Origin of the sequence: Aquibacillus salsiterrae (assembly GCF_028416595.1) — a bacterium.
Taxonomy (GTDB): domain Bacteria; phylum Bacillota; class Bacilli; order Bacillales; family Amphibacillaceae; genus Aquibacillus_A; species Aquibacillus_A salsiterrae.
Genome location: NZ_JAMQKC010000010.1, coordinates 1 through 57,671 on the forward strand (window position 1 = coordinate 1; position 57,671 = coordinate 57,671).

A 57,671-nucleotide genomic window follows, 5' to 3' on the forward strand; every position below is an offset into this window, starting at 1 on the left:
TAATGGTTCTAGGATCCTGACAACTCATTGTCTAAATGAATGGCCAGTTGCATTGTGTGTGACTGTAAATGGGGAGCCACGTCATTGCCACCGGCATTTAAACTGACAACGAATCAGACTGCGGACAGATTAAGCCCATTGATCGGGATGAATTCAAGGTGCAATTAGAGGGGATAAAACAAAAGATAATGACAGAGTGGCAAGCGCAAAAAACAAAGCAAGACGTCGAAAATAAAGTTTTACAATTAACCCATGTTAAGCAAGTTCAACGATTAAGTGAGTTAATGAGAAAACGTAATACGGATATTTCCCTTTTAGAATGGACAAAGGATTTTCCAAAAGGGAAATATCGATTGTTGTATGCTACGGTAGATCATGTATCTAGAAATTTAAAATGCAATGAACCAGAAGAATATGTTTTATGGAAATATTCACTTGAAAATATATGTAGCGAAATGGAGGGTGATCTGCCGCAAAAAACATGGAGATGGTCGGAAGATGATTACTCCTTTTGGATTCTTGTTCATACGGAAGATGGTAGCAAAGAGATGGTTGACACGAGTTGTACTACATTTGCGGAAAAATTAAGAGCAAACGTGGAAGCCTATACGCCTTTTACTGTTTCAATCGCGCGCAGTCGTGAATTTACAGAGCTTACCACGCTTACAAGTAATAAAGATGAACTATTAACGTATATCAAATTTCGGATTATTTATGGGGGTAATCAAGTTTTTTCTGCTGAGTCGGTCAAGAAATGGGAGGTGAGGCAAAAGGGTGATCATAATAATCTAGTTGATAATCACATTAAGAAAATTATTTTTTCGTTGGGAAACAGGAGTATAGGGAAGACCAGGGATGAGGTAACCAGGTTCTTAGAAATTATTGAATCCTTAGATTCACCAAAGGAAATTGAGTATAGTTTGCATTCCTTTGGCTTTCAGGTCATTCATTATATGGTCACCCATACCCAAGTGCATGAAGGATTTGCTTTTATTGGTGAAATAGCAGGATTGACCAGGACAATGACCAATTTTTCTGAATTAAAGACTTGTGTATTGGAGTGGACGGAAAAAATTTTATCCCTTCTTAAACATCGTGAACAGGCAACCGCTTACGAGCCGATTGAAGCAGCTAAGCAATGGGTTTTAAATCATCTGAATGAAAACATAACGATTCAAAAAATCGCGGATAATGTTTATTTGAATCCGACCTATTTTTGTGAGTATTTTAAAAATCAAACAGGTGAAACGGTCCTTGATTATGTAACGAGAGTTCGATTAGAAAAAGCAAGGGAGCTTTTATTGGTTAGAGACTTTAAAATTTATGATATTGCCGAAATGGTTGGCTACACGGATTCTAAGTATTTCAGCAAATTATTTAAACGGTTTTATGGTGAGACACCATCGAAATATAAAGAAAAATATATCGTTGAACATAATTAGCCCCCTGCTTGGGGAGGTAATTGAAAATAGTCCTTATTAAAGGGGAGGCAGAAACGGTTCACATCTGTGAACGTTTCTGCCTTCTTTGGTTTTGTTTAGCTTTGGGTTGTTAAAGCTGCTCCATGCGATTGCTCACCGACGGAATTTGGTAATTATGCTCGACACCTGGTATTTGTCATGTTCAGGTATCATATCGCACAGATTTCATCCGCAAATTGGAGTGGTTTAGACAAGCCGAAAAAATGCGGGGGAATAGCAGAGAGTTGTCACCCAATTCTGACATCTGTCTCCTATACGTTTGCATCGATATCCACTATCCTTATGTGTAAGCGTAGTCAAAAGGTAGTTTGCGGCAAAGTTAGTAACAAACAAGTGTAAGAGGGGTGATATCATGTCTAAATATGTGTTGGAACTTGAAGGGATAACGAAGGAATTTCCTGGGGTGAAAGCTTTAGATAACGTTCATTTTAACCTGAAAGCAGGAGAAATCCATGCATTAATGGGTGAAAATGGTGCAGGTAAATCAACATTCATTAAGGTGATAACAGGTGTTCATTCTCCTACTAATGGCGACATGTATTTGAATGGGGAGCGGGTGGAATTTAATAATCCTAAAGAAGCGAAAAAACTAGGGATTGCTGCAATTTATCAACATGTCACCAATTATCCTGATTTAAGCATAACGGAAAATATCTTTATGGGGCATGAAAAAGTCATAAAATGGACACGTAGAATTAAGTGGAAAGAGATGCATAAAGAAGCAAAGGCATTATTAGAAAGCCTTGGTTCTGATTTGGATCCAAAAACGGAGATGGGTTCCTTAAGTGTTGCCCAACAACAAATTGTTGAAATAGCGAAATCATTATCTTCACAAGCGAAAATTATCATTATGGATGAACCTACAGCGGCATTAACTCATCGGGAAAGTGAAGAGCTTTATAAAATTACCGAACGCCTTAGAGATGAAGGGGTTGCGATTATTTTTATCTCCCACCGTTTTGAGGATATGTACCGTCTTGCGGACCGGGTCACCGTGTTACGTGATTCTCAGTATATCGGTAGTTGGGACGTTGACAAGATTGCTCATGACCAATTAATTGTTGCAATGGTTGGTAGAGAAATTAAGCAGTTGTTTCCTGATAAGAAAAATGAACTTGGAGATGAGTTGCTTCGTGTTGAGGGCTTAGGTCAAATTGGTAGGTTTAAAGATATATCCTTTTCTCTTAAGCAAGGTGAAATATTAGGGATTACTGGCCTCGTTGGTGCAGGACGAACTGAATTATGTCAGGCGTTATTCGGTATTGAGCCGTATGACGAAGGTGAGGTTTACTTTGAAGGAAAGAAGCAGATCATTAAAACGCCTAACGATGCGATGGACCTTGGCATTGGCTATTTGCCAGAGGATCGTCAGGATCAGAGTTTAATTTTACAATGGGAAATTTCGCGAAATATTTCGTTATCCGCACTCGAGAGCATATCAAAAAAGGGATGGTTAAATACAAAGAAGGAAAATGATATGGCAAAAGATTTAGCGGAAAAGGTGGATGTCAAGACAAACAGTGTCTTCAATCTGGCCAATTCATTATCAGGCGGAAATCAACAGAAAGTAGCTGTAGCCAAGCTACTAACGACTGATTTAAAAGTTTTAATTTTTGACGAACCGACTAAGGGAGTTGATGTTGGGGCTAAATCAGCAATTTATCAAATTATGGTTGATTTAGCTGAGGCTGGTTACGGCATCATCATGATTTCGTCTGAAATGCCTGAGGTGATTGGGTTAAGTGATCGAATTGCAGTAATGTGTGAGGGCAGGGTTACTAGGTTCCTAGATAAATCTAATGCAAGTCAAGAAGTGATTTTACAAGCAGCTATGTCTAAAGAAATAAACGATTCCAAAGCAGGTTAACATAGGTGGTGATGAGGATGTCAGAAATGATGAAAAGTATTAATCTAGCTAAATTAGGTAAATTTAGAGAGTTTGGCTTACTCGGATTTATTGTGTTGCTATCGATTGTTATTCAATTGTTAAATCCAGCCTTTTTATCGCCTGGCAATTTGACGGACTTAATAAAAAACACAGCGATTCTAAGTATTTTAGCGCTTGGGATGATGTTAGTGCTAATTACAAGAGGGATAGACTTATCGATTGGTGCGACACTAGCGCTTTCTGGAATGATTGCAGCCTTAACGGTAAGAGCTTATCCTGACTTACACCCGCTATTGGCAATCCTGATTGGTATTGTTGTAGGTGTTGTATGTGGAGCAGTTTTAGGTCTTTTAGTTTCAAAGGTTGGTATTTTACCTATCATTGCATCGCTAGGTCTAATGAATGCATTCCGTGGAATGACCTATTGGGTAAGTGGACGCGAATGGGTAAGTGCTTACCAAATGTCAGATTCTTTTAAACATATCGCCACAAGCTCAATTCTTGGCATCAATACGCTCGTGTTTATCGCGATTATTATCTTCATCTTTTTCAATTACTTTGTAAATAATACCGTTACTGGAAGGCAAATTTATGCACTAGGTAGTAACCCTGATTCCGCCAAGATTAGTGGAATAAATAGCGATAGGATATACATGCTTGTGTACACATTGATGGGTGGATTGTCTGGTTTAGCAGGTGTTTTGTGGGTATCTAAATTTGCTTCGGCCCAAGGAAATACAGGTAGTGGGTACGAACTAACTGTTATCGCAGCGTGTATACTCGGCGGGGTGAGTATTAACGGTGGAGTTGGTAAAGTAACCGGAGTATTATTAGGTGCTGTGCTGTTAGGGGTACTTGATAATGGTCTCCCATTAATTAATGTTTCTCCTTTTTGGCAAATGGGAATTGAAGGAGCTATTATCTTAATCGCCGTTTTATTTAACACAATCGTAAAGAAAACGGTTGAGAGAAACAACCTGTTAAGGAGGGTGATTTAACAAATGAGGGAACCAGATGCAACAAAACTAGACCGTTATATCGAAACAACCTGTTAAGGAGGGTGATTTAACAAATGAGTACTAGGATAGTTAGTAATATACAAAAATTCACATGGAAAAGGTTTTTTCTTCAATGGGAATGGATGCTCATTGCTTTATTAGTTATTATCTTTACGATTAATAGTAACATCTCTCCTTATTTCTTAAACTATACAAGTATCACGGACGCAACCATGACATTTTTGGACAAAGCGTTCATCGTCTTTCCGATGGTAATGATTATGATTATGCGAGAAATTGATATATCGGTTGGTTCGACTGCAGCACTTTCGTCGATAGTGATGGCAACGCTTTACAATGCGGGTGTCCCAATGGTTATAGCAATTGTTGCTTGTTTATTAGTAGGAGCATTGTGTGGATTTTTTAACGGATATTTGCTTGTTAAATACCGTGAACTGTCAGCTGTTATTGTGACGCTCTCCACGATGATTCTTTACCGCGGGATTGCTTACATGATTTTAGAGGACCGATCGGCGGGTGATTTTCCAGACTGGTTTTCCTATTTTGGCTGGGGATACGTTGGCGGCATACCTTTTATTCTATGCTTGTTCGTCGTCTTGGCGATTGGTTTTGTCTTACTGTTGCAAAAAACAACCATTGGCAGAAGAATTTATGCGGTTGGTAGTAATCCAAAGGCAAGCCGATTTTCTGGTGTTAAAGTAGATAAAATTAAGTTATTGGTCTTTACGTTAGCCGGATTAATGGCAGCGATTACAGCGATATTTCTTACTTCAAGAATGGGTAGTACTAGACCAAATGTGGCTAATATGTATGAATTAGATGTGATTGCTATGGTGGCATTAGGCGGTATTAGCACGGTTGGGGGAAAAGGAAAGATGTTAGGTGCAGTCTTAGCTGTCTTTGTTATCGGTTATTTACAATTTGGCTTAGGGTTAATTAATATACCAGCTCAAATGCTGTTAATTGTTATTGGAATATTGTTGATTGTTTCCGTTACAGTAACAAACTTCAGAGTGACTAGAAAAGCACCACAGAGAAAAGCAAAGAAGAATCAGGCGAAAAAAGTTTCATAAGTGATAAGTAATAGCCTAATAAGGTAGTCGGGGACGGGAAAAATAAGTACCTGCTTTCTGAGGCTGTTCTTTATAAAAGCGAAGGGGAGGATTTCTAAAATGAAAAGGTGGAAGTTAGTTAGTTTATTGATGGTATTCGTGTTAACTATTCTTGCAGCATGTGGGCAAGAAACAGGTAGTGGCGAGAGTAGTGAAGGGAATACTTCTGATGGGGGAGGCGAAGCAGTTACAAGGCATGCTATTGTCTTTAAAAGCACTGGTAATCCATTTGGTGAAAAGTTAATGGAGGGCTTTGAGAATGCAATCGAAGAAGTAGAGGGAGAAGCGATTCTCAGAGCGCCAGAGCAACCTACAGTTGAAGGTCAAATCCAAATTATTGAAGAACTTATCTCGCAACAAGTTGCTAGTATCACGATTGCAGCTAACGATTATGACGGTTTAGAGCCTGTGTTAAAAAAGGCGATAAACAAAGGAATTAAAGTGATTTCTGTTGATTCAGCTGTAAACGGAGATAGCCGTATGGTTCACGTCAATCAAGCAGATCCAGAAGCAATTGGAAGAATTCAAATTCAAGCTACATCAGAAATGATTGGCGGCAAAGGACAAATTGCTGTTTTGAGTGCAACATCTCAAGCATCCAACCAGAACCTATGGATAGAATGGATGAAAAAAGAGTTAGAAAAACCAGAGTATGACAAGATGGAATTAGTGGAAGTTGCTTATGGTGATGATTTAAGAGATAAGAGTGTATCGGAAACAGAGGCATTACTACAGTCTTACCCAGATCTTAAAGCAATTATTGCACCGACAACTGTAGGTATTGCCGCTGCATCTAAGGTAATCACAGATAAAGGTTTGCAAGGTGAAGTAGTGGTTACAGGTCTAGGATTACCAAGTGAAATGGCAGAATACATCGAAAACGGTGTGAGTCCTTGGATGTATCTTTGGAACCCAATTGATTTAGGATACCTTGCAGGGCGCACTGCAGATGCACTAGTAGAGGAACAAATCACTGGTGCAGAAGGTGATACGTTCGAAGCAGGTGACCTTGGTTCTTATGAAGTAGTCAAGACAGAAGATGGCACAGAAGTGTTGTTAGGCGACCCATTCGAATTCAATAAAGATAATATCGATGAATGGAAAGACGTTTATTAAGGAGAACAAAGGAAGCAGAGGAGGGGTCTTTTAGGAACAACCGGAAGTTCGCGAGAAAAGAAGGCACAGTTAGCTATTTAAGCTGACTGTGCTGTTTCTGTTTTGGTGTCAGATCGTGGGCCGAGCATAGGTCGTAACCTATAACGGGTGGGATTCCTGTCGAGTAAGAACTAACCATTCGCTCGTAGCGAGCCTTGTAGGACAACAGGTAACTGTTGCCTTTAAACGTAGACAGTTAGGTAATGGGCTGAAAGCCAAAACGCAAGTTGAAAGGATTGAGGCTCGAAAACCCAAATCAGAAGGGCTGATGTGCTGGTCTGTACAGAAAGCAACATTATTATTCTCGCAAAATGGCAAGAGGATAGTAAATTCTTGATTATGTGATGGAAGATAATTGTACTAACAATTTCTTTGAATTTTAGTAAATTCAAAATAACTTTTACTAAATTTTAAACCTGTTTTAAGTAGCTTGACAATTGTTTTATGCATGTGTAATTCGAAGGTAATGATTTTTTGTCGAAAAAAGGAGGAGGAAAATTCTGAATTTATGTTGTAAGCGCTTTAAAAATTTGTTATTATCTTGTTAAGGGTAAATATTTAGTAAAAAAGAATATAATTTACTAAATTATTTTGAATTTGAATAGGGATTGAGAGCGATGACAACCATCAAAGATATTGCTGTATTATCAAATGTTTCTGCATCAACAGTGTCTAGGGTTCTTAATAATGATAAAACTCTGGCTGTAACTGAGGAGACCCGTAAGAAGATATTAAATGTAGCAAGAGAATTAAACTATAAATCAGTACGTGCAAGAAAAAGTGTAGAGAAAAAAGAAGTTTATAAGATTGGTATTTTTCTTTGCCAATCACTAGAGGAGGAGTTAAGTGACCCTTATTTTCTTTCTATTAGACAAGGTGTAGAAAACGAATGTAGAGAAAGAGGGCTTTCTAGTACTGAGTTATTTAGGCTATATAATTTCGGGGATGTTAGCCTAGACCCTGAGTTAGATGGGTTAGTTGTAATTGGAAAAGTAAGTACAAAGGTAATAAATAGGTTTTGTCAGGAAATAAAAAACGTTGTTTACATTGACTATTCGCCTGACGAACAAAAATATGATTCCGTTGTTATTGATTTTGATAAGGCAACTACTGTTTCGTTGGAGCATTTATTGAAATTAGGTTATGAGAAAATTGGATATATAGGCGGTACTGTTGCAGAGCATATGGGCAATAAGAAAATTGAATTTGAAGATGAGAGGAAAATTGTCTTTAAGCGTGTTATGGAGCAAAGGGGGTTATTCCGGGATGACTTTGTTTTTGTAGGCGACTTCACTATGTCAGAAGGATATCGTTTAATGAAGGATGCAATCAACAAGAAAGAAGTCCCTGAAGCTTTTTTTGTCGGTAGTGATCCGATGGCTGTTGGTGCTTTAAGGGCACTTCAAGAAATGAATATTCGAGTTCCAGAAGAGGTTGCGTTAGTGAGTTTCGATGATGTTGAAATGGCCCAATTTGCAAGTTGTCCTTTAACAACTGTCCGAGTGCACACAGAAGAGATGGGGAGAACAGGAGTAAAGTTGTTATTAGATCGAATGAATGGTCGTGAGATTCCTTTAAAAATTACACTTCCAACAGAATTTATCATCCGAAGCAGTTGCGGAGCAAAATTGAATGTTTTTCAAGATAACTAGCCAGTAAAATGATAGCGCTTACCGATATGATTTAAGGGGGTGATTAGCAGTTAAAGCTACGTATACAAGTTGCTACTTTAACGATGATGGCTGAAAGTCCTGGATTAATTAATGACGGCAATCATTTATCCAGGACTCATGTGTACTATGCCTTTCCTTTGAAAAGGTAGTATTTCTACTATAGAATAATCTTTTTTCTCTAGCAAGAATGCCAAACTTTTGTTGTCAGCTTATTTTGTTTTGATTTACTGAATAACACTTAATAAAAAAGAATTGAGGGGAAAATAATGAACAAATGGATTAGATCATTCTTTCTTTTTACGATAGTAGCGTTGTTTGCGGTTGGTTGCTCGAGTGAAGGTGCATCAAGTGACTCTGGTGATTCAAGTGGATCAGGGGATTCAGATAAATCAGGTGAATCGGCACAGTCAGAAGAACAGGTTACCCTTTCTTTGTATTCAACAGTAACAAATGAATCAGACAAAGAAACTTTGGATAATGTGATTGCTAAATTTGAAAAAGAAAATCCAGATATAGATATAGATCAAACTTACCCGGCGTCTGAATACGAGAGTCAATTAAGGGTTAAAATGGCTGCGAATGATATGCCGGATTTATTTGATACACACGGATGGTCCAAACTCCGGTACGGAGAATATGTTGCTGATCTAAGTGACATGGATTGGGTACAATACCTTGATCCTTCTTTAAAACAAATTTTCACAGATGAAGAAGGAAAAGTGTATGCTTATCCACTAAATCAAGCAAAAGATGGGTTAACATATAATAAAAACGTATTAGACAAGTATGGCATTGAGCCACCTAAGACTTTTGATGAATTTATGACTGCGTTAGAAACAATAAAAGAGGAGAGTAATGGAGAGATAGTACCATTTTGGTTTGCCGGTTCAAATAAATCAGCATTAGGACAATTCTTTGATCAGTTCGCAACACCACTTTTAATTACCGACCCAGATAACGACTATAGTGAAGAACTGTTGGATGGATCATTTGACTGGTCTAATTATACATTTTTACCTGAGAAGCTATTAGAAATGCAAGAAAATGGTTTACTTAACGTGGATTTATTAACGGCACAAAGTTATGAGCAAAATCAGTTGTTTGCTCAAGATAAAATAGCTTTCGTTATGGCAACCACACCAATTGGTGGTGTAAAGGAACTTAACCCAGAAGCTGAGTTAGGGGTAATGCCAATGCCGGCTATCCGTGAAGGCGGAGAACAGACCTGGATCGGTGGAGAACGTCATACAATGGCTGTATGGAAGGATACGAAATATCCGGAAGAGTCGAGAAAATTTATTGAGTTCTTGGCACAGCCGGAAATAGTTAAAGAAGTTGCTGAAGGTACTTCTTTACCAGCTGGTTTAACAAATGCAGAAGCTGATGTCTATTATGGTCCTTACTATAGCCAATACTCTGATGTTAAGGTTGAACCTTATTTTGACCGTGTATTCCTACCAAGTGGAATGTGGGATGTTATGGGTGGAACTGGACAAGAGCTATTAAGTGGAAGCATGACACCAGAGCAAGTGTCGAAAAAAATGGGGGAAGAATATACACGTTTGCGGGAATCAAATTAATTCATCTTTCAGTAAATCTTAGATAACAAGAAGGGAACTGTATTCCCTTCTTGTACTAAATAGGAGTTGGAAATATGAATGGGTTAGAAACGAGCAAGAACCTTACCGTTTCAAAAAAAGAACGTAAGTCAAAGATTAGTAAAAATTCTTCCTTGTGGTGGATGTATTTACCCGCTCTACTTGCTGTTAGTTTTTTCATCATTTATCCGTTTCTGAATGGGTTGAAAATATCTTTTACAAATTGGAATGGCTTTTCTCAAAGTTATGATTACGTTGGTTTTAAGCAATATACACGAATGCTAACAGATCCGGATACTTGGCTAGTGGTAAAAAATACTTTGATTTATGGTATAGGAAGTACGGTTTTTCAAAACATTATTGGATTGTTGTACGCGCTTTTATTGAATCAAAGTATCCGTTTTAAAGCATTAACACGTACAATTGTCTATCTGCCAGTAATTATAAGTCCATTAATTATGGGGTATATATGGTATTTCTTTTTTGCCTTCAATGGTGGTGCCTTAAATGATGTTCTTGTCCTTTTCGGATTAGAAAAAATTAACGCATTAGGAAATCCAGATTTAAATATTTGGATTATCGTATTTGTAAACACTTATCAGTTTGTAGGTATTGCGATGATCATTTTTTTAGCTGGGTTACAAAGTATTGGAAGAGACTTTTATGAAGCAGCACAAATTGATGGTGCAACACCTTTTCAACAATTTAAAAATATAACACTTCCTTTGTTGATGCCTTCGATAACAATAAACATGGTAATCAATATTATTGGCGGGTTAAAATTATTTGATGTAATTATATCCCTTACTGGTGGAGGGCCAGGAAATGCTTCTCAGTCAATGTCCACCTTTATGTACGATTTGTATTTCTTAAGGCAGGACGCTGGTTATGCTGCTACGCAAGGGGTTTTGATGGCAGTAATTATCTTAATTTTAAGCTTGGCCGCGTTAATTTACTTTAAACGCCAGGAGGTTGAAGCTTAATGAATTATATGAAAAAAAGTAGTAAAAGAGTGCTAACTGGTTTAGCTGTATTTATTATGTTGTTTCACTTAATCCCGTTTTATATATTGATTACTACTTCACTTAAACCAAAAGGTGATTTTAGTTCAAAATGGGTTTTCCCTAGTAATTTAAACTTTCAGAACTTTAGTGATGCTTGGGTAGAGGCTAACTTGGGAACTTCTTTGTTCAATTCGGCCATTATTACCTTCTTTGCAGCATTACTTTTAATCATTATAGGTTCAACAGCGGCATATCCGCTTGCTAGACGACAAACAAAACTAAATAAATTCATATTCACACTGTTTATAGCAATAATGGTCATACCTCCGTTAACTGCTTTAGTTCCTTTATACCAACTAGTGGTTGATATAGGAATGATGAATACTCGAACGGTTGCTGTCTTAAATAATGTAGCAAGTTTTATGCCACTAACCATATTTCTGTATTCAGGCTTTATAAAGTCAACAATACCAAAGGAATTGGAAGAAGCAGCAAAAATAGATGGGGCTAGTACATTAGGGATATTCTTTAGAATTGTTTTTCCTTTATTAAAGCCTGTAACAGCTTCTATACTAATTATTTCTTGTGTATTTATTTGGAATGACTTCCAATTCGCGATTTTCTTTCTACAGGATAAAGAGGTACAGACCTTTACTGTTGCCTTATCTACTTTCTTTGGAGAGAATACGAATAATTTAAATTTTGTTGCAGCTGCAGCAATTATGGCAATGATGCCGATGGTTATTCTATTCTTATTTTTGCAGAAATACTTTATCAGAGGTTTGGCTTCTGGCTCAGTGAAGGGATAGTCTAATCGAATTTTTAGTCAGGAAAATCATGAAGAAAAATAATTTGGCTACATGACGATAATTAAAAGATTTGGGAGGAATAATTTTATGGATAAAATTACATTTTTAGGAGCAGGTAGTACTGTGTTTGCCAAAAACGTATTAGGGGACTGCATGACGGTACCTGCATTGCAAGGTTTTGAGTTTGCCCTTTTTGATATAGATCTTGAGAGATTAAAAGATTCAGAAATGATGTTGCAAAATTTAAAAGAAAGCCTTGAATCTACCGTAAAGGTAGTATCTTATACTAATCGTAAAGAAGCGCTAAGAGGAGCAAAATATGTTATCAATGCAATTCAGGTTGGAGGATATGATCCAAGTACAATTATCGATTTTGAAATTCCAAAAAAATATGGCTTACGCCAAACAATTGCCGATACAATTGGAATCGGTGGGTTGTTCAGAAGCTTACGAACCATACCTGTGATGATGGACTTTGCTAAAGATATGGAAGAAGTTTGTCCTGATGCACTGTTTATGAATTATACCAATCCAATGGCTGCATTAACTGGTGCCATGAATCGATATACAGGAATTAAAACTGTTGGTTTATGTCACAGTGTTCAAGTTTGTGCAAATCATTTGCTAGAGTCATTGGATATGCCTACTAACAATGTTCAATGGAAAATAGCAGGCATTAACCACTTAGCATGGTTATTAGAGATAACTCGTAATGGTGAAGATTTGTATCCTGAGATAAAAAGAAGGGCAAGAGAAAAACAAAAAACAAAACATGATGACATGGTTCGGTTTGAATTAATGGAGCGGTTTGGTTATTACGTAACTGAATCGTCTGAACATAACGCAGAATACCATCCATATTTTATTAAGAGTACGTATCCTGAATTAATTAGTCGTTTCAATATTCCGTTAGATGAATACCCGCGTAGGTGTGTGAATCAAATAGAACGCTGGCAACAAATGCGTGAGGACCTAGTAAACGATAAAAATCTTACGCATGAACGGACGCATGAATATGGTTCATATATTATTGAGGCAATGGAGACAGACGTTCCATTTAAGATTGGTGGTAACGTTCTAAATACAGGTGGCCTAATTAGTAACTTGCCTGAGAAAGCATGTGTGGAAGTGCCGTGTCTTGTTGACGCAAGTGGTGTAACTCCTACATATGTGGGGGAATTACCAGAACAATTGGCGGCTCTAGATCGAACCAATATCAATACACAATTGCTTACAATAGAAGCCGCAATGACTCGAAAAAGAGAACATATTTACCATGCAGCAATGTTAGATCCACATACTGCTTCTGAATTATCGGTTGACGACATTGTTGCACTTTGTGATGATTTGATTGACGCGCATGGCGATTGGCTGCCGAAGTTTGACAAGGAAGTGTCGGTGTCAATGTCCCGAAAATAAACGATAAAAACGCTACTGCCAGTGGGGCAGTAGCGTTTTTTGTTGAATGGGTACTGCCTTATTAAGCTTATTTGAAGCATGTGCTCGCAGTAAAGTTAGAAAATTAAGAAAAAGCAAAAAGAAACCGTTTACAAAATATCGGTTTTGGTTTAATATACTTACTAAGTCCAATAGAAAAATTAAGTTTGGTGTAAAATCTAATGATTACTATAAAAAAGATGAATATAATACAATTTTGCGGTTATCCAATTCACATTGTTAAATTTATGGGGTTTTTAACGTAAACTTTTTAAAGTCGTTGGAAAAAGCGTGTTAGCAAAAAATGGGGGAACGGTTAATGCAAAAACAAAGGACAGGAGATTTAAAGTTAATTCAAGAACTGAATAGATCTATTATATTAGACACTATCCGTAAGAAAGGCCCGATATCTCGAAGTGAGATTGCCAAAAAGATTGATTTAAGTCCCACAACAGTGACTTCTGCTGTGAATGATTTGATAAACGAACAATTAGTTTATGAAGACGGAGTTGGGAGTTCAAGTGGGGGGAGAAAACCTGTTCTTCTACGCTTTAACCCAAGTGCGTATTCCATCGTAGTAGTATCAATCTCAAATTCATACATAAAGATTGGGGACATGGATTTAGAAGGAAAGATAAATAGAAAAGAAGTTTATCCTACCAATCAAGCTCAAGGGGAGGAAATAGTTCAATTTGTATTGATGGTAATTAATCAGTTTATTGACACTAAGATTGATTTAGAAAGATGTCAAGGAATATCCATCATAACCCCTGGAATTGTTGATTCAGATAAAGGAATTATTTCCTATAACTCAAAATTAAATTTATATAATATTCCTCTTAAAGAGTTGGTGGAGGAGAATACAAATTTACCTGCTTTTGTTGATAATGATGTAAATGCCTTTGTGCTGGCAGAGAATTATTTTGGACAGTTCAGTCAGTACAGGGATTTATTATATATAACAATTGGTGAGGGTGTTGGTTCAGGAATTATGGTAAATCGAGCCATTTTTAGAGGTTTTAAGGGGAGTTCAGGTGAACTCGGACACACGAGCATTGTTCAAGGTGGGATTAGATGTGAATGTGGAAATCAAGGATGCCTTGAGAATTACGTCAATTGGCCATCCATATATTCAAAGATCGTGTCTGCAATTATGACGAAAGGGAGAACAACTCTAATTAAGGATATTGTAGGGAATGATTTAAGCAAAATAAAGCCTAAGGTATTTGTTGAAGCGGTTAACAAAAAAGATGGTCTAGCGATAGAAATATTGGAGGATGTTACTAATCATTTATCAGTTGCTATTACAAATACTATGCATTTGTTTAATCCCGAAGTTGTTATTCTTAGTGGAGATATTGTACAAGATAATTTACATTTTTTGGATAAAATTAGAAAAACTGTTAGTGGGAGTGTTATACCAATACTTAAACAAGACGTAAACATTCAAAGTACATCATTGGGAACTGAGTTTGAATTATTAGGTGCAGCTGCTGTTTTACTCCACGGGAAATTCCAATTTCAAATAACCTAGTAATTACTTAATCTACTAATTAAAGGAGGTGGATAATCAAAGGTTTATAATAATTATTTAGTTTTGTTGGTATTCGATTTCACTAAAAAGTAAAACTATTGGAGGGGAATTATGAAAAAGATTCTTGGAGTAGCCGTTTTAATTTTGATCGTTGGGCTTTTAACTGCTTGTAGTAACTCTAGTTCGGGTGGCGGAGAAAAAAAGACTCTCGATGTTGCTCTTTGGGATGAAAATGCAAGTGAAGCTGTTGATGCTTCTATTGAGACTTTTAAAGAAACTCATCCAAATGTAAAAGTTAATGTCACTTATACACCATGGAGTGATTACTGGACAAAATTAAAAACTAGTCTAGGTGGTGGTAGTGGCCCGGATGTATTTTGGATGAATGGACCTAACTTTTACCAGTATTCAACACAAGGGTTAATTAAGAATTTAGAACCATTTATATCCAATGATAGTAATTTTGAAAAAGAAAAATACTTTCCAGCAGTTGTTGACCTTTATTCATTGGAAGGGGAATTATATGCTGCACCGTACTTTGTAGATGCTGTTGGTCTCTTTTATAATAAAGATCTTTTTGATGCTGCTGGTGTTGATTACCCAGATGAATCGTGGACATGGGAAGATATTGAAACAGTTGGAGCAAAACTAACTGACCCTGACAATGGTACCTACGGCTATGCGGCGCATACAGTAGCCAATCAGCAAGGGTACTACAATTTAATTCACCAAGCTGGTGGATACGTAATAAGTGATGACAAGAGATCTTCAGGCTTTAATACTCCAGAGGCAAAAGAAGCATTCACCTTTTTAAAAGACCTTATTGATAAAGGTATCTCTCCGTCGACACAATCACAAATAGAAACAGAACCAAGACAATTATTTATGTCAAACAAACTTGCAATGTTACCGTCCATTAACGTAAATGCTGCTGAATTTCAAGACGAACTCGGTGACGCTTTAGGTGTTGCCCCTCTTCCGGCTGGTAAAGAAGAAGCGACCATTGTACATGGTATTGGTTGGGCAATGAATGAGGCAACAGAAGATGATGAATTAGCATGGGAACTAATTAAAAGTTTAGCAAATGAGGATGGAAATCGGGTAATAGCTGAATCTGGTTTTTCCATACCTGCTATTAAGTCCATTAGTGATGTTTGGCTAAAATCTCTACCAGGTTTGGACCTGCAAATTTTTATAGACGCCCAAGATAACGGTGTTGCATATCCGGTTTCAAAAAGAACTGCTGAATGGCAAGATGTTGAAACAAAAGAAATCCAAAGTGCATTTTTAGGACAGCAGACTATCGATGAGGCATTAGAAAAAGTTGGTACTAAGATGGATGAAATTTTAAAGGAAGAACAAGAAGACTAAAATAAGGTAAAATCCTCTCTTCATAAGCTAGTCCTATATTTATAACGAAGAGAGGATAACTTTAAACGGAAAGGAGAGGAAAACATGGAGACACCACTTGCCCAAAGAAGACAAAAAACAGGTTTAATCAGTAAAAGAAAAAAACGCGCTCATCAGGAGGCGATTTGGGCTTACTTATTTATTGCGCCGACAGTTATCGGACTTTGTATTTTCTACATGTTTCCCGCAGTTGCTTCCTTTGCCTTGTCATTTACAAAATGGAACGGCATTAGTGCAGCAGAGTATATCGGATTGGGTAATATCATAGCGTTAATTCAGGATAGCTCTTTTATTCGTTCGATTGTTAATACAACAGTATTTACAATCGTCTCTGTACCTTTATCAGTAATCATAGCGATGTGTATATCGTTAATGCTAAATCAACGAATAAAAGGTATGGTGGTATATCGTACTTTATATTTTTTACCTGTTGTCACAATGCCTGTGGCTGTAGGGATGGTATGGAAGTGGCTATATAATACAGAATATGGATTAGTTAACTATGTTTTGGGGTTATTTGGTCTTCCTCAACCATCATGGTTATTTAACCCAAATATAGCTTTACTGTCTGTTATTCTTGTTTACGTATGGATGACAGTTGGTAATAATGTAATCTTACTTCTGGCTGGTTTGCAAGGAATTTCAAAGACTTATTATGAAGCGGCCCAAATAGATGGTGCGACAAAAGTAAATCAATTTTTCCATATTACTTTGCCTCTAATTACACCTACATTATTTTTTGTATTTATAACAGGGATGATAAGTTCCTTACAAGTGTTCGATCTAATTTTCATCATGATAGGAGATAGCAATGTGTTGCTAGAACCGCTTAGAACTATTGTGTATGGTGTCTACGAATCTGGCTTTAAATACTCACAAATGGGAATAGCATCAGCGCAAGCATTTCTATTGTTTTTAACGATTCTTTTCGTAACTATCATTCAATTCGCCTTCCAAAAAAAATGGGTTCATTATGACGGATAAAAGGGGAGCTGCATTTATGAAAATTAAAGTTAATAATCACATTCTATTAATTTTTGGGGCGTTTATAATGATTATCCCCTTTTTGTGGATGGTTTCAACTTCCTTAAAGTCTTACGGAGAAGCTATGCAAGTTCCGCCGACCATTCTTCCGCAAGAGTGGAAGATGAGCAATTATTCTAGTGTTTTTGAAAGTGTGAATTTTCTGAAGTACTATCTGAACACTATTATAGTTACATTAAGTAGAACTCTAGCCCAACTTTTTTTATGTTCATTAGCTGCCTTTGCATTTGCTCGGTTAAGGTTTCCAGGAAAAAACATCATATTTATAGCCATTCTATCCGTATTAATGGTGCCACCACAAGTTATTTTAATTCCAAATTACGCCATCCTAACACAACTAGGTTGGATTGATACCTTCTATGCTTTAATAGTACCGGGCATGTTTAGTGCATTTGGGGTGTTTTTATTAAGGCAGTTTTTTATGGGAATACCAAAAGAATTAGATGAAGCAGCAACAATGGATGGGTGTTCTTTATTTGGAATTTACTGGAAGATTATACTACCGAATTCAACTCCAGCGTTAATGGCATTAGGGATTTTCACCATTCTGGCTTCATGGAATGATTTTCTGTGGCCACTAGTTATGACTAATTCTGCTGATATGAGAGTACTATCTGTAGGGATAGCTGCCTTCCAAGGGCAATATGCAACTGACTATCCATTACTAATGGCTGGAGCAGTGATGTCAACAATTCCAATGTTAATTATGTTTATCTTCTTACAAAAGCATTTAATCACTGGTATAGCACTCCAAGGAGTTAGAAGGTAATCATCGACGAACCAGTAATATAGGAGGATAGTTCATGAGCAAAACAAAAGATTTAGCCATTGGTTTAGACCTTGGAGGAACAAAAGTATTGGCAGCGATTATTTCTGAAAAGGGAAAGATAATTAGTGAGTTTGAAAGTAAAACAGATACTAATCAAGATGTATCAAAAGTCATTATAAAAACAATTAATCAACTTCTTGTTAAGTCAAAGGTAGACGTTAACAGACTATTAGGAATAGGTGTAGCATCTGCTGGAGTTATTGATTCATCAAAAAAGGAGATTCTATATGCAAACAATTTAAACATAGAGAATTTTCCGATTGGAGATATTTTATTAAAAGAGTTTTTGCTTCCCGTTAAACTATGTAATGACGCTAATGCAGCAGCAATCGCTGAATGGGTTTGGGGAGTGGGGAGAGGCAAGAATAATTTAGTATATGTAACAGTTAGTACTGGTGTGGGCGCTGGAATTATCATCGACGGTAATCTATTAAAAGGTGCCAAAGACAGTGCGGGAGAATTTGGCCATACAACTATAATCCATAACGGCAAACCTTGTGAATGTGGAAATATTGGGTGTTTAGAGAAATACGCTTCAGGCACAGCAATTAAAAAGTTAGCAAATGATCGACTTCAGAGTGGAGAAGTGAGCATCCTATCAGAATTACTTCATAGTGAAAAGGAAGTTGCAAATAATCATATTGCTTTTGCAGCAAAAGAAGGGGATTTATTTTCTATTAAACTTCTAAACGAAATTGGTAACTATCTAGGAATAGGTGTAGTTAATTTAATTCATCTATTTAATACTGAAGTTGTTGTGTTCGGCGGGGGAGTCATGAACATGTCTGATTATATCCTTCCATCAGTCAAGAAATATATAAAGGAACACGGCATTAAGCAAATGACTGAAGATGTAATTATTGAGAAAACTAAACTTGGAAAAAGTGCCGGAATTATGGGGGCTTCAGGTCTGTTTTTTGCAGGTGAAAGGGAAAAAACTTCATTAACAACGTAAGTTATTTACCTATGAAAATTTGATAATAGAAAAGGAGAGTTAAATTTGGCTAATGTACTTGTTATAGGAGCGGGAACAATGGGGTCCGTTCACTCAGAAGCTTATGCAAAAATGCCAGAGGTGAATTTAGTTGGAGTTGTAGATGTGGATCTGGAAAAAGCAAACAATTTAGCAGAGAGGCTAAATACAAAGGCATTTGAATCTTATGAAGCAGCTGTTAAAGAGAACATTGATGTTGTTTCGGTCTGTTTACCTACACCGCTTCATAAACAATTTGTATTGAAGGTAGCTAGTGATGGCAGGCACGTTGTTTGTGAAAAACCTTTAGCTCGGAATTTATCTGATGCAAAAGAGATGATTGCATTTTGTAAGGACAAAGGGGTGAAATTATTCGTTGGTCATGTTGTCAGGTTTTTCCCGGAATATGTTCGAGTAAAGGAATTACTTGCATCAAATAAAATTGGTACCCCTGCAGTAGCCAGAACGATGAGGGGAGGGGCTTTCCCTAGTGCTTCAAATGATTGGTATTCAGATTTTGATAGTAGCGGAGGATTAATCTTGGACATGATTATTCATGACTTTGATTACCTAAGATGGTGTTTTGGAGAAGTGGAACGAGTCTATGCCAAAAGTAGTAAAGGAAGAGTTTATTCCAAATTAGAATATGCCTTGGTTACACTTAGATTTAAAAGTGGTGTAATTGCGCATGTTGAGGGAACATGGGCGCATCAGAACTTTTCTACTAAACTTGAAATAGCAGGAAAGAATGGGGTTATAGAGTTTGATAGTGCGTCAATATCACCGGTTATTGTAAGTAAAAAATTAAATAATCAAGCAGAAGGTGTAGCTGTTCCTGAAAGTCCAATGAAAGAAAATCCCTATTATTTGGAGTTGAAACATTTTATTAAATGTATTCAGATTAACGAAAATCCAACTGTTACTGCAGAAGATGCCTATAAAGCTATGGAAATATCTTTGGCTGCCTTAAAATCAATCGAAACGGGAAAGCCCGTTATTTTAAATGATAGCAAAGATAAGGAGCATTCCTGTAATAAAGAAATTTGAGGTTTGAACAAAAAAAGCCTCCTTGGTATTATACGAGGTGTCCAAAGCTTCAAAGCAAAAATGGACCCTTAACTTAAGAACCAAGGAGGACTCAAGATGAATTATACTCAAAATAAAAAAATCTCGCAAATCACACCGTCAACTTTAATTATTGGCATTGATATTGCAAAAGACAAACATGTAGCACGAGCACAAGATGATCGTGGGTTAGATTTAGGGAAACGACTGGTCTTTGAAAATCGAATTGATGGCTTTGAATCATTACTAAAATGGGCAAAGCAGCACCAAGAGAAAAACGAGAAGAACCACGTTATTTTTGGTGTTGAACCAACAGGTCATTATTGGTTAAGTCTTGCTTATTACCTAACGGCAAAAGGATATGATTTTGTCGTGGTAAATCCAATGCACGTCAAGAAAAGTAAAGAACTTGATGACAATTCTCCAACGAAAAACGATACGAAAGATGCCAAAGTGATTGCACAGTTAATTAAAGATGGTCGATACTCTGTACCAAATCTCTTAGACGGCATTTATGCCGAGCTGAGAGAATGTGTAAAAGTTAGAGATCAGCTCATCGAACAATTAATGATTACAGAAGGACGCATTCAAAATGTAATACAGCGCTACTTTCCTGAGTTTTTCGATGTATTTGGAGATTGGGAGGGAAAAGCTGCACTTAGCACGCTTAAATTGTTTCCATTCCCGAACCAAATCAAAGAAATGACACCAGAAATGGTCTTAGAGAAGTGGAAGCCTTTCGTAAAACGTGGTGTAGGTATTAAACGAGCGACAAAGCTTGTAGAATGCGCTAAAAAGAGCGTAGGAATTGAAATTGGCCTAAAGTTTGCAAATCGTGAGCTTGCCTATCTTATTGAACAATATGAGCTGTATAAAAAGCAATTAGCAGAGTTAGACATGGAGCTAGAATCCTTAGTTGAAACATTACCAGGTGCGAAACAAATGATGAAAATCCCTGGATTAGGGGCGGTTACAGTAGCATTATTCTTTGCGAAGGTTGGGGATATTTCAAAGTACTCCCACCCGCAACAATTAGTTAACTTAGCAGGGCTATCTTTACGTGAACATAGTTCAGGTAAATTTAAAGGGCAAACAAAAATTACGAAACGAGGTCGTAGACGATTACGCCGAGCCTTACTTTTAGCGATTCGTCCCCTTGTTGCCCATAATTCGACGTTCAAAGCCTTGCATCACTATTATACAAAACGCCCTGATCGCCCTTTAAAAAAGCAACAATCTCTCATTGCATTGTGTTGTAAGTTACTACGTGTTCTGTTTGTCATTGGTCAGAAACAGTGTGAGTTTGATGGTGCAAAATTATTAAGAGGAATACCTCAAAACAATACATTACAGGCTGCATGAACTTAAAATTAGTCAAAAGCCAAAATGCTTGACATGGAGCCTCTGCGGGCATGACTTTCTAGCCAAGAAGCCAGGTTTTAAAAAACTTGGCTCTGCCGAACAAGGCTATCATGCCCGCCACTCCACATCAAGCCGAGCAACAAACGTTGTATAGATACCCGAATACCAAGTGATACTTAATACAAACACCAATAGTGCAGAGTCGGAGTATATTTTTCACCATACGGGCTTATGACCCAGCAAAGGAGCTTATCCGGCCTCCACCTCATGGATACGCAGGACGAAGGAAGGTATGGATACCAATCCGGAGAGACATGGGAGGGTTAGCGACCGTGAGTTGTGTGGAGATTTATAAGCACGGTCATACTATTTTATTACCAAACTATTCCAGTTCGGTCGTTAGGATGGTCCTATTGATGGTAGAAATTTCAATAATTAGGATATCTATCCATTAATCTAGGTGGATGTACTATTGAGTGTTTATGAAATTTTAAGAATACGTGAGTATTCGGGAGAAAATTAAACTTTATTGAGGGAGGTAATCGGATGAAAATAGGGATTATTAGCTTTGCTCATGGGCATGCGTTTGGATACGCAAATGCTTTAGCAAAAATAAATGGAGTAGAAATAGTTGGTATAGCAGATGAAGATGTTAATCGTGGGTATAAAGTCTCTAAACAGTTCCGAACAGTTTTTTATAAGGACTATTTAGAGTTATTGGACCAGCAACTTGATGCAGTTATTATTACTTCAGAAAATAGTAACCATTATAAACATGTGGTTGCAGCAGCCGAAAAAGGTAAACATATTTTATGCGAAAAACCGATAGCGACTAATCCTGAAGAGGCTAGAAAAATGATTGACAAATGTAATGAAAATAAAGTAATCCTACAAACTGCATTTCCAGTACGATTCAATACACCAATAGTAAATGCAAAGAAAATTATTGAAAATGGTGATTTAGGAAATATAGTTGCTATTAAAGGAACGAATAGAGGTACGAACCCTGGCGGATGGTTTGTTGATAAAGCTAAATCAGGTGGTGGAGCAGTTATGGATCACACGGTACACGTAGTTGACATAATAAGGTGGTACTTAGGGTCAGAAGTTAAAGAGGTATATGCCGAGATTGGGAACCTAATTTCGGATTTCGATATTGATGATTGTGGATTATTAACTATGGAATTTTCCAATAACGTTTTTGCAACACTAGATTGTAGTTGGTCAAGAAATGAAAACTATCCTACATGGGGCGACGTTACCTTAGAAATCGTTGGTACTAATGGTACATTGACTGTTGATGCATTCGCACAAAAAACAAATGTTTATAGTGATGAAGGAGCTGAATGGGATTTTTGGGGTGATGACATGGACTTTCAATTAGTTTCAGATTTTGTAAGGACTGTTAAGGAAAATAGTAGTCCTTCTATCACGGGAGAAGACGGCTTAAAAGCTTTGGAAGTTGTAATTGCTGCGTATCAGTCTGCAGAAAAAAAAGAACCTGTAAAAATTAATTAGATTTATTAGGGGACCAATATGGTCTCCTTCTTTCTAACTATTAAAGGAGAGAGATTCATGTTAAAAGGTATAAACCAATGGTGTTATCCAGAGGGAACCCCCCTGGAAAAGGTATTTGAATACAGCCATAATGCACATTTTGATGCAGTTGAATTAAATTTAAATCCAGATGATGGTGTTGGGTTAACTTTGTCAACGACAGAAGATGAGGCAAAGCTTATCTTAGAATTGGCCCACTCTTATAATCTGAAATTGCGAAGTATCTCCACAGGTTTGTTGTGGAAAATGCCTCTTTCACATCCTGACGCAGTTATTAGAGAAAAGGGTAGACGTGTCATTGAAAAACAAATGGAGTTGGCATCCGTAATCGGGATGGACACGGTACTAGTGGTTCCAGGAATTGTTACAGAAGAAACCTCATATTTAGAATGTTATACAAGAAGCCAAGAAGAGTTAAGTAAGTTAATCCCGCTTGCACAAACACTAAATATAAATATTGGAATCGAAAATGTATGGAATAAATTTTTAATGTCGCCGCTTGAAATGAGAAGATATATAGACGAACTAAACTCCGATTACATCGGTGCTTATTTTGATGTTGGTAATGTTCTGCAATTTGGTTACCCGGAACAGTGGATAACTACATTAGGTCAACGAATTAAGAAAATACACGTGAAAGATTTTAATGTAGCAGTTGGAAACATTAATGGATTTGTTCCTTTGTTAGCAGGTGATGTTAATTGGAAGAAGGTATTCATTGCTTTAGAACAAATCGGGTATGATGATGTTGTTACTTCTGAAATAACACCTTACACACTAGACCCTCGGTTATTAGCCAATGACACATCTAGACATATGGATGAACTATTTAGCTTGGGGAATAAAGTTAGAAATTAATTGGGGGGATTTAATTTCCAAATGCGTGGTCCAACTCCACCGTCTTTAGACTGTATCCGCTTTTAGTCTTATCTTTTGATGTCCATACTGAAGCTATGAGGTGAAAAAGTATGGACGGATATAAAAAGAACAGTCATGCAGTTCATGATATCAAATATCATATCATCTGGGTAACCAAATACAGGTATAAGATATTACAAGGGAAAATTGCGAAAAGAACACGTGAACTAATAAGGCAAGGATGCAATGCAAGAGGCATTACAATTTTAGAAGGAAGTGTTGGAAAAGATCACATTCATTTGTTGATATCATGTCCACCAAGCCTTGCGCCAAGTAAGATTATGCAGTACCTAAAAAGGACGGTCATCAAGACTACTCCAAGATCAGTTCCCAGAGCTTAAAAAGAAATACTGGGGCCAACATTTGTGGGCAAGAGGCTACTTTTGTGCAACAGTTGGCAAAGTGGATGAAGAAACGATTAGAAATTATATCGCAAATCAGTTTAATGAAGAACGGAACGACTCATTTAGAATTGACGGATGAGTTTAGTCACAATTTATTTTGCTTAAGCATTATATCTTTTAGATGACTTCAGTCTTAATAACGACTTTAGTCGTAGACATTTTATGTCCAAATCCACCTGCTTTAGCAGGTGGTAGTTTAAGAATTCCCTAAGGGAGATCAATCGGAATTTCAAGGTGTTAGGCAGTGAAATGAATCTAGTTACTTCGCAATTTGAAAAGCAAGATAAATCGATGGAGGCCCTGACGGCTAGAAGTGAAGTGTTGAATAAAGAGGTTGATGCTCAAAAAGATAAGATTGGAACGTTAGAAGCTGCCCTTAAAAATGCATCCGATTCCTTTGGAGAAACAGATAGGCGAACTAGAGAACTGGCAAATTCAGCTTAACAATGCGAAATCTGAATTGGTTAAGATGGAGCGGGAGTTGGATAAAACTAATCAATCGATTGATGAATTGGGTGACAGCGCAAATGATGCAGAAGGTGAAGTAGGAGAGTTAGCCGATGAAGTAGAGAAGGCAGCAGAACAAACAGAAAATGCATCTGGTCGCTTTGAAAAGTTGGGAGGCGTGTTAAAAGGAGTCGGTGTGGCCATTGGTGCGGCAGTTGCTGCAATAGGAACAGCAGCAGTGGCTACCGGAGTAAGCCGATTGAGTCAAGTATTTGTGGGAGTTTTTTTGGAACGTGTTAACTCCACTTTTGGCTAGCTAATTATCAACCTTTTGGTGGCGTTTTCTTTCCTTGATTCTTCCTTTGCTTTTTTTTTTGTCTTTTTTAAAAGCCTCTTAGCCCTTTTAATGCCTCAACTATTGGTTTGCGAATTGTTTGCTGAAGGTATGCAATATTGTTTCTTGTTGCTTCTCCAACATGCTTTGTAAGCTTTTCTACGAAGTGTTTCGGTGGCTTCTCTTGCTCTTTTTTATCATCCATTTCTATGACCTGTTCAAGTCTTCCCTGGAGTGTTTTAATGTCCAAGTGGTCTTTTAGAGCGACCATGATATCACTAAACTTCTCCAGGCCTACTTCGCTCCAACTTCGGCCATTTTTCAATCGTTTAGCGAAGACACTCATTGTTCCTCTGCGCTTCCCATCGGACGGAATCCCTCCGTATCTATTCCCTTTTCTCTAAGCTTTTCTTGGTAATCACAAAGAGCCTCTGGATACTGCGAGAGCTGGGCTATAAGTGCTTCTAAAGGTTCCTCCTTCTTTTCATGACCAATTGTACCCACTGCGCTATTCAGCTCTATCATCAATCCTTCAGAGTCATAGTTTGCTAGCTTTTTTCTGACAGCTCTGTACCTTGGGTGGTCCCTAAAAAATACTCTGAATATCTCGAGCAATGTGAAAGCGATCAATGACAAACGTGGCATTGTGTTGAAAATAGTCCCGACAAGATGTGATCCACTTTGCCCCGTCCCCATTAATCACAAGCTGATGGCGAGTAGGATCGTATTCATACGTGTCCATTAGATACTGCTCAAACTCTTCCCAAAAGAGTAATTTCCCACGATGGATAAAGTGTCGCTTTTCAACCAATTTCGCTCGTTTCCCATTCATTTCCCAACCTTGATAGGTAGCTGCATTTTTTAAGCTCTTTTCCTTGTATGGTCGGCTGCTAATCACTTTACACACTTTCAATAGCGAAGAAGCATAGAAATACGGATTATTACGACTTGGAAGATGAATCATACTCTAGACGATCATTTATATTATGAAGATTACATTTGGTAGATGCTTCGTCGTTTGTTTGATCTAAATAAATACTTCCATCATATGCTGTAACTTCGTCAGAAAGGTGTACTGGACTTTTTAATCAATAATTTCTTCTGAAAATATTGGTAATGTGTAAGGATTATGTAGAACTGTTTCTCGATAAATGATAGTTCGTTTCAAGTAAACCATATCAAACTATTTATTGTTACTTCTTGCTGTTTGCGGATGACCTTGAATATGGGGATTGTACAATCGTTTTGCTTCCCAAGTCTCTTCTCTTTATTATATAATCCAAGTATTCACCTTGGAATACAAGATAAAGGAGTAGAGACAGTGACAAAGGTAGTAATACAAGTTAATCAAGATGGTGTGGATTATTTCAAACGAGTTACTAATAACATTATTAACCTAAAAAAGAATTTGGGAGTTAAATTAATAGAATGTGAAATTGTTGTCTTTGGAGCTGGATTGGGGTTATTGCAGAGTGAGGATGACACGATCAGGAAACGGATTAAGGAAATACTGGCGTTTGATATGCGTTTTGTTGTTTGTAATAATACTTTAACTAATAAGAACGTAGATGTAAATAACTTGCAATGCAGTGTTAATCAAGCTGGGTCAGGTGTCGCCCATCTTGTAACAAGACAAGAAGAGGGATGGGCTTATTTAGCTCTGTAAAGAAAGGAGAAGTTTATGACGTCATTGGTAAACTTGGAAAAGGTTTCCTTTCAGTACAAAAATGATTTGCAAGTTTTGAACAATATTAACTTTAAAATAGAACAGGAAGAATTTGTTTCAATCTTGGGTCCAAGTGGTTGTGGAAAATCAACATTGCTCAATTTAATAGCAGGATTTATCCCTTATTATACTGGATCAATAAAGATTGAAGACAAACAAGTGAAAATGCCATCAGAGGATAGAGGTTTTGTATTTCAGGATTTAGCCTTGTTCCCTTGGTTATCTGTTTATAAAAATGTTGAGTTCGGCTTAAAGATGCAAGGAGATTCGAAAACATCAAGAGATCAAAAAGTAAGGGGAATGGTGGAATTAGTAGGATTAACAAAATATTTAGACTATCCCATCTCTTCTCTATCGGGTGGGATGAAGCAACGGGTAGCATTAGCTAGAACCCTTGTGACAGAGCCAAATATTTTGTTGCTAGATGAACCGTTTAGTGCACTTGATGCGCAGACAAGAGATGTTTTGCAAGAAGAGCTTTTTTCCTTACACAATAATCTCAATATGACAACAATTCTTGTTACTCATAGTATTGATGAAGCCGTATTTTTGTCAGATACAATAGTTCTTTTATCTAAAAATGGGCAAGTAAAAGATATAATTGATATTGAATTGGAAAGTCCTAGAGATCGAACATCATCTAATTATAATGCATATGTAAAAAGGTTATATGAATTTTTACAAAATGAAAGGCAGCAATAGAGGGGGAAACAATAATGAAAAAATTAATGGGTATATTTGTAATTATGACTATTTTAGTATTAGCCGCATGTGGATCGACATCAGAACAAAATGAGTCAGAAAGTTCCCAAGAAAGTACAGAGAAACCAAGCTTAAACATTGGCTATGTATCTATCCTTGCTAATGCTCCTGGTATTGTAGCAGACAAACAAGGATTGTTTAATGAGAAGTTAAATGCCACGACATATGGATTTAACTCTGGGCCGGAGCTTTACCAAGCACTAGCTGCAGGAGAATTAGATGTTGCCTATGCTGGAGTTCCTGCGCTTGTGAACTGGGCATCCAGAGGTCTCGATGTTGAAGTAATTGCTAAAGTAAGCGAAGGCCAGCTTGGTGTAGTTGTCAGTGAACAATCTGATATCAAATCCGTTGATCAGCTTAAGGGTGAAGTGATTGCTGGTGTAAAGCGCGGTAGTGGAGTTGATATTATTACTAGAGGCTTAATTTTACCAAAAGCAGGACTTTCTGATACTGATGTTACTATTCAAGAATTCAAGCAACCGAATATAGAAGCAGCAGTTGAGACTGGGCAAGCAAGTGCAGGGGTATTAAATGAGCCTTTCTTAACTTATGCTTTGTTACGTGGTAAAAAGCAAATTGTTGAGGAGAAAGATCCTGCTTTAGTTGTTCTAACTACAAAAGATGCATTGGAAAATAAAACTGAAGCAGTGCAAGCGTTTATAGATGTTCATAAATCAACAACAGAGTCTTTAAATGAAGCCAATACGGAGATAAACCAAACATTAGTAGACGTATTTAATATTGAAAGTATTGGAGATACAGTAGCAGAAGATATTATTAAGAAAGCAAAAGAAAATCTAACATTTAGTTGGGAATTCAATGATGATGATTTTGTTTATTATCAACAGCTTGCAGATGCAGCCTATGAACTTGGGTACATTGAAAAAGAAGTGGATACAAAGAGCTTGTTTAATTTAGATTTCGTTGAAGGAGTAAAGGAATAGTGAAGAAAAAATGGATTGGCTGGCTTGCAATACCATTTGTATTAGTAATCTGGTTTATCATTTCAGCCCAATACCCTTCCTATATGTTTCCAAGTCCTATTGATGTTATGCATGAAGCAGGAACACAGTGGGAAAAAGGAGAAATTCAATCACACATTGCGTTAAGCCTTAAAAGGCTTGGGATTGGATTTATAATTTCTATGTTTTTAGCGTTTCTTATTGGCATTATCGCAGGTGCATCTCGTCTATTTAGACAATTTCTCATGCCGATTGTGACTTATTTTCAAGCAACACCACCAATGGCATGGGCCCCATTATTAATTATTCTATTAGGATTGGGGGACGCACCGATGATTGCGGTCATCATCATAGCTTCCTTTTTCCCGATTTTGATTAATGTAGTACAAGGAATGAATCAAATTCCAGAAACCCATATTCGAGCGGCAAGATCACTTGGCGCAAAAGGATGGAAGCTTGCGATTTACGTTTACTTACCTGAGATTATACCGGCCGCTATTAGTGGAATCACAGTAGGATTTGCCATTTCTTGGCGTTCTCTTGTTGCTGCAGAAATGATTGGAGGAAATGCTGGTATTGGGTATTTCATTTCTTTTAATGGGCAAATAGGGAACGCATCGTCAGTATTACTAGGTATCCTGCTTATTGGTTTCTTAGCTTTAATATTAGACTTCCTACTTCTTCGTCCCATTCAAAAGCGATTCGCAAGCTGGGCTATAAGGTAAGAGAGTTAACATGAAATAGAAACTACCATAGTGGATGTGCTACGGTATTTTCATGAATTGGGTCAAACCCTGTCGAAAGACAAAATGGAAATTTTTTCCGCATGTGAAGGACAATTAAATCTTCGGCAATGAGGTCAGACTGATTACTGCCACTGAAAAGTACCACCTCTGACAAAGCATTTACCACCAAAAAACAAAAAGTGTACCAAAGAATGACAGAGTGTTCACCACTGCAATGATTCCTGGTGATACAAGATATTTTTAGGTATCATAAAAGATTTGATTGATTTCAATAGGATTAGCCTTTTGCAAACAGGTCTGATTAACTCTTGTATTACGTAGTAGACTTGAAACTGCGCAAAAAATTGACTTGGTGAAAGATGTACTTAAGCTAAAGGGATCTTTAGGATAAGGAAAGAAACAGCACACATAAATACCCCATTTTATAATTATAAAATGGGGTATTAAAAAAATTTGATTATAAAATTCCTAATAATTAATCCAATTACAATTCCAGGAATAAGAAACAACATAGGCAGTAACATTGATACCTGAAACATCATTAATTTATCAGAAAAAGGGGCTGTTGTTGATTTGAGAACTTCAGAATCCAAAGTTGGCGTTTCTGAAATATTTTCTTCGGATAAAATGTGAGCCAAAAACTTCACGACTTTATCAGCAATTTGAGATCCTCTCGCCATATAATTTCGTACCTCTTGTAAGCCGGCCGTTTGACCAAAACCTAGTAATAACGCTTTACCAACAGCATTTCGTTGCATATTTTTATAAAAGTGCATAATTTCGATTGCATTCATCGGACGTCGTTCTCCAAACCAACCTGTCAAATAACCTTGTTTTTCTATAAACTCTACTTTATCTGGAATCGGAATAGAGGCAGCTCTTGAATATAACCCTTTTTCTAATAATACATTTAGCGATTTGTTGTATAAATCTCGTGTAAGGTCAATCGTGTTCGAAAAGAGATCCTTCACATCCGTTCGTGCACAACCAGCAAAAGAAGCGCCATATGAAGTCATACCATGCCTTGCCATATTATGAACAAACTGTAGATGGAACGTATCTGAATATAGTGCAGGTGCATTAAGATTAATGTCCTCACTCTCACTAAAAGCAACAGGGATTGCATGATTTTCTTTCTTATAAATATCAGTGATACTTTTTAGCACCGTTTCAGAAATCTCAATGGCAAGATCTAATATCTTTTGAATTTCTATATCTTGTGTTTTTTCTCTAAAATATTTCAGCACACAATAAGACATACTATTATTCATATAAGCAGTCCAAAGTGAAGCAATTTCAGGTGACGTAAGACGAATATTGTTTTCAGCTTTCATATATAACCCTCCAAACATTAATTGACACTAAGTAATGTCTCCTAAAAAATGAAAAGTATAAATTTAAGAGAAGAGAGTGTATATGAAAAGATAAAAAGGGCTGGGTTTAAGTCTTAAAATGATATAGATTGTGAATTTTTACACTTTAAGTAACGGGTACTATCTTTAAGAAGATTAAAAATCAACAGAACATGCTACACAGTACAACAATATTATGTAATAACCTAATTAGTTCCAAATTCGATATTGATGTTAAAATATAATTGACTATTGCAAGATTTCAAATTTAGACTTAGTAAATTACCAAAATAATAGGTTGTTGTTCCCCCAATGTTTTATTTTGGCAAATTTACTCCTTTTCACTTTGTCCAGACATTTATGATAAAATTAATAGAATGTTAGGATATATTAACTGAAGTTGAACAGTTAAATAGGAAGTCGCAACAGTAAGGATGGTAATAGATGACTACAATTAATCAAATAGCAAAGATGGCAAATGTTTCTCGGACTACTGTTTCACGTGCATTGAATAATTCTGGTTATGTAAGTGAAGAAGCAAGAAAAAGAATTATGAAGGCTATTGAGGAAACTGGCTATGTCCCAAGCGAACATGCTAAATCATTGAGAACGAAACGGACAAAGGTTATTGGTGTAATTGTACCAACGATTCGGACGGAAACATCTGGTAGGATTGTTTCTGGTATGGACGAGGTTTTATCTAAGTTAGGTTATCAAATCCTACTAGCTAGCACCAACTTAGATAAACAAAAGGAAATGGAATATATTCATTTGTTAAAGGTTCGTCAGGTAGATGGAATCATTTTCGCTGCTACAAATGGGAATGAACATTTACAAGAATTAATTCAGCAATTAGAAATTCCTATTGTCGTTGTCGGTCAAGAAATGGATGGGGTGTCAATGGTTCTTTATGATGACTACCATGCAGCTAGGGATATCGTATCTTTATTTATTGAAAAGGGTCATCGGAATATTGGGTTTATTGGCGTCGATGAATCAGACCGTTCTGTTGGATATTTACGAAAACAAGGTTATTTAGACGAGATGAAACATCACAACCTTCCAGTTGAACCCGAGTGGATTCAAAAAGGTATCTTTGATATCGAATCTGGTTATGGAGCGATGGAAAGATTACTAACAACCACTCGAAATAATCCAACTGCTGTATTTGCTGTAACGGATCGATTGGCATTGGGGGCATGCAACTATTTGAAGGAAAAAGGCTATACTATTCCGGGGGATATCGCAATTTCAAGTATCGGTGGATCAGAGTTCACTAAACATTTAAGTCCACCATTAACAACTGTGGATTACCAGAATGAAAAAGCAGGGCGTGAAGCTGCTAAAATTATCCTTGCTAAGTTAAGCGGTGAAACAGAAAATAAAAAAATCACGTTAGACTATAGATTTTTAATTCGAGGTAGTGTATGATACTAAATGAGATCGGTTGTGTAATCGATTTCATTATTTTTTAGTTTTGAGGAATCGATTCCTTATGAAGAACAAAATGAAATTATGTTAAATTTTTTTTAAGTGTTGTGGAATCGATTACTTATACTTATTTCATTTTTACGAGGAGTGAACGTAATGTCAGAGAATCACAGAATTGCTGAAGAAATTATTGCAGCGGTTGGGGGAAAAGAAAACATTTCGTCTGTAGCCCATTGTGCTACAAGACTTAGAATTATGGTTGATGACAAAGAAAAGATCAACCAAGCTGAAGTAGAAAAAATTGATAAAGTTAAAGGTGCTTTCTACAATTCAGGGCAGTATCAAGTAATTCTTGGAACTGGTACAGTTAACCGAATTTTTGAAGAAGTAGAAAAGATGGGAATTGACAGTGCATCCAAATCAGAACAGTCAAAAGAAGCAGCAAAGAGTGGTAATGCCTTCCAACGTGGAATTCGTACGTTTGGTGATGTGTTTGTCCCAATCATTCCAGTACTTGTAGCAACTGGTTTGTTTATGGGTTTACGTGGATTACTTACACAAGAACAGGTTTTAGGTTTGTTTGGGTTAACACCTGCTGATATTTCCGAAAACTTCCTATTGTTTACGCAAATTTTAACGGATACAGCATTTATTTTCTTACCAGCGCTTGTTGCTTGGTCAACGTTCAGAGTGTTTGGTGGTACGCCGATCATCGGACTTGTCCTTGGACTCATGTTAGTTAGTCCGGCCCTACCAAATGCATGGGGAGTAGCAACGGGAGCTGAACCACTTTACTTCTTTGGTTTTGTTCCAGTCGTAGGTTATCAAGGTGCCGTTTTACCAGCATTTATCGCAGGTATTCTAGGGGCCAAATTTGAACGCGCTGTTAGAAAACGTGTACCAGAGGCATTAGACTTAATTGTAACTCCATTTGTTACGTTACTTGTTATGATCATTGCATCATTGTTTATTATTGGACCAATCTTCCATGCGGTTGAAGAGTACATTTTACAAGGAACACTTTTTGTTTTAGGTTTGCCATTGGGATTAGGTGGTTTATTAATCGGTGGCTTAAACCAAATTATTGTAGTAACTGGTGTTCACCATATTTTCAACATGCTTGAAATTCAATTATTAGAAAAGCTAGGCTACAACCCATATAACGCGATAGTTACTGCTGCTGTTGCGGCACAAGGTGGAGCTGCATTGGCTGTTGGTATGAAAACTAAATCTATAAAGCTAAAAGCACTAGCCTTACCATCTGCACTTTCAGCGTTTTTAGGGATCACCGAACCAGCAATCTTTGGGGTTAACCTTCGCTATGTAAAACCATTCATTATGGGACTAATCGGTGGTGCTGTCGGAGGTTTTGCAGCATCTATCTTTGGACTAAAGGCAACAGGTATGTCGATTACTGTTATACCGGGAACATTACTATATTTAAATGAACAAATTTTCCTTTATATCTTAGTAAATTTGATAGCAATCGGTACAGCGTTTGTCTTAACTTGGATGTTTGGATTCACAGATAAAAAGCTACAAGAAGTAGAATAATTAGACATTACGGGTGCTGGTGTTCAACTAAGCACCCGTATCCATTTGACCGAACTATTTATTAGGACGTGATGACAACAATGGTATTACAAGACAAAGAGTTGAAAGAGAAAGCTCTTAATGCAGTAGAAAAAAATAAAGACGTAGTTGCAGGTGATCGATTCCGATTAACATACCATCTTATGCCACCTGTCGGGCTATTAAATGATCCGAATGGACTCGTTTATTTTCAGGGCTACTATCATGTCTTTTATCAATGGAACCCATTTGAAACAAAACATGGGATTAAATATTGGGGACATTATCGCTCGAAAAACTTAGTCGATTGGGAGACGCTCCCGATCACCTTAGCACCAAGTGATTGGTACGACAAGAATGGTTGTTATTCCGGAAGTGCGGTTGTCCATGATGGCAAGTTATTTTTGTTTTATACTGGAAATGTAAGAGATGCTGAAGGGGAAAGAGAAACGTATCAATGTTTAGCTGTGTCTAACGACGGCGTTCATTTTGAAAAAAAGGGGCCAGTTATTCATCTTCCTGAAGGTTACACCGCTCATTTCCGCGATCCCAAAGTCTGGGAAGAATCTGGTCGCTGGTATATGGTGATTGGTGCTCAGACTGTTAAAGAGGAAGGTGTAATAGTACTCTTTTCATCAGACGATTTAGAAACTTGGGAGCACCACGGGATACTAGCTGGAAGTAATCGAAATGGCTTAGCAGATTTTGGTTACATGTGGGAATGCCCTGATTTATTTACGTTGAACGGAAAAGATGTACTTGTTTTCTCTCCTCAGGGTTTAGAGGCGGAAGGAATCAAGTACAATAATATCTATCAAACAGGATATTTAGTAGGTGATTTCGACAGGGAAAATAATAACTTCACGCATGGGGAATTCGATGAGTTAGACAGAGGTTTTGATTTTTATGCTCCACAAACACTTGTCGATGATAATAATAGAAGGATTTTATATGGGTGGATGGGACTTCCAGATGAAACGGAAGCAGTACATCCTACCCGTAAGCATCAGTGGATCCATGCCTTAACCATCCCGCGCGAATTAGAACTAGTGGAGGAGAAACTCTATCAAAAACCGGTCGAAGAATTAAAGCAATTAAGGGGCGATCATGTGGTCTTTGATGATGTGGACATAAAAGATCAGTCCATCAAGCTTCCAAAGGTTGAGGGTAAAACGGTAGAATTAGCTGTTTCTGTTAACAAGAGTAATGCTGATGTATTTACCCTAGAATTCGGTTCGGTTGCCAAGTTAAGCTTTAACCAAACTTTGCAACTTGTAACGCTAGAGCGGAAAACAATAAAAGGCGACGGTGTCCATTCCAGAAGCTGTAGGTTAAATCAGCTATCTAACCTTAGAATTTTTCTGGATAAATCATCAATAGAAGTGTTTTTAAATGATGGAGCGGAAGTATTCACCGCGAGATTATTTGATTATGATAATGATCCAACTATTCAGTTTTCGGCAAAAGGAACCATAAATATCAAGGTGGAGAAGTGGGAGCTAATACTTGGTGTCAGGCACCATAAAAAGACAAAAAGGGTATTTTTTCACGAACAGAGGACAGGGGTGGATTTTGTTTAGTATTAAGGGGGAATCGCTACTAACTTCCTGAAAAAGACAGAACATTAATCATTGAAAATCGATTAAAATGTTATCCGATGATCGCTGATTACGGCTACTGCAATGTACCCCTGTTACCAAGTTTAAAAGATGTATGGAGCGGGAAAAGGATATGTAAGAATGTTAGGGGAGGTTTACCATTGCGTCAAAGGCAAATCATTACTCACATGATTGATGTTGTAATTGGTATAGCTCAATTTATAATAGGGTTAAGGATTATATTAAAATTATTTGGTGCAAACCAATCGACGCCATTTGTTCAGTGGATTTATCAAACAAGTTCTCCTTTACTTTATCCATTTGAAGGAATATTTCCTACAGCAAATCTGGAAGGAACCTTTGTCATTGAATTCTCGGCTTTATTTGCAATGATCATTTATACTATAGTAGGTTATGTATTAATTAATCTAGTATCCATGTTTGGAAAATAATCCCGGTTTCAAAACAACCGAATTTACTCTTCAGATCTGGCTTGATAGAATGAGGATATTCAAGTATAATAGTCATATGTTATAGGGAGTCAACTGTTCTAGCGGCCAAGCTAAAGAGACAGTTGACTTTTCTTTTTTATTAAAAGGATATGACAATGTCGATGACCAAAGCTGCCCCCGAACAAGATAATAGAGTTGGCCGCAAACAGCCAGGTAAAGGTGGAAGTCCTGAATCCGATTATGAAGTAGTTTTTATGGATGATGAACAGAAATCAGCAAAGTAAGGTTAGAATTTTTGAAATTCAGAATTGCTAAAGTGTAGTTTTTATAGAGCAAATACCCTCAGATTTAATGTAATGGTCAGACCCTGCCAGTTGATAAAGAGATTTATTTTCCATGTTTGGAGAATGGGTCTGGTTTACTTGTAGGTGACGGCTCTTCAACCAATACCTTTACTGTTCGCGGGGAACTTGGTGTCAGGCACTACAAAAAGACAATTGTCAATTTGTGATGCCTGATCCCTTCTTTTTGATTGTTCCCTAAAGAGCCGTCTCTGTGCTTTCATCTCCAGTCACCTGTTCTCATAATCGCGTCCTGTACGGGCAACTTTTTTCCAGCCTTCTTTATTTAGAAAGTAGGCAATGGTTCCTGCGATAATAAAAAACATTAAGACAAAACGATATACGATTAGGTCGAGGGCAATTGTTTCGAGAAGACGAATCTTGTCTAAGCCGCGAAAGGTAGTGCCGTATTTGCTTGTAATATATAAGGCGATAATTGTATAGAGAAGATTAAAAACGATTAATGCAATAAGATAGGTTAGTATAATAATAATTGAATGAGGGTTTGGAAAGATGATTAGAAGTAACAGATAAAATACAACAACATAAGTGAAAAAAGTTCCGACAAAAAACGCATCTACGGTAAAGAAAAATGATAAAGAGCGGTTAAAAACGGTTTTTAGTAGGATTTTGTGATAATGTATAGCACAATCAACGAACGCTTTTTGCCATCGAATGCGTTGTATGAATAACCCTCTCCATGTTTCGGGACATTCTGTATAGGAAACAGCTTCTGGAATAAATAAGATCCTCTTAGTTGGATTTGACAGCAAGTACGTTTGGAATCTTAACGTTATGTCAATATCTTCACCTACTGTATCTCGGTAGCCACCTAATTCTAATAGTAAGCGGCGATCAAACACTCCAAATGATCCAGAAATGATGGCAAGAGCTTTTACCCGTGCTAAAGACGCTTTATAGATATAAAACCCCTTTAAATATTCCAAAATTTGAAACCTTAGAATATGCTTCAGCTTTAATGATACGCTAGATGGCGTAGAGAATTTTTTTCTTCCTTGTAGGACATGAACCATTCCTCCTGCTGCAATTACACTTCTATCTTGGAAACCACGATTAATCATTTGTAGTGCATCTGGCTCAAGAATACTGTCTGCATCAAGAGTTAATACAAGCTCATTTTTTGCATAATCAATCCCAGCATTCAAAGCATCTGCTTTTCCGCCATTTTCCTTATCAACAACAAATACGTTACTGTACCGTCTGGAGTGATAAAATCCTTTCACCTGTTTATAGGCAATTCGATTTCTGGCAGATCTATTTACTTTTTTCAAATCTAGCGACTCTTGTAAAAGGGATAGTGTTCCATCAGTGGAGCCGTCATTAATATAAATGATTTCAAAGTTCTCGTAGCCAATTTTTTTCATACCTATAATAGCGGTTTGGAGCATATCCTCTTCATTAAAACAGGGAACCAAAATGCTTATGCTGCGATTCTTTCTAATGATAATGGAAACATAATCTTTCTTAATTAATACTGGAAGGGCATTAAGCATATGAAAAAAGGGAAAACCTGTACACAATAAAACGGGTAATAGTGTTAAAACCAGGAAAAACATCTTCTACTCCTTCCAAGACGGGGAATAAATTTTAATATAATCTAGTTCGAACGTGTTGGGTAATACCGTTTTTTCATTTGGTTCCCCTGGCCAATTTCCGCCAACTGCCAAGTTAATTAATAGATACATCGTTTGTTGCGGTACTTGTTTTGTTGTGGAAAATATCTTCTGTTCATCAATAAACCAAGTTAGTTTTTCTTCTGTCCAATCTAACCGATAAACATGGAATCCTTCGTCTTTAATCGGAAAGGTTCCATAATCAGTAAGTGTTTCATTTTTGTTTTTCCAATGATTAACCATATAGATTGTACGTGGTTGACTTCCGATAACTTCTAAAATATCAATTTCGGGAAATTTTCTACTTTTATCTTTTGGCAACAGCCATACTGCTGAAAAAAGCCCTTTTCCTGAAGGGACTTTTGCGCGAAATTCAATCGTTCCGTATTTAAAGCTCAATTTATCCTGAGTCGTAATTTGACCTGATGTGTAGTAATGGTTTCTAACAAACTCCTTTTTAGCCGTCAGTTTCAGTTTTCCATTAGAAGTAGTAACGTTGTTTGGGTGGTAATATTGAAGCTCATTGTTGTAGTTATCCCCGCGCTTTACAATATTCCAGTACGTTTGGTCTAGCTCTGAATTAAAATTATCTAGAAATACCTGATCATCCAGTTTAAAAGCAGGAAGTTCGTAATTGTAAACTTTTAGGCTTTTAATTGCATGATAGGTCAGTGGTTTAGTTTCGTTCTTTTCCACCTCTTGTGTTTGGAAAGAATAAAGAAGAAAGGCAAACAAAAAGGCGATTGCAGGAATAATACATGCAGTTAAAACCCTTTTCATCAATAACATCCTTTTAAAAAACAAAATCACACATTCATACCTGTCTTATCTTATTCAAAAGTCATAGACTTGTTACTTGGGGTGGGGTCAGACCCTGTCGAAATGTTTTTCCGTGTGTAAAGGACAATCCCATCCACAAGGTGTGATTTTGTTTGTTTAAAGTTGCTAAATAAGAAGCAATGGGGGTCATCTTCAGTGGAACATGGTGTGAGGCACCACAACAAGACATATCAGAAACTATTAGTAAAACCTTTTCGAAATTATAGACGGAGTCTCTTAAGAATCACGAAGGAAATTATCTGGAAGTAAAAGTTCCAAAGTATTTAATTCAATTTTAATATCCCAATTAAGAACAGCCGATGCTTACAAGGGTAGGTATATGTTTTCTCACTCCAAATAATTTTAATGAGCTTGAAAATAACAAAGCTATTGTAATAAAGAACGCTCCAAATAATGTAGGAAAAGCAGTTCACTTCTCCAGCTGCATTACGGTATGCATCCCGCTTGGTAAACATATATAAACGAGGATAAAACAAAAGGCCATTGAAGTTCGTAACGTCAATAGCCTTTTGTATTTCACCTGTAAAGGAATGTATAATCATAAATTGAAGTTGCTTACAACATGAAGAAGAATCTCCAAAAAAAGTGAATACAACTGACCGAACCCTAGTAAAGCTATATGCCATAATTAGGACTCAGGTTTTAGGCTTTCTATAATCCTTCACCCTTTGTCATTCAATTCAACATTTGATTGCGTTCTTCCATTTGAGGTGGTTCTTCCATCCAACCATTTTTAATCATTATTTTTGCACCTTTATGAGCATATTCAAAGATATCTTTCATGAAAATAGTCATTTTAGCTGGTAGATCATTTCGTAAACTAAAAGCAGTACCTAAAGAGCCACTTCCCATAGAAAAACTGCAAAAAAGACTTGTGCAATACATCATCATTTTGTCTGAAAATGGCGCTAATGTTGAACGGGTGGCATTACCACCTGCTGATTGAGGAGACTGTATATTGTTTTGAAGTAATGTTTCACTTAATTCCTTTACAATACTTTTAGCAAGTTCAGCACCATCATTAAAGTAGTTTTTAACCTCTGCTTCATTTGCACATTGGGCAAAACCTGTAATCATTTGAAGCCCAGCGACATTTGATTCAATTGAATGATGAAGTTGAGCAACTTCCACCGTATTTAATGAACGTTTTTCGCTAAATGGATTAATGGCGAGTCCACCCAAGTAACTGTTATCTTTAACAAATTCAACTGACTGTGGCATTGAAACATGAGGAGATTTAACAAGCAACCCCTTTTCAAGCAAATATTGTGTGCACAGGTTGTAATACTTTTGTGTAATGGCAGTTAAATCTTTAAAAATCAGTACAATATCTTCTCGATAAGACATAGTTATATTTAATGAGTGAAGCCCCATACTAATTTCTTTTAGTAGACGAACAAACATGATGTCAAAACCATTATCATATAACTTCGGCACCTCTTTGTTAACATCCTGTGCAGTAAATCCGACTGGTATTACAGCCCCTTCATTTTTTAAAGTTTCTGTAATTTTACCAACGTATGTGTCTATCTCCCCATATAAATTTGTCATAATCTCCTTGGCTTTTTCGTCATCGGCTTTCTCGATTAAGTATTCTAATATACGTAAAATCATTGTTTTTTCCTGATACGTAAGCCATAATACACCTAATTCTGATGAAGTAATTGCTGATTTTTCTGGCATATAAATCTCCTCCTGAAATTGTCTCTTTTTAGATTTAGTATAAGATGGTATCTTTATTCATAATTTGGGTCTATGGTGTCAGGCACCAAAAAGACAAAAGAGGTGTTTTTCCGCGAATAGAGGACAGGTGTGGATTTAGTTTAGTAGTAATCAAAAGAATCTTCAGTAATATGCATTTCGTCAATTTGAAAGAAGAAGCATGAAATGAAAAGTTGAAGATATGGGTATAACATGGTTACTGCAATTTTAAATGAAGCCTTGAAGAGATACATGAAAGTAAGGGCAATAATATTACTAAGTTAATGGAAGATGCCAATGGATGCAGGTTTAAAAAAATTTCAAGAGGCTAGGTAGAGATCTTATTATGAAGGATTCTGCAAAAAAACAACAAAGAAGCCTTACTGTATTAATGGTTATAATACATAGTATTAATTGGAAAAGTGTAAATGTACCAAGAGAAATTAAAACGGGATGTTTAGAAAAGGATCTGAGAGTAAGTCTGAGAGATACAATGTTTAGAGAAGTCGTTTCAAATATTCTTATTCACCGTGAGTTTTCAAATCCTTTTCCAGCAAAGCTTGTGATTGAGAATGAAAGGGTTTTTGTTGAGAATAGTAATAAACCACATGGTAATGGAACTATTGATCCTGGCAATTTCTCACCATTTCCTAAAAATCCTACTATTGCAAAGTTCTTTAAGGAAATAGGTCGTGTAGATGAACTTGGTTCAGGTGTTAGAAATACTTTTAAATATAATAAAATTTACTCAGGAGCAGAGCCTACTTTTATTGAGAGCGATGTGTTTAGAACCATTATTCCATTAAAGCCTAAGCATAGTAGTGGCCAAGCTAGTGACCAAGCTGAACGAACTAACGAAATATTAGAGTTCTGCAAAATTCCTAAAAGCCGAAGTGAGATACAGGACTTTCTAGAAATTAAGAGTAAGCGATACTCTTAAGAACGAAAATATTGAACCCTTTAATTAAAGGTGGATTATTAAAATTAACTATACCTGATAAACCAACAAGTCCTAAGCAAAAATACTATACAGATAATAGATAAACGTGGTGTCAGGCACCAAAAAAAGCAAGATGAGGGGCAAAGTGGAGCATTGGGAGTACAGGACATCAGTCTGTAAATATGGGCATACTTAAACATTCTCTAACGGGACTACCGTCAACTATTAGACGTCATTTATAATTTTATCATTACCTATCATAGGTGTTATTTTGCGCTTAAGAAAAAAAGACAGAAAATAAACAACATTTCCTGTCTCAACCATCACATTTATTGTTTATTTAATGATCTTTTGTATAGGTATTGTTTCCAATGAAATCTCATATAGCATCCAACACAAAAACCTAAAATTGCAATAAATGCAGATGCAGCAACCATAATGGTGAAGACGTAGCCTAAAAGGGTCCAATTCATTAGAAAACTTAGTAATCCCCCAGCGAGACAAATTACCGCAATTTTCTGATTGAATTGCTGCTGATCCCACTCTTCAGGAATATATTGTGCTGGGTTCTTTCTGAAAAACAGCTTAGCTAAACGCATTACAGGATTAAATCCAAAAAATAAACCCATTAAACCTGCTAATAAAGGAATAGCAAGGATCCATTCTTGCTTAGTTATCCAGGTAAACAAGACAGACACCACAATAAACCACTGATTCGTTCGCACAAGCGGAAGAGGAACTGAACGTACTTGACTTTCCATCAAATCCAACCTACCTTGTTTTAAGTATTTAGTTTTAATTTTATTTTATTTATTAAGAAAAATCTATTGGAAAAATTTTACTTCCGGGGGGAACAACGATGGCAAATTTGAAAACAGAGTATCCGCGGCCGCAGCTTGTCCGCGATCAATGGAAAAATTTAAATGGCGAATGGAATTTCTCGTTCGATGATGATCAGGTTGGTTGGTCGGAAAAGTGGTATCAAACGTTTCCTGAACAACGACAAACAATCAACGTCCCATTTGCCTATCAAGCAGCTAACAGTGGAATAGGTGATCCGAGTTTTCATGATGTTGTTTGGTATCACCGTACATTTTCAGTGCCTGCTGATTGGGAGGGTAAAGAGATTATTCTCCATTTTGGTGCTGTTGATTATCGTGCATGGGTGTACGTCAACGGGGAACTAATTACGTTTCATGAAGGTGGGCATACGCCATTTTCAGCAAACATTACTTCGGTCATAACTGGGGGAAATAGTGCTAATCAGCTTGTTGTTCGTGTGGAGGATCCTTCAGAGGACGTAACGATTCCGCGTGGGAAGCAGTATTGGCATGAGCAGTCGGCCTCAATTTTTTACACACGGACAACTGGCATCTGGCAAACGGTTTGGCTAGAAGCGATTGAACAAACGCATTTGGCGAAAATTCGCTGGACGCCAGACATTGATCAAGGTGATATTCAATTAGAAGCCGATATTGCTGGGAAAGTTGGACCGGATACGCTACTTGAAGTAGATATTTCATTTCAAGGGCAAAAAATTGTAGCAGAAACGATAACTGTTTTTGAACACTATCTAAAAAGAAGCATCAACATTCGCAATCGCTTCACCGACCGTAGCAACATTCACGGTCCGGGCTGGTACTGGTCACCAGAGCATCCTAATTTGTTTGATGTTAGCTTGAGGTTGATTCGTGCTGGTAAAGTGAAGGATGAGGTAGGTAGTTATTTTGGGATGCGGAAAGTTTCGATTGATAACGGGAAATGGATGCTAAACAACAAGCCGTACTATCAAAAACTAGTGCTTGATCAAGGTTATTTTCCAGGCGGGTTATTGACTGCGCCATCCGATAATGCTTTGAAACAAGACATTGATCTGGCTAAACAAATGGGCTTTAACGGCGCACGCAAACATCAAAAGGTCGAGGATCCTCGTTACTTGTATTGGGCTGATAAGCTTGGCTTTCTTGTTTGGGGTGAGATGGCGAATTGCTCGGAATATAGTGAATCGGCCGTTCAGCGCATCAGCAATGAGTGGGCAGATGTTATCAAGCGTGACTATAGTCATCCTTCGATTGTTGCATGGGTGCCGCTTAATGAAAGCTGGGGAATCTCTCGTGTTGCCCATGAAAAACAACAGCAAGATCATTCGTTGGCGATGTACTATTTAACGAAGTCATTAGACCAAACGCGACCAGCGTTATCAAACGAGGGCTGGGAGCACACCATTTCCGACATTTGCGGTATTCACAATTATTCCACAGCCGAAGCGATGGAAAAAGCCTATCAAACGACCGAATCAGCTATTCATGCACAACCGGCCAATCGAGCCATTTATGCAGATGGCTTCCATTACCGAGGTGAGCCAATCATGATTACCGAATATGGCGGTATCGCCTATGAAGTTGGTGACAAAGGTTGGGGCTATAGCGCCGTCCAATCAAGCGATGACTTAGTCGAGGCCTACCGCGCCGTTACAACAGCCTTATTGAAATCACCAGTCGTCCAAGGATTCTGCTATACCCAGTTAACAGACGTTGAACAAGAAATCAATGGCTTGCTAACCTATGATAGACAACCAAAATGTGACTTAGACAAAATTAAGCAAATCAACAATCTTTAATAAGGGGCATACCCAATTTCATCAAAATAACGGACAGCTACCTACAGGGGAATTTTTCCTGTAGGTAGTTCTTTTTTTATGAATTAAATGAAATGGTTTCAGAATACGATCAAATGATTAAAGAATTAGTAAAATGATGAGATATTTGTCTGAACAAGAGGCCATAGCGATTAATTATTTCTTAATCGATTGATCCTCTCCAAGGGAGCGAAGGGGATAGATAAAAGACCATGATGTTAGTGTTTATCTTGTAAATACGGGGTGGTCTGGTGGTTCGTATAAGGTTCTCAGTTTGTTTGCTAACATAAATAAAGCAAAAAGAGGAGGTTTATCCTCCTCTTTCCAATTATTCCTCTTATTCCTCGTCACTTTCTTCTTCACTATCTTCGCTTTCATCATCTTCATCGTCACTGTCCGTTTTCTCAACTTTATCGTCGTCACGATTGTTCTGCTTTTCTTTGATAGAATTGTCTGCCTTTACAGCTTTCACTTGTTCTTTATCTGCTTTTTCTTGCTCTTTCTCATCTTCTTCAGCTTTATTTTGTTCTATTTCAGTCATTTTCTTAGCTTTGTTTTGTTCTTCTTCTGCTCGTTCTTCGGCTTCTTCTTCTTCCTTTTCAGCCAGTTTTTCAGCATTCTCTTGTTCTTCTTCAGCTTGTTCGGCGTCTTCTTGTTCTATTTCAGCCTGTTCTTCAGCATCCTCTTGTTCTTCTTTAGCTTGTTCGGCTTCTTCTCGCTCTTTTTCAACTCGTTTTTCGGCTTCCTCTTGTTCTTTTTTAGCTTGCTTTAGTACCTTTTTACTCTTGTCTTCACCATTGACAGCCTTAGTACCATCGTTTGCCGTTTCGCTTGCTTCTTCATCAATTTCTTCAAGCTTCTCGTTTTGTTTTACTACTAGCTCTTCATTAAGTTCAGCAAGTTCATCTTCGTATTCTTCTTGATCAATAGCACCGGATGTTAACTTCTGTTCTAACTCAACACGTTTTTCATCTGAAAGGTCAATTTCTTCCATGTTAGCTAGTTTCTTTTTCATTTTCTTCTCTAGTTTTTCTTGTGCCTTAACAATGTTCTTTTTTAGTGCCTCTTTGGCCTGGGGATTTTCAACTTTATCGAGAGCGGCTGTAATAGATAAAATGTTAGCAGAGAATTTTGCTTCAAGTGCAGCACGAACTGGATCTACTTCAACGTCAGTAGCATCTACCTGACTATCATCATCACCTTCTGTTGCAGGTGACTCTTCTGTTGATTCTGTTTTTTCATATGTTGCTAGTGCTTGTTCTTGTTGCTCAATTGCCTTTTTGAGAATTTCTTCTGCTCGTTTTGCGTCACCACTAGCTATTAAAGCTTCTGCTTCTTTAATGCGTTCTTCTACAAATGAAGCTAACAATTCGGCCTCTTTTACATCATCAAAAGTTAAAGCGAGTTGTAAATTTTCACGAAGAGATTTTAAAAAGTAGAAGAAATCACCAGGAAGTAGAGATGGCTCTTCTTGAGATTCGTTTGAAATAACATCGCCAGTTTCAGCTGTTTGCCCGTCTACTATAGTTGAATCTGCCGTTAAGTCTAGCGAATTAGTTGTTCCTGTTGTATTTTCCACCACTGTCTGTCCTACTTGAACTTGAGTGTTAGTTGGCGGGACATCTTCATTTGCGTAGACTTGGCCAGTTCCTAAAGTAAAAGCAAACGCAGTTGCTATAAAACTTGTAGAAAGTACATTTCGAATAGTTTTGTCAAATTTAAACATAAAAAAATCCCTCCAAAATTTTTTTTAGAATTGGAAGAACCTTGAATAAAGACTAAGTTCGTCGTCATTCTGCATTCTTCAGCGGTTCAGCCACCATAGTTAAAAACCATAGGCCTGTAACTTTGCGTCTCTACTTTTCAGTAGATTTGCCTTTTTCAAATGAGGTACGATTATTATTCGCTCGACATTTATACAATAAATATACTACATAAACCCAGAAGAGGGAATATTTATTATTCTAAATTAGATTTCACGCATGAAAAATATGTCTATCATGGTAGGTTCCAAGGAAGGGACAGGGGGACAGGAACCTTGTCCCTCTTGATTTGTCCCGCATTAACGTGCAGATACCCCCACGTCGGGGACTTTAAGAGAAATGAGAGGTGTAGGTGGGGGAAAACCGGCTCGTAAAAGCCCGATTGGTTCAACTAAATAATCGGTAGGGATGAAGAAACCCCCCACTGAATTGAAGTTTCATTTTATAAGGTAAGAAAGTATAGAGCGACCGAGCATAGGTCATATCTTATAGCGGGTGGGAACCCCGTCAGGTAAGAACTAGCCACTCACCTGTAGCGAACCTTGGAGGATAGGAGGTAACTTCTATCTTTAAGCGTAGGTAGCGAGCCAGTGGGCGGAAAGCCAAGTGGTTGAAGGGACTGAGCCCCGTAATCTTATAAAATGGGAAAGCTGATGATGTTATACTCTCAGAAAGCAACACCTATCCATCGTAAAATGGCCAGATGGAGTAGGTTCCCCCGGGGTCTGAGACCTTGGCACGCTGGACATGGTTAAGATATGGCAACTTGGGAGGTCCTATTCAGTCTTTCTAAACAGGAAAGTATGGCAAACAAGTGATAATAAAGCGAGAATGCCAAATGCTGAATAGGAAGTCGGAGGACTCACATAGTACTGATGATTACAGGTAACACTGGAGGAGGAAAGGTGATGTCCCCCAATCTTTGCTCTTATTGGGGACACATAACTGCACACAGAGGTAGGAAGATTATGAACACAAAACTAATAAGAATAGCTGAATTAGCCAAAACAAATGAAAAGATGAAATTCACATCGTTAGCCCATCTATTAAACGAGGAGGCATTAAAACAATGCCACTATGAATTGATGGGAAACAAAGCAACTGGAATAGACGGGGTGACTAAAGCGGAATATGGCGAGAACTTAGACGAGAATATTAAGAAATTAGTTAATCGACTAAAGAAGAAAAGCTATCGTCCGCTCCCAGTTAGACGAACCTATATCGATAAGCCAGGCTCCAATAAGAAGAGACCTTTGGGGATTCCAGCATACGAAGACAAAATTGTCCAACGTGGAATTGCGAAAATCCTCAATGCCATTTATGAAAATGACTTTCTAGATTCTTCTTTCGGGTTTCGCCCAAATAGAAACTGTCACGATGCACTGAAAGTGCTTAATGTATATATTGAAAAGCGCTACACCAACTATATCGTAGACGCTGATATTAGAAGTTTCTTTGACAAAGTTGACCATAAATGGTTAATGGTATTTCTTGAACACCGTATTGCCGACCCCAGACTTCTGAGGCTAATCGCAAGATTTCTGAAAGCGGGCTATATGGAAGAGGGGAAATGGCTATACACAGATAAGGGAACGCCTCAAGGTGGGATAATTTCACCAATCCTTGCGAATGTCTACCTGCACTATGTACTCGACCTATGGTTTGAAAAAGTCATTAGAAAACAGTGTCAAGGTCAAGCATACATAGTAAGGTATGCGGATGATTTTGTTTGCTGTTTCTCCTATAAAAAAGATGCCGATCGATTTTATCAACTGCTTGAGAACCGATTTAATAAGTTCAATCTCGAGGTGGCAGAAGAAAAGACGAAGGTTATTGCCTTTGGACGCTTTGCTAAAGAAAACTGTAAACGCAAGGGAATAAAGAAACCGAAAACCTTTGATTTTCTGGGTTTCACCCATTATTGCAGCGAGAGTAAGGATGGCAGCTTTCGGGTGAAACGTAAAACAAGTAGGAAAAAGATGCAGGCAAAATTAAACAAGAGTAAGGAGTGGCTTAAAGCCAATCGAACGAAAGGAACATCGTTCATTATGGAGCGAATGACAAGGTCACTAACTGGGTATTACAATTACTACTGTATTACAGATAATGTGCAGGCAGTCAACAACTACCGATATGAATTAAGTAAATTGTTATTTAAGTGGCTGAACCGAAGAAGTCAGAAAAGGTCGTTTACATGGAAGAAATTCAATTTATTCCTTAAACGATTTCCTTTACCTAGACCAAGAACTAAGGTGAACATCTATGAACTTCGAAGCCATATAAGCTATATTCAGTGAAGGAAGAATGGGAGGAGCCGTGTGCGATAGTACCGCACGCACGGTTCTGCGAGGGGGCTATGGATGTGAATCCTAGCCCTACTCTACAAAAAAAAATCCAAGAATGGATAATATTCAGCGACAGCCACGTCAAGCTTCAGCGCCCTGCGCTTTTCTTATTCTATTCCTTTTGGTTAAAATCGACTTCAAAGCCGAGGTCTTCTAGCATTTGTTGGTCTTTTGTCCTTGCTTGGCCAGCTGTTGTTAAATAGTCACCAACAAAAATTGAATTGGCAATGTACAGACCTAATGGTTGTATGCTTTTTAAGTTGACTTCCCGGCCGCCTGAGATTCTGATTTCCTTAGTAGGGTTGATGTACCGGAATAATGCCAGTATTTTCAAACAATCGCGTGGGTTTAGTTCATTTGTTCCCTCTAACGGAGTTCCGTCAATGGCATGAAGAAAATTGACGAGAATGGAATCTGCGTCGAGCTGATGTAGAGTCCGTGCCATGTCAATGATATCCTGTTTTGTTTCCTTCATCCCCACTATAACACCAGAGCATGGGGATATTCCGGCTGCTTTTGCTTTATTGACCGTTGCAACTCGGTCCTCGTATGTATGTGAGGTTGTGATGCTCGGGTGATGGTTTGCTGAGGTATTGATATTATGGTTATATCGGTCAACACCTGCTGCCTTTAACCTTTCCGCCTGACCTGGCTAGAGTTAGCCTAAACATGCGCAAACTTTAATAGGGTAATTTTGTTTTATTTCCTCAACCGCATTAGCGACAGTTTCCAATTCACGATTGCTTGGTCCTCTTCCGCTTGCAACGATGCAATAGGTACCAACACTTGCATGTACTGCTTGAGCTGCACCTTTTAGCAATTGTTCTTTGTTGATCATCGTATATGTTGCGATTGGTGCTTGCGATATTGCTGATTGTGCACAATAGCTGCAGTTTTCCGGACATAAACCAGATTTAGCGTTAATGATCATATTGAGCTTTACTTTGTTACCGTAATAGTGGCGTCGTAGTTTATAAGCCCCATCTACGAGCAACAAAAGCTCTTCATCTTGACAATTGAGGATTGTTAGCGCTTCATCATTTGTGATTTCATTCCCTTTTAAAACCGCATCAGCCATTAACGACCAATTAGTAGTCATAGTTGTTCCTCCCTACTCAGTTTTTTAATAAAATAGGCTAAACTACTCCTTAAAAAGAAACGGAACTGCTTGTCCACTTGGTATTGATACTTTTTTGCAATCTTAGTGCTAGTAAACCTGCAAAGCATGTAAAAAGGATATCTTTCGGAATGGGGACTAACATCCAAGTTCGATTTAATATTTTCTTAGTTTCAGAGAATTTTCATAAAAGAAACAAACAATTATGTCAACCATTTAAACTAATTAGTTAACAACTAAAGTGCATGGGCGTTTCTTTTACTTTTAGGAAGCGGAAGAAACATCTCTGCGTTTAAACGATTAACAACTATAATAGAACAAATTGATAATTTATTTTACAAGTTGCCTGATTCTTTTAAAAATTTGTATGGTCAAGTATAGTCTTGTGAAATATTTTGCTTTGTAGTAACATTAAATCAAAGGTTTTTATAAAACCTTATCGCGAGTTATTTCCTTGTTGAAACCATATTCACTAAGAAATGGAGGGATTATATCGAGGGGAACAGTGATTTGATATTGGTACGTATAACTTATTCGCTTACTTCTTCGTCGGCAACTTTGAATTATTAAAAAGGTTTTATCACATCAAAGATATCCATTAAAAAGAGAAATAACAACCAAAACCCAATGTCGTAAACTACTAATCAAACTCACTTTTTTGTTCATTCCTTTATGGATGTAAAACATGTATGCGCTTTCGTTAGGTAAATTAGAGAGGAGCAAGAATAGAGATGAGAAAATATGCTAAAAGATTAATATCTATTTTTCTAATTATGTTGTTGGTCGTACCAGGTAGCGTTTTTGCTAAGCAACAACAAAGTAATTCCGAACCGCTAGAGTTTAGAAATGCTTCTGTTCACGATCCGTCTATCATTAAAGACCCTGAAACTGGAAAATACTATGTTTTTGGTTCTCACATTGAAGGGGCTAAATCAACGGACTTAGTGAATTGGGATAAATTTACGAATGGATACACTACACCGAATAACCAAATTTATGGTGATTTATCAGCAAACCTTGCTGAATCATTTGAATGGGCAGGAGAGGATGATTCAGACAGCGCTGGTGGCTTTGCGGTGTGGGCTCCGGAAATTTTTTGGAATAAAGATTATGTAAATGAGGATGGAACACGTGGTGCATATATGATCTACTATAGTGTGTCATCCACTTACATCCGCTCAGCAATCGGTATAGCGGTGTCGAAGAATATTGAAGGCCCGTACGAATACGTAGATACGATTATGTATTCAGGGTTTACTAATAAGGATGCTTATGATCGAAACAGTGATGTTAATAAAAACTGGGAGAATACGAATATCGCAGACCTTATTGATGAAGGTGTATTTGATGAGGCTAATCCGGAATGGTTTACTGAGGAAGGTAACTTTAATAATGCGTTATACACAAACGCAATTGATGCGAATATCCTTCGTGCCAAGAATAATAAGTTATATATGACGTATGGTTCGTGGTCTGGTGGAACATTTATTCTAGAACTAGATAAGAAAACTGGACTTCCAATATACCCAGGCGAAGATGGAATAACGGAAGACGGTAGAATGATTGATAGATATTTTGGAACAAAAATTGCGGCTGGTTATGGCAGGTCTGCTGAAGGAACTTATGCGGTATATGATAAGGAAACAGGTTATTATTATCTATACATTTCTTATGGTGGTTTAGCATCAGATGGTGGCTATCAAATGAGACAGTTTCGATCTGAAAACCCCGATGGTCCATATGTGGATGCAAAGGGAAATCCTGCTGTTTTTCCTGAGTCATTTGATATGGGGGTAGGGAATTTTCCTGGTAATGATGACCATAAAGATATTGGTAACAAAATGATTGGGAACTTCTTATTTAAAAGAGAACTTGGTGAGCCTGGCACAGGAATAGGTACCGGTTATCTATCACCGGGTCATAACTCTTATTTAATCGATGAAGAGCTTGATAAAGAGTTTATCGTTACACATACTCGTTTCCCACAACAAGGGGAGATGCACGAAGTACGAGTTCACCAAACGTTTAAAAATAAAGATCAGTGGCCTGTTCCAACACCATATCGTTATGCAGGTGAAACGATTAAAAAACTTTCAGAAAAAGATGTAACGGGTGACTATAAGTACATTAACCATGGCAAAGAAATTACGAGTGAACTGACTGAGTCAACATGGGTGAAATTAAATAAAGATCATACCATTTCTGGTGCTGTATCGGGTACATGGAAACTCTATGGTAGTTACCGAGCAGATTTAACGATTAATAATAATGATGGTTCACAAAGTACTTACAATGGAGTGTTTATTCGCCAATATGATCCTACTTCTCAAAGCTGGGTAATGACGTTTAGCGCCATGTCAGATGAAGGGGTTGTAATTTGGGGTAGTCATGGGCAAACTTCATCGGACCAAGAAGTAGTAGATGCTATCAAAAACGAATTAAATACCAGTTTCCCGGAACAGGTGATTAATGACTTGACGCTACCTACTGAGGCAACTAAAGGTGCCCAAATTTCATGGGAGTCATCTAATCCAGAAGTAGTTTCTACAGACGGAATAGTGACAAGGCCGAGTCCTGAGTCTGGTGATGCGGAGATAAACTTAGTAGCTACGATAACATTGGGAGATGTTAATGATACGCTAACGGTAACTTTTACCGTGATTGCAGAAGAAGAAGGCGGTTTAGCGGCTTACTATGACTTTAATGGTAGTTTGTTCGATAATTCTGGAAATGATAAAGGGAAAGCAATTGTGACTGGAAACCGCCTAGATAATACTGGTGGAACTATTACATTTGCTGATGGTGTTGTAGGGCAAGCTGCTCAATTTGACGGGGATTCTGGCTTGCGTTTAGCTGATGGTTTGATTACAGATAATACGTATTCAGTGTCGTTGTGGGTAAAGCCAGAACAAATCACTCAGTTTACAACTACATTCTTCGGTGCAGAAAGTGTAAATAATTGGATTAGTATAGTCCCGGAAAGTTGGGATAGAAACACAATGGTTTGGTCGCATAATGGTGACAGGTGGTATGATGCAATAACGGGGATCTCTATTCCTGTAGGTGAGTGGTCACAGCTTGCTCTTACAGTGAATGAAGGTGCGGCTGTCTTTTATATTAATGGAGAAGCCAAGTTTTCGGGTGGAGACTTCCCGGATGTATTTAACTCCGTTGACTCTGTTTTTGGCTTAGGTGTAAACTATTGGGATTCTCCTTTCAAAGGATTAATGGATGAAGTTCGTGTCTATAATGGGGTTGCCCTTCCTTGGGATGAAGTGCTTTCCCTATACGAAAATCCGGATGGGTTAACACCTACTGAATAGATGTTTTAAAAAGCGCAGGGACTGTTCTTTTGCTTCTAGGAAGCGGATGATGAGTCCCTGCGCTTTTTTTTCACTTCAATAGACACCAATCACCTCCTCCCACCTAATTATAAGAGTGAAAGGAGGTGATTGGCATGGCAGTTTCAACTAAGGTTGACTCAAGGCTTCAATTAGTTTTTGAAAATGGTGTTGATCCTGTGTCAGGTAATATGACTTACAAGAACAAAACGTTTAACAACGTGAAAACAACAGCAACACCGAATCAATTACTAGCTATTTCGGAAGCGCTTATTCCTTTACAGTCATTGACACTATTTTCAATTAGACACAATGACAGCGCAATAATCACCGCTCAGTAATACTTGACAGGTAGTAAGGAAGGAGGTGAACAAGTTTGAAAACACTAGAATTAAAGTTTGGTAACCAAGAGGATAAGGTTGTAACAGTTTCTCTTGAGAACCCGGTGGAGCCAGTTGACGCTGTGGCAGTAAATGCAGCGATGGACGCAATCATTACACAAAATGCTTTTTTCTCATCAGGTGGTGATTTGGTAACTAAAAAGAGTGCTCGTATCGTGGAACGAAACGTAGCAGATATCCAGCTATAAGTATAAAGGGGGCGGGTAAGAAACGCTCCCTTTTCTACTATTAAAATAAGAGGAGGAACAGATATGGAGGAAGCGTGGCTCTCTCTAGTTACGGATGTTGGCTTTCCGGCAGCGGTGACGTTTTACTTATTGCAGCGCGTCGAAACCAAATTAAATACACTGAACGAATCCATTCTTTCTTTACCAGCACGATTGAAAAATTAACAGGTAAGGGGAACAGGTTTGTGTTCGATTCATAGGAAATATTTGGGGGGACAGTAAACCTGTCCCCGAAACTACTGACCTAGACAGGAGGCTTTGAACCATAGCCAATCTCGTTTTATGTGTATGATGGTTTGTTATTGGTTATCCTAATAAAGCAAGGTTCTTTTACATTTTAATCCATCTTATTAGGACGCATCATTTAACGTGAAAAGAGGGAAAGCGATGAGTTACTGGACATCTATCCTCCCATTTTTAATTATTATCCCAATCGCTGTGTGGACGAAACAAGTATTACCAGGACTTGTAGTGGGCCTATTAGTTGCTTCCTATATCAAGGAACCATCACTAATTGGCGGAATGGAAACGATGACTTCCTATCTGACTGCTAATTTAGCACAAGAGCCGAAGATTCAAGTCATTGGCTTTTTGTACATTTTCACAGGAATTGTCAACATGATTGAAAAAACAGGTGGGATTAAAGGTTTTATTGAAATTGCTGCAGACAAGGTAAAAACACAAAAACAAGCTATTCTATTAATTTGGATTACTTTAATTGGAACGTTCGTATCACCTAGTTTACGAATTGTTACGATTGCTCCAATTATGAAAGCAATGCGCGAGCGGTTAAATTTAACGAAGGCTCGGGTTAGTTTCGTCATTGAGGCAAGTTCGTTACCGGTTATTGCCTTAATTCCAATTGCAACGGCCTTTGTCGGGTTTATGACATCGACCATTGATATTTCCATTAAGGACATTGCTCCAGGGGAAGATCCTTATTTATATTTCTTAAAAAGTATTCCCTACAATTTTTTTGCGTTCGTAACGATTATATTGGCAGTAGTTTACAGTATCGTCAACCATCCGAAGCTTGCTCTGTACGGTGAGAGTGTTCCAACTACAAATCCAGTGGAAAAGGATGGTGATAAAGAGAATCGGTTAGATGAAACGGTCAAGGGCAGACCGGCAAATTTAATCATTCCTTTAGCGCTAGCTCTTACCCTATCGATTTTCCTCTCATGGTGGGATGGTTACCAGCAAACCAAACAATTTTGGCAAGCCTTTATCGCAGCAGATGCTACGAAAGCAATGTTTGTCGCGATTATCATTACATTATTACTGACCTTTATTCAGTTTATGTTGCAAAAATGGCCACTACCAAAACTGCTTGCTTACTTTTTTGAGGGTGGTAACAACTTAATGTCTGCCTTCATTCTGTTTGCCCTTGTATGGGGCTTATCAGCGGCAACAAGTGACCTCGGTCTTTCTACATTTATCACTTTTTCAATGGGCTGGATTCCAGATGTACTCATCCCACCAATCACTTTCATTTTAGGCTCGTTGTTGGCCTACTTTGTTGGTTCGACGTGGGGATCATGGGGACTCATCATGCCGATTGGACTATCGCTGGCAGACGTTTCTGGAAACTCGCTTCCTTTAATGATCGGAATTGTTTTTGCTAGCGGAACATTTGGTGGGTTGATTTCGCCACTAAGCGGTACAACGATTACCATTGCCAAAATAATGGATTTAGATATGATGGGCTATTCCAAATATAAATTGAAACATACGTTGATCCCGTTCATCCTTACAACCGTTCTTTACGGTGTATTTACATTTCTATTTTAAAAGATAAAAAAGTATAAAAAAAGCCAATGGCTGTCTAGCTTCAGTGCCTAGCAGCCCTGAGGTCATTAGTCAATCCTTTTTGTGGCAAAGACCGCCGCGTCAGGGTTTGTCTTATGCCTGCCTTAGTCTAGGCGCTAAGGAACACTTCTAAGAATAGACATCGCAGAAACAAGTGGTTTTTTGTTTCGAAGGCGCGACTTGCGCTTTTGTTCATATTACGATTTCCATGTGGGAAGAGGGTTAAAAATAGCTCTCTTCTATTTGCTTTGATAGCAGGGAGATTGATTTATTTTGGCATTTCCTCTACTAAAGATTAATAGAGTGGTTAGGCTCACCTATTATCTGTGTGCTTCCTGCTATTTTTCCATCTACTACACTTCCTCAAAAACCGAGGCATGAAAGCCATTAAATGGTCATAGGATTTTTAATGAGGGGGCTTTTATATTATGAAGTATATGGTTGTTAGTTTCTTTATGCTTATCTTCATTATTGGTTTCACGATGGTATATTTGAGTAAAACAGATGAGACAGACAAACCAAAGACTGATCAACGGAAAGATAATGAGGTAATCGTCAGTATGCAGGAGGGAAGCAAAGAGGCTAACCTCTTGCTTACTTTTGGTACTTATTGAAGGAAAAGAAAAGGAGCTCAAGAGAATCGTCCCCACGCTTCCATTCAAAAAAAGGGGTTTATCTTCATTGATTTCGGGTAAGTACAGAGTACATACATTTTTAACAATCATTGGAGGTTGGAAAATTGGAATCCTTTTTATCAGAAATCAGTGAAGACTTAGCGTTAATTAATGTGGATCCACGAGACAAAGATGAGGTCCGGGCTGCAATTTGGCTTACTTCGAGGTTAGATATACACGCTAATACAATCATCAATGCATCGGTGAATTTGTCGGAACCTTCAGATGAGATGGAAAATATTAAACGTTTTGAAGAGAAGCTTGCTAAATTACCTAAATTACAGCAAAAGGTTATCTTAGAAATGATTAAAAATGACTTTAGTGATGAAGATTTAAAGCAGTTATTTTATGTGAGTGAAACGGAATTACCGCAATTTAAAGAAATCGCATGTAAGCGGTTACGTGAATTGGATTTATAAATGGGGCAAGGGGACAGTAAACAGGCCTGTCCCTGTGCCCCATGCCACAACTATTCTCTTCTTACTTTACAGCGTCCTTCAACGCTTTACCTGGTTTAAATGCTGGGACTTTGCTTGCTGCTATTTCAATTTCTTCTCCAGTTTGTGGGTTTCGGCCTTTACGTGCAGCTCTATCTCTTACTTCAAAGTTACCAAAACCGATTAACTGTACTCCGTCACCGTTAGAAAGTGATTCTGAAATAGTTTCAAATACCGCATCAACTACTTTACCTGCATCTTTTTTTGACAAATCAGAAGCTTCTGCCACTTGATTTACTAAGTCTGTTTTATTCATTTTAAAATCTCCTCCTGCAATATACGTACATTAACTTTTTAACATAACGTCATTATATAATCAACAAATAACCACAGGTAGGGGGCTTCTTTTTCGTATTCAGCCTCCTGCTTCCCCCTGCTTACAGTAATTCGCAAAAGTGGAAGCGGCCTTTTTCGACTATGTCTCCTACCGTAAAGTTTATTTTTTTATCGAATAGGGGGCCGGTGAAGGTGAATGTATGGAACTCTCCGTTTTCACCGCACACATCGACATGTTCCGGAAGTTGTTGGATGAATGAATCATCAATGGTTCGACCGAGAAAATCATTGGATAGCTTTTCCGAATCAATACATGTAGTCACCGTCTGAAACCCTAGCGATAGAAACTCTTTAACCAACTGCTCTGTTGGCACACCCCAAATAGGAAAGACTGCTTGCATCTTCTGCTCGTTGATTAATTCCTCTCGATAAGCCCGTACGTCTTCTAGAAAAATATCCCCAAACATAACGGTTTCAATACCGTCCTTTTTCATTTGCTTTAACTGTTCAGTCATTCTTTCCTTGTAGATGTTGTGTGAACTTTCCTGTGGAATGTACATTTTTCTTAACGGAATACCAATACTTTCCGCTTGTTGTTCAAGTAAAGCTTCACGAACCCCGTGAACGCTAATTCGGTTATACCCTTCTGTTATCGTCGTAAATAACGAATCCACAATATAGTTATCTTCTTGTAAAAGCTTATAGAGTGCGAGTGTACTGTCCTTGCCACCGCTCCATGAAACAGCTATTTTTTCTTTCATCTGCTAACACTACCTTTCTATGATCATCTTTGAATGTTCTCTTGTCCAAGCCATGCCCTATTTGTCTAAAATAATTTGTGGAACGTGTGCTAATTTTGGATGATTGATGACAATTGGCCTTGTCTCATAAACAGAAGCAATCACATCTGCATCGATTACCGACGCTGGTGGCCCGATTTTTTTGATGGTTCCTTGTTTCAAAAGTACCAACCGGTCACAGTACATCGACGCAATGTTTAGGTCATGGAGGATGACTACAACCGTCAATTGTTTTTCTCTTTGCCACGCCTTCACGATCTCCATCATTTGTAGCTGGTAGCCGATATCTAAAAAGGTGGTTGGTTCGTCGAGCATCAAAATCTTCGGTTCTTGTGTAATCACTTTTGCTAAGGCGACTCGCTGCTTTTCCCCTCCGCTTAAATGGTCAACTAACTCCTGTTCTAAGTGCTGTAAATGTAACCGATTGATGGTTTCTGTTACGATATCCTGTTCTGGATGCTTGCTTGTCTGCTCGGTTCCTAACCAACTTTGATACGGATACCTTCCCATCTCGACAATTTCTCGAACGGTAAATCCAACAGAAGGGAGCGGGTCTTGTTGTAGCACAGCAATCTCCTTTGCCAGTTCCTTTTGTTTATACGTTGAAATACTTTTGTCGTGTAGTTGAACTGTACCTGTTGTTGGTGTTTCAGCACCAGATAAAAGCTTCATC

General features: G+C 37.7%; 54 protein-coding genes, 2 pseudogenes and 1 riboswitch (1 of these 57 running past the window's edge). Of the genes and pseudogenes, 42 read left to right on the top strand and 14 right to left on the bottom strand.

The genetic code is table 11. From position 1 onward, the window contains the following. The first annotated feature begins 188 nt into the window (after window positions 1-188). The 22 genes and pseudogenes from NC799_RS11460 to NC799_RS11565 all read left to right on the top strand — a co-directional run bounded on the left by NC799_RS11460 (window position 189) and on the right by NC799_RS11565 (window position 25,035). Window positions 189-1,442, top strand: coding sequence for a helix-turn-helix domain-containing protein (locus NC799_RS11460; protein ID WP_272446581.1), 1,254 nt, complete (start codon window positions 189-191; stop codon window positions 1,440-1,442). Window positions 1,443-1,833: 391 nt separating this feature from the next. Further along, window positions 1,834-3,348 (top strand): sugar ABC transporter ATP-binding protein, encoded by a 1,515-nt coding sequence (locus tag NC799_RS11465; RefSeq protein ID WP_272446582.1) that lies wholly within the window; start codon window positions 1,834-1,836, stop codon window positions 3,346-3,348. Window positions 3,349-3,365: 17 nt separating this feature from the next. Further along, window positions 3,366-4,367, top strand: a complete 1,002-nt coding sequence (locus NC799_RS11470) for an ABC transporter permease (protein WP_272446583.1) — start codon at window positions 3,366-3,368, stop codon at window positions 4,365-4,367. A 74-nt stretch (window positions 4,368-4,441) separates the two neighbouring features. Next, window positions 4,442-5,461, top strand: coding sequence for an ABC transporter permease (locus NC799_RS11475; RefSeq protein WP_272446584.1), 1,020 nt, complete (start codon window positions 4,442-4,444; stop codon window positions 5,459-5,461). Between the two features lie 99 nt (window positions 5,462-5,560). After that, entirely contained in the window at window positions 5,561-6,616 is a 1,056-nt protein-coding gene (gene rhaS, locus NC799_RS11480) for a rhamnose ABC transporter substrate-binding protein (protein ID WP_272446585.1), read from the top strand. A gap of 656 nt (window positions 6,617-7,272) precedes the next feature. Next, complete coding sequence (locus NC799_RS11485) at window positions 7,273-8,307, top strand: LacI family DNA-binding transcriptional regulator (protein ID WP_272446586.1); 1,035 nt, start codon at window positions 7,273-7,275, stop codon at window positions 8,305-8,307. 287 nt (window positions 8,308-8,594) lie between these two features. Beyond that, a complete protein-coding gene (locus NC799_RS11490) occupies window positions 8,595-9,908 on the top strand; it encodes an ABC transporter substrate-binding protein (RefSeq protein ID WP_272446587.1) in 1,314 nt (437 codons plus the stop codon). 74 nt (window positions 9,909-9,982) lie between these two features. Continuing rightward, entirely contained in the window at window positions 9,983-10,909 is a 927-nt protein-coding gene (locus NC799_RS11495) for a carbohydrate ABC transporter permease (RefSeq protein WP_272446588.1), read from the top strand. Next, window positions 10,909-11,739 (top strand): carbohydrate ABC transporter permease, encoded by an 831-nt coding sequence (locus NC799_RS11500; protein WP_272446589.1) that lies wholly within the window; start codon window positions 10,909-10,911, stop codon window positions 11,737-11,739. The genes NC799_RS11495 and NC799_RS11500 overlap by 1 nt, the downstream gene beginning before the upstream one ends. A gap of 87 nt (window positions 11,740-11,826) precedes the next feature. Then, window positions 11,827-13,158: an alpha-glucosidase/alpha-galactosidase gene (gene melA / locus NC799_RS11505; RefSeq protein ID WP_272446590.1), complete on the top strand. Its 1,332-nt coding sequence runs from the start codon at window positions 11,827-11,829 to the stop codon at window positions 13,156-13,158. Between the two features lie 337 nt (window positions 13,159-13,495). Next, window positions 13,496-14,710, top strand: a complete 1,215-nt coding sequence (locus tag NC799_RS11510; protein WP_272446591.1) for an ROK family transcriptional regulator — start codon at window positions 13,496-13,498, stop codon at window positions 14,708-14,710. Window positions 14,711-14,821: 111 nt separating this feature from the next. Continuing rightward, window positions 14,822-16,081, top strand: coding sequence for an ABC transporter substrate-binding protein (locus tag NC799_RS11515; RefSeq protein ID WP_272446592.1), 1,260 nt, complete (start codon window positions 14,822-14,824; stop codon window positions 16,079-16,081). An 84-nt stretch (window positions 16,082-16,165) separates the two neighbouring features. Beyond that, on the top strand, window positions 16,166-17,104 hold the full coding sequence (locus tag NC799_RS11520; protein WP_272446593.1) for a carbohydrate ABC transporter permease: 939 nt from the start codon (window positions 16,166-16,168) through the stop codon (window positions 17,102-17,104). Between the two features lie 16 nt (window positions 17,105-17,120). Then, window positions 17,121-17,933 carry a carbohydrate ABC transporter permease gene (locus NC799_RS11525; RefSeq protein ID WP_272446594.1) on the top strand — a complete coding sequence of 271 codons (813 nt, stop codon included), beginning with the start codon at window positions 17,121-17,123 and terminating at the stop codon, window positions 17,931-17,933. A gap of 34 nt (window positions 17,934-17,967) precedes the next feature. Further along, entirely contained in the window at window positions 17,968-18,948 is a 981-nt protein-coding gene (locus NC799_RS11530) for an ROK family protein (protein WP_272446595.1), read from the top strand. Between the two features lie 45 nt (window positions 18,949-18,993). Next, entirely contained in the window at window positions 18,994-20,013 is a 1,020-nt protein-coding gene (locus NC799_RS11535; RefSeq protein ID WP_272446596.1) for a Gfo/Idh/MocA family protein, read from the top strand. A gap of 96 nt (window positions 20,014-20,109) precedes the next feature. Next, on the top strand, window positions 20,110-21,393 hold the full coding sequence (locus NC799_RS11540; protein WP_272446597.1) for an IS110 family RNA-guided transposase: 1,284 nt from the start codon (window positions 20,110-20,112) through the stop codon (window positions 21,391-21,393). A gap of 546 nt (window positions 21,394-21,939) precedes the next feature. Continuing rightward, window positions 21,940-22,911, top strand: coding sequence for a Gfo/Idh/MocA family protein (locus tag NC799_RS11545; RefSeq protein WP_272446598.1), 972 nt, complete (start codon window positions 21,940-21,942; stop codon window positions 22,909-22,911). A gap of 57 nt (window positions 22,912-22,968) precedes the next feature. Further along, window positions 22,969-23,808, top strand: a complete 840-nt coding sequence (locus NC799_RS11550; protein WP_272446599.1) for a sugar phosphate isomerase/epimerase family protein — start codon at window positions 22,969-22,971, stop codon at window positions 23,806-23,808. A 110-nt stretch (window positions 23,809-23,918) separates the two neighbouring features. Further along, a pseudogene (gene tnpA / locus NC799_RS11555) lies at window positions 23,919-24,351 on the top strand (IS200/IS605 family transposase). A gap of 170 nt (window positions 24,352-24,521) precedes the next feature. Further along, window positions 24,522-24,716, top strand: coding sequence for a hypothetical protein (locus NC799_RS11560; protein ID WP_272446600.1), 195 nt, complete (start codon window positions 24,522-24,524; stop codon window positions 24,714-24,716). A 37-nt stretch (window positions 24,717-24,753) separates the two neighbouring features. Further along, on the top strand, window positions 24,754-25,035 hold the full coding sequence (locus NC799_RS11565; RefSeq protein ID WP_272446601.1) for a hypothetical protein: 282 nt from the start codon (window positions 24,754-24,756) through the stop codon (window positions 25,033-25,035). Between the two features lie 67 nt (window positions 25,036-25,102). Here NC799_RS11565 and NC799_RS11570 read toward each other — a convergent pair whose 3' ends face one another. From NC799_RS11570 to NC799_RS11580, 3 genes are read right to left on the bottom strand one after another with little or no spacing between them, the layout of a single operon-like run. Continuing rightward, the gene (locus NC799_RS11570) at window positions 25,103-25,399 is read right to left on the bottom strand and encodes a UPF0236 family protein (protein ID WP_272446602.1); all 297 of its coding nucleotides are present in this window, start codon (window positions 25,397-25,399) and stop codon (window positions 25,103-25,105) included. Next, window positions 25,396-25,749, bottom strand: coding sequence for a UPF0236 family transposase-like protein (locus tag NC799_RS11575; RefSeq protein ID WP_334313861.1), 354 nt, complete (start codon window positions 25,747-25,749; stop codon window positions 25,396-25,398). The genes NC799_RS11570 and NC799_RS11575 overlap by 4 nt, the downstream gene beginning before the upstream one ends. Next, window positions 25,640-25,951 carry a UPF0236 family transposase-like protein gene (locus NC799_RS11580; RefSeq protein WP_272446604.1) on the bottom strand — a complete coding sequence of 104 codons (312 nt, stop codon included), beginning with the start codon at window positions 25,949-25,951 and terminating at the stop codon, window positions 25,640-25,642. Before NC799_RS11580 ends, NC799_RS11575 begins: the two co-directional genes overlap by 110 nt. 423 nt (window positions 25,952-26,374) lie before the next feature. Between NC799_RS11580 and NC799_RS11585 the strand changes: the two genes are divergently transcribed. Genes NC799_RS11585 through NC799_RS11600 form a run of 4 tightly spaced genes read left to right on the top strand, consistent with a single transcriptional unit; the run spans window position 26,375 to window position 29,228 of the window. After that, window positions 26,375-26,719, top strand: a complete 345-nt coding sequence (locus tag NC799_RS11585) for a DsrE family protein (RefSeq protein WP_272446605.1) — start codon at window positions 26,375-26,377, stop codon at window positions 26,717-26,719. 15 nt (window positions 26,720-26,734) lie between these two features. After that, window positions 26,735-27,481 carry an ABC transporter ATP-binding protein gene (locus NC799_RS11590; RefSeq protein WP_272446606.1) on the top strand — a complete coding sequence of 249 codons (747 nt, stop codon included), beginning with the start codon at window positions 26,735-26,737 and terminating at the stop codon, window positions 27,479-27,481. A 14-nt stretch (window positions 27,482-27,495) separates the two neighbouring features. Beyond that, window positions 27,496-28,485: an ABC transporter substrate-binding protein gene (locus NC799_RS11595; RefSeq protein WP_272446607.1), complete on the top strand. Its 990-nt coding sequence runs from the start codon at window positions 27,496-27,498 to the stop codon at window positions 28,483-28,485. Further along, a complete protein-coding gene (locus tag NC799_RS11600; protein WP_272446608.1) occupies window positions 28,485-29,228 on the top strand; it encodes an ABC transporter permease in 744 nt (247 codons plus the stop codon). Before NC799_RS11595 ends, NC799_RS11600 begins: the two co-directional genes overlap by 1 nt. Window positions 29,229-29,250: 22 nt before the next feature. Here NC799_RS11600 and NC799_RS11605 read toward each other — a convergent pair whose 3' ends face one another. Together NC799_RS11605 and NC799_RS11610 are read right to left on the bottom strand one after the other, a co-directional pair. Continuing rightward, window positions 29,251-29,403: a hypothetical protein gene (locus NC799_RS11605; RefSeq protein ID WP_272446609.1), complete on the bottom strand. Its 153-nt coding sequence runs from the start codon at window positions 29,401-29,403 to the stop codon at window positions 29,251-29,253. Window positions 29,404-29,692: 289 nt separating this feature from the next. Continuing rightward, on the bottom strand, window positions 29,693-30,583 hold the full coding sequence (locus tag NC799_RS11610) for a DUF3231 family protein (protein WP_272446610.1): 891 nt from the start codon (window positions 30,581-30,583) through the stop codon (window positions 29,693-29,695). Window positions 30,584-31,045: 462 nt separating this feature from the next. Between NC799_RS11610 and NC799_RS11615 the strand changes: the two genes are divergently transcribed. The 5 genes from NC799_RS11615 to NC799_RS11635 all read left to right on the top strand — a co-directional run bounded on the left by NC799_RS11615 (window position 31,046) and on the right by NC799_RS11635 (window position 35,938). Continuing rightward, window positions 31,046-32,032 (top strand): LacI family DNA-binding transcriptional regulator, encoded by a 987-nt coding sequence (locus tag NC799_RS11615; RefSeq protein WP_272446611.1) that lies wholly within the window; start codon window positions 31,046-31,048, stop codon window positions 32,030-32,032. A gap of 156 nt (window positions 32,033-32,188) precedes the next feature. Next, window positions 32,189-33,586 carry a sucrose-specific PTS transporter subunit IIBC gene (locus NC799_RS11620; RefSeq protein ID WP_272446612.1) on the top strand — a complete coding sequence of 466 codons (1,398 nt, stop codon included), beginning with the start codon at window positions 32,189-32,191 and terminating at the stop codon, window positions 33,584-33,586. An 80-nt stretch (window positions 33,587-33,666) separates the two neighbouring features. Next, window positions 33,667-35,184 (top strand): glycoside hydrolase family 32 protein, encoded by a 1,518-nt coding sequence (locus NC799_RS11625; RefSeq protein WP_272446613.1) that lies wholly within the window; start codon window positions 33,667-33,669, stop codon window positions 35,182-35,184. Between the two features lie 179 nt (window positions 35,185-35,363). Then, window positions 35,364-35,654 carry a YggT family protein gene (locus NC799_RS11630; protein ID WP_272446614.1) on the top strand — a complete coding sequence of 97 codons (291 nt, stop codon included), beginning with the start codon at window positions 35,364-35,366 and terminating at the stop codon, window positions 35,652-35,654. Between the two features lie 155 nt (window positions 35,655-35,809). Then, entirely contained in the window at window positions 35,810-35,938 is a 129-nt protein-coding gene (locus NC799_RS11635) for a hypothetical protein (protein WP_272446615.1), read from the top strand. A 287-nt stretch (window positions 35,939-36,225) separates the two neighbouring features. On the opposite strand, the gene NC799_RS11640 is transcribed toward NC799_RS11635, so the two are convergent. From NC799_RS11640 to NC799_RS11650, 3 genes are all read right to left on the bottom strand, one after another. Then, window positions 36,226-37,572 carry a glycosyltransferase family 2 protein gene (locus tag NC799_RS11640; protein WP_272446616.1) on the bottom strand — a complete coding sequence of 449 codons (1,347 nt, stop codon included), beginning with the start codon at window positions 37,570-37,572 and terminating at the stop codon, window positions 36,226-36,228. 3 nt (window positions 37,573-37,575) lie between these two features. Then, window positions 37,576-38,409 (bottom strand): glycoside hydrolase family 16 protein, encoded by an 834-nt coding sequence (locus NC799_RS11645; RefSeq protein ID WP_272446617.1) that lies wholly within the window; start codon window positions 38,407-38,409, stop codon window positions 37,576-37,578. 735 nt (window positions 38,410-39,144) lie between these two features. After that, window positions 39,145-40,152, bottom strand: coding sequence for a DUF3231 family protein (locus NC799_RS11650; protein ID WP_272446618.1), 1,008 nt, complete (start codon window positions 40,150-40,152; stop codon window positions 39,145-39,147). A gap of 364 nt (window positions 40,153-40,516) precedes the next feature. Here NC799_RS11650 and NC799_RS11655 point away from each other — a divergent pair, with 364 nt between their 5' ends. Together NC799_RS11655 and NC799_RS18435 are read left to right on the top strand one after the other, a co-directional pair. Further along, entirely contained in the window at window positions 40,517-41,110 is a 594-nt protein-coding gene (locus NC799_RS11655; protein WP_272446619.1) for an ATP-binding protein, read from the top strand. Window positions 41,111-41,121: 11 nt separating this feature from the next. Next, window positions 41,122-41,214, top strand: a complete 93-nt coding sequence (locus NC799_RS18435) for a Fic family protein (RefSeq protein ID WP_417006680.1) — start codon at window positions 41,122-41,124, stop codon at window positions 41,212-41,214. A 225-nt stretch (window positions 41,215-41,439) separates the two neighbouring features. Here the strand turns inward: NC799_RS18435 and NC799_RS11660 are convergent, their stop codons facing one another. Continuing rightward, window positions 41,440-41,871 carry a DUF4395 domain-containing protein gene (locus NC799_RS11660; protein ID WP_272446620.1) on the bottom strand — a complete coding sequence of 144 codons (432 nt, stop codon included), beginning with the start codon at window positions 41,869-41,871 and terminating at the stop codon, window positions 41,440-41,442. Window positions 41,872-41,969: 98 nt separating this feature from the next. On the opposite strand from NC799_RS11660, the gene NC799_RS11665 reads away from it, so the two are divergent. Next, complete coding sequence (locus NC799_RS11665) at window positions 41,970-43,730, top strand: glycoside hydrolase family 2 protein (protein WP_272446621.1); 1,761 nt, start codon at window positions 41,970-41,972, stop codon at window positions 43,728-43,730. 355 nt (window positions 43,731-44,085) lie between these two features. Here the strand turns inward: NC799_RS11665 and NC799_RS11670 are convergent, their stop codons facing one another. Next, window positions 44,086-45,474, bottom strand: a complete 1,389-nt coding sequence (locus NC799_RS11670) for a DUF5667 domain-containing protein (protein WP_272446622.1) — start codon at window positions 45,472-45,474, stop codon at window positions 44,086-44,088. A gap of 77 nt (window positions 45,475-45,551) precedes the next feature. Next, window positions 45,552-45,635, bottom strand: a riboswitch (cyclic di-GMP riboswitch). Between the two features lie 844 nt (window positions 45,636-46,479). On the opposite strand from NC799_RS11670, the gene ltrA reads away from it, so the two are divergent. Continuing rightward, window positions 46,480-47,808 carry a group II intron reverse transcriptase/maturase gene (gene ltrA / locus NC799_RS11675; RefSeq protein ID WP_272446623.1) on the top strand — a complete coding sequence of 443 codons (1,329 nt, stop codon included), beginning with the start codon at window positions 46,480-46,482 and terminating at the stop codon, window positions 47,806-47,808. Between the two features lie 160 nt (window positions 47,809-47,968). Here the strand turns inward: ltrA and bioB are convergent. Then, window positions 47,969-48,955: pseudogene (gene bioB / locus NC799_RS11680) on the bottom strand (biotin synthase BioB). Window positions 48,956-49,704: 749 nt separating this feature from the next. Between bioB and NC799_RS11685 the strand changes: the two are divergent. The 7 genes from NC799_RS11685 to NC799_RS11715 all read left to right on the top strand — a co-directional run bounded on the left by NC799_RS11685 (window position 49,705) and on the right by NC799_RS11715 (window position 55,844). Continuing rightward, complete coding sequence (locus NC799_RS11685; protein ID WP_272446624.1) at window positions 49,705-52,296, top strand: lipocalin-like domain-containing protein; 2,592 nt, start codon at window positions 49,705-49,707, stop codon at window positions 52,294-52,296. Window positions 52,297-52,430: 134 nt separating this feature from the next. Then, window positions 52,431-52,655: a DUF1659 domain-containing protein gene (locus tag NC799_RS11690; RefSeq protein WP_272446625.1), complete on the top strand. Its 225-nt coding sequence runs from the start codon at window positions 52,431-52,433 to the stop codon at window positions 52,653-52,655. A gap of 35 nt (window positions 52,656-52,690) precedes the next feature. Continuing rightward, window positions 52,691-52,903 (top strand): DUF2922 domain-containing protein, encoded by a 213-nt coding sequence (locus tag NC799_RS11695; protein WP_272446626.1) that lies wholly within the window; start codon window positions 52,691-52,693, stop codon window positions 52,901-52,903. Between the two features lie 63 nt (window positions 52,904-52,966). Further along, on the top strand, window positions 52,967-53,107 hold the full coding sequence (locus NC799_RS11700; protein ID WP_272446627.1) for a YvrJ family protein: 141 nt from the start codon (window positions 52,967-52,969) through the stop codon (window positions 53,105-53,107). Window positions 53,108-53,329: 222 nt separating this feature from the next. After that, entirely contained in the window at window positions 53,330-54,733 is a 1,404-nt protein-coding gene (locus NC799_RS11705) for a Na+/H+ antiporter NhaC family protein (RefSeq protein ID WP_272446628.1), read from the top strand. Window positions 54,734-55,179: 446 nt separating this feature from the next. Then, entirely contained in the window at window positions 55,180-55,365 is a 186-nt protein-coding gene (locus tag NC799_RS11710; protein ID WP_272446629.1) for a hypothetical protein, read from the top strand. A 125-nt stretch (window positions 55,366-55,490) separates the two neighbouring features. Next, window positions 55,491-55,844: a hypothetical protein gene (locus NC799_RS11715; protein ID WP_272446630.1), complete on the top strand. Its 354-nt coding sequence runs from the start codon at window positions 55,491-55,493 to the stop codon at window positions 55,842-55,844. A gap of 61 nt (window positions 55,845-55,905) precedes the next feature. Here the strand turns inward: NC799_RS11715 and NC799_RS11720 are convergent, their stop codons facing one another. The 3 genes from NC799_RS11720 to NC799_RS11730 all read right to left on the bottom strand — a co-directional run. After that, window positions 55,906-56,178, bottom strand: coding sequence for an HU family DNA-binding protein (locus NC799_RS11720; protein ID WP_272446631.1), 273 nt, complete (start codon window positions 56,176-56,178; stop codon window positions 55,906-55,908). Between the two features lie 121 nt (window positions 56,179-56,299). Then, window positions 56,300-56,959, bottom strand: a complete 660-nt coding sequence (locus NC799_RS11725) for a Dph6-related ATP pyrophosphatase (RefSeq protein WP_272446632.1) — start codon at window positions 56,957-56,959, stop codon at window positions 56,300-56,302. 57 nt (window positions 56,960-57,016) lie between these two features. Next, window positions 57,017-57,671, bottom strand: partial view of an ABC transporter ATP-binding protein gene (locus tag NC799_RS11730; protein ID WP_272446633.1) — the 3' portion only. The gene runs 128 nt beyond the window's last position; 655 of the gene's 783 nt are visible here — the last part of the coding sequence; its start codon lies off the right edge, out of view; it ends in the stop codon at window positions 57,017-57,019.

Bases quoted from the DNA above. Each gene is read 5' to 3' on its own strand.
- NC799_RS11460 (WP_272446581.1), top strand. From the start codon at position 189: ATGACAGAGTGGCAAGCGCAAAAAACAAAGCAAGACGTCGAAAATAAA.
- NC799_RS11465 (WP_272446582.1), top strand. From the start codon at position 1,834: ATGTCTAAATATGTGTTGGAACTTGAAGGGATAACGAAGGAATTTCCT.
- NC799_RS11470 (WP_272446583.1), top strand. From the start codon at position 3,366: ATGTCAGAAATGATGAAAAGTATTAATCTAGCTAAATTAGGTAAATTT.
- NC799_RS11475 (WP_272446584.1), top strand. From the start codon at position 4,442: ATGAGTACTAGGATAGTTAGTAATATACAAAAATTCACATGGAAAAGG.
- rhaS (WP_272446585.1), top strand. From the start codon at position 5,561: ATGAAAAGGTGGAAGTTAGTTAGTTTATTGATGGTATTCGTGTTAACT.
- NC799_RS11485 (WP_272446586.1), top strand. From the start codon at position 7,273: ATGACAACCATCAAAGATATTGCTGTATTATCAAATGTTTCTGCATCA.
- NC799_RS11490 (WP_272446587.1), top strand. From the start codon at position 8,595: ATGAACAAATGGATTAGATCATTCTTTCTTTTTACGATAGTAGCGTTG.
- NC799_RS11495 (WP_272446588.1), top strand. From the start codon at position 9,983: ATGAATGGGTTAGAAACGAGCAAGAACCTTACCGTTTCAAAAAAAGAA.
- NC799_RS11500 (WP_272446589.1), top strand. From the start codon at position 10,909: ATGAATTATATGAAAAAAAGTAGTAAAAGAGTGCTAACTGGTTTAGCT.
- melA (WP_272446590.1), top strand. From the start codon at position 11,827: ATGGATAAAATTACATTTTTAGGAGCAGGTAGTACTGTGTTTGCCAAA.
- NC799_RS11510 (WP_272446591.1), top strand. From the start codon at position 13,496: ATGCAAAAACAAAGGACAGGAGATTTAAAGTTAATTCAAGAACTGAAT.
- NC799_RS11515 (WP_272446592.1), top strand. From the start codon at position 14,822: ATGAAAAAGATTCTTGGAGTAGCCGTTTTAATTTTGATCGTTGGGCTT.
- NC799_RS11520 (WP_272446593.1), top strand. From the start codon at position 16,166: ATGGAGACACCACTTGCCCAAAGAAGACAAAAAACAGGTTTAATCAGT.
- NC799_RS11525 (WP_272446594.1), top strand. From the start codon at position 17,121: ATGAAAATTAAAGTTAATAATCACATTCTATTAATTTTTGGGGCGTTT.
- NC799_RS11530 (WP_272446595.1), top strand. From the start codon at position 17,968: ATGAGCAAAACAAAAGATTTAGCCATTGGTTTAGACCTTGGAGGAACA.
- NC799_RS11540 (WP_272446597.1), top strand. From the start codon at position 20,110: ATGAATTATACTCAAAATAAAAAAATCTCGCAAATCACACCGTCAACT.
- NC799_RS11545 (WP_272446598.1), top strand. From the start codon at position 21,940: ATGAAAATAGGGATTATTAGCTTTGCTCATGGGCATGCGTTTGGATAC.
- NC799_RS11550 (WP_272446599.1), top strand. From the start codon at position 22,969: ATGTTAAAAGGTATAAACCAATGGTGTTATCCAGAGGGAACCCCCCTG.
- NC799_RS11560 (WP_272446600.1), top strand. From the start codon at position 24,522: ATGAATCTAGTTACTTCGCAATTTGAAAAGCAAGATAAATCGATGGAG.
- NC799_RS11570 (WP_272446602.1), bottom strand. From the start codon at position 25,399: ATGAGTGTCTTCGCTAAACGATTGAAAAATGGCCGAAGTTGGAGCGAA.
- NC799_RS11575 (WP_334313861.1), bottom strand. From the start codon at position 25,749: ATGGGGACGGGGCAAAGTGGATCACATCTTGTCGGGACTATTTTCAAC.
- NC799_RS11590 (WP_272446606.1), top strand. From the start codon at position 26,735: ATGACGTCATTGGTAAACTTGGAAAAGGTTTCCTTTCAGTACAAAAAT.
- NC799_RS11595 (WP_272446607.1), top strand. From the start codon at position 27,496: ATGAAAAAATTAATGGGTATATTTGTAATTATGACTATTTTAGTATTA.
- NC799_RS11610 (WP_272446610.1), bottom strand. From the start codon at position 30,583: ATGAAAGCTGAAAACAATATTCGTCTTACGTCACCTGAAATTGCTTCA.
- NC799_RS11615 (WP_272446611.1), top strand. From the start codon at position 31,046: ATGACTACAATTAATCAAATAGCAAAGATGGCAAATGTTTCTCGGACT.
- NC799_RS11620 (WP_272446612.1), top strand. From the start codon at position 32,189: ATGTCAGAGAATCACAGAATTGCTGAAGAAATTATTGCAGCGGTTGGG.
- NC799_RS11625 (WP_272446613.1), top strand. From the start codon at position 33,667: ATGGTATTACAAGACAAAGAGTTGAAAGAGAAAGCTCTTAATGCAGTA.
- NC799_RS11635 (WP_272446615.1), top strand. From the start codon at position 35,810: ATGTCGATGACCAAAGCTGCCCCCGAACAAGATAATAGAGTTGGCCGC.
- NC799_RS11640 (WP_272446616.1), bottom strand. From the start codon at position 37,572: ATGTTTTTCCTGGTTTTAACACTATTACCCGTTTTATTGTGTACAGGT.
- NC799_RS11645 (WP_272446617.1), bottom strand. From the start codon at position 38,409: ATGAAAAGGGTTTTAACTGCATGTATTATTCCTGCAATCGCCTTTTTG.
- NC799_RS11650 (WP_272446618.1), bottom strand. From the start codon at position 40,152: ATGCCAGAAAAATCAGCAATTACTTCATCAGAATTAGGTGTATTATGG.
- NC799_RS11655 (WP_272446619.1), top strand. From the start codon at position 40,517: ATGAAGGATTCTGCAAAAAAACAACAAAGAAGCCTTACTGTATTAATG.
- NC799_RS11660 (WP_272446620.1), bottom strand. From the start codon at position 41,871: ATGGAAAGTCAAGTACGTTCAGTTCCTCTTCCGCTTGTGCGAACGAAT.
- NC799_RS11665 (WP_272446621.1), top strand. From the start codon at position 41,970: ATGGCAAATTTGAAAACAGAGTATCCGCGGCCGCAGCTTGTCCGCGAT.
- NC799_RS11670 (WP_272446622.1), bottom strand. From the start codon at position 45,474: ATGTTTAAATTTGACAAAACTATTCGAAATGTACTTTCTACAAGTTTT.
- ltrA (WP_272446623.1), top strand. From the start codon at position 46,480: ATGAACACAAAACTAATAAGAATAGCTGAATTAGCCAAAACAAATGAA.
- NC799_RS11685 (WP_272446624.1), top strand. From the start codon at position 49,705: ATGAGAAAATATGCTAAAAGATTAATATCTATTTTTCTAATTATGTTG.
- NC799_RS11690 (WP_272446625.1), top strand. From the start codon at position 52,431: ATGGCAGTTTCAACTAAGGTTGACTCAAGGCTTCAATTAGTTTTTGAA.
- NC799_RS11700 (WP_272446627.1), top strand. From the start codon at position 52,967: ATGGAGGAAGCGTGGCTCTCTCTAGTTACGGATGTTGGCTTTCCGGCA.
- NC799_RS11705 (WP_272446628.1), top strand. From the start codon at position 53,330: ATGAGTTACTGGACATCTATCCTCCCATTTTTAATTATTATCCCAATC.
- NC799_RS11710 (WP_272446629.1), top strand. From the start codon at position 55,180: ATGAAGTATATGGTTGTTAGTTTCTTTATGCTTATCTTCATTATTGGT.
- NC799_RS11720 (WP_272446631.1), bottom strand. From the start codon at position 56,178: ATGAATAAAACAGACTTAGTAAATCAAGTGGCAGAAGCTTCTGATTTG.
- NC799_RS11725 (WP_272446632.1), bottom strand. From the start codon at position 56,959: ATGAAAGAAAAAATAGCTGTTTCATGGAGCGGTGGCAAGGACAGTACA.